47 protein-coding genes and 1 other RNA gene (1 of these 48 running past the window's edge) are annotated in these 57,671 nt (G+C 40.5%); 30 read left to right on the forward strand and 18 right to left on the reverse strand.

Translation table 11 applies throughout. From position 1 onward, the window contains the following. Positions 1–573, forward strand: a 573-nt coding sequence (locus I6E85_RS12235) for an IS30 family transposase (protein ID WP_197236974.1), incomplete at its 5' end; no start/stop codon positions are given. Positions 574–585: 12 nt separating this feature from the next. On the opposite strand, the gene I6E85_RS12240 is transcribed toward I6E85_RS12235, so the two are convergent. From I6E85_RS12240 to map, 4 genes are all read right to left on the reverse strand, one after another. Next, complete coding sequence (locus tag I6E85_RS12240) at positions 586–1,449, reverse strand: hypothetical protein (protein WP_197236975.1); 864 nt, start codon at positions 1,447–1,449, stop codon at positions 586–588. A gap of 229 nt (positions 1,450–1,678) precedes the next feature. Continuing rightward, positions 1,679–2,506 carry a 2,3,4,5-tetrahydropyridine-2,6-dicarboxylate N-succinyltransferase gene (gene dapD, locus I6E85_RS12245; RefSeq protein WP_002958324.1) on the reverse strand — a complete coding sequence of 276 codons (828 nt, stop codon included), beginning with the start codon at positions 2,504–2,506 and terminating at the stop codon, positions 1,679–1,681. 9 nt (positions 2,507–2,515) lie between these two features. Beyond that, the gene (gene glnD / locus I6E85_RS12250) at positions 2,516–5,134 is read right to left on the reverse strand and encodes a [protein-PII] uridylyltransferase (RefSeq protein ID WP_007580974.1); all 2,619 of its coding nucleotides are present in this window, start codon (positions 5,132–5,134) and stop codon (positions 2,516–2,518) included. 66 nt (positions 5,135–5,200) lie between these two features. Next, the gene (map, locus tag I6E85_RS12255) at positions 5,201–5,986 is read right to left on the reverse strand and encodes a type I methionyl aminopeptidase (protein ID WP_007580976.1); all 786 of its coding nucleotides are present in this window, start codon (positions 5,984–5,986) and stop codon (positions 5,201–5,203) included. A gap of 271 nt (positions 5,987–6,257) precedes the next feature. Here map and rpsB point away from each other — a divergent pair, with 271 nt between their 5' ends. The 14 genes from rpsB (at position 6,258) to I6E85_RS12325 (ending at position 19,617) form a co-directional block, all read left to right on the forward strand. Beyond that, entirely contained in the window at positions 6,258–6,986 is a 729-nt protein-coding gene (gene rpsB, locus I6E85_RS12260) for a 30S ribosomal protein S2 (RefSeq protein ID WP_007580978.1), read from the forward strand. A gap of 103 nt (positions 6,987–7,089) precedes the next feature. Beyond that, a complete protein-coding gene (gene tsf / locus I6E85_RS12265; protein ID WP_007580981.1) occupies positions 7,090–7,941 on the forward strand; it encodes a translation elongation factor Ts in 852 nt (283 codons plus the stop codon). Between the two features lie 157 nt (positions 7,942–8,098). After that, positions 8,099–8,848: a UMP kinase gene (pyrH, locus tag I6E85_RS12270; protein WP_007580982.1), complete on the forward strand. Its 750-nt coding sequence runs from the start codon at positions 8,099–8,101 to the stop codon at positions 8,846–8,848. 13 nt (positions 8,849–8,861) lie between these two features. Next, positions 8,862–9,419: a ribosome recycling factor gene (frr, locus tag I6E85_RS12275; RefSeq protein ID WP_024599058.1), complete on the forward strand. Its 558-nt coding sequence runs from the start codon at positions 8,862–8,864 to the stop codon at positions 9,417–9,419. A gap of 58 nt (positions 9,420–9,477) precedes the next feature. Continuing rightward, positions 9,478–10,257 (forward strand): isoprenyl transferase, encoded by a 780-nt coding sequence (locus tag I6E85_RS12280; protein ID WP_197236976.1) that lies wholly within the window; start codon positions 9,478–9,480, stop codon positions 10,255–10,257. A gap of 19 nt (positions 10,258–10,276) precedes the next feature. Further along, on the forward strand, positions 10,277–11,143 hold the full coding sequence (locus I6E85_RS12285; RefSeq protein ID WP_007580986.1) for a phosphatidate cytidylyltransferase: 867 nt from the start codon (positions 10,277–10,279) through the stop codon (positions 11,141–11,143). Beyond that, on the forward strand, positions 11,140–12,345 hold the full coding sequence (gene ispC, locus I6E85_RS12290; protein WP_024590724.1) for a 1-deoxy-D-xylulose-5-phosphate reductoisomerase: 1,206 nt from the start codon (positions 11,140–11,142) through the stop codon (positions 12,343–12,345). Before I6E85_RS12285 ends, ispC begins: the two co-directional genes overlap by 4 nt. A 1-nt stretch (position 12,346) precedes the next feature. Then, entirely contained in the window at positions 12,347–13,699 is a 1,353-nt protein-coding gene (rseP, locus tag I6E85_RS12295) for a sigma E protease regulator RseP (RefSeq protein ID WP_169061113.1), read from the forward strand. Positions 13,700–13,795: 96 nt separating this feature from the next. Continuing rightward, positions 13,796–16,267 carry an outer membrane protein assembly factor BamA gene (bamA, locus tag I6E85_RS12300; RefSeq protein ID WP_007580991.1) on the forward strand — a complete coding sequence of 824 codons (2,472 nt, stop codon included), beginning with the start codon at positions 13,796–13,798 and terminating at the stop codon, positions 16,265–16,267. 10 nt (positions 16,268–16,277) lie between these two features. Further along, the gene (locus I6E85_RS12305; RefSeq protein WP_007580993.1) at positions 16,278–16,796 is read left to right on the forward strand and encodes an OmpH family outer membrane protein; all 519 of its coding nucleotides are present in this window, start codon (positions 16,278–16,280) and stop codon (positions 16,794–16,796) included. A 7-nt stretch (positions 16,797–16,803) separates the two neighbouring features. Then, the gene (lpxD, locus tag I6E85_RS12310; protein ID WP_197236977.1) at positions 16,804–17,826 is read left to right on the forward strand and encodes a UDP-3-O-(3-hydroxymyristoyl)glucosamine N-acyltransferase; all 1,023 of its coding nucleotides are present in this window, start codon (positions 16,804–16,806) and stop codon (positions 17,824–17,826) included. A 26-nt stretch (positions 17,827–17,852) separates the two neighbouring features. After that, complete coding sequence (fabZ, locus tag I6E85_RS12315; RefSeq protein WP_007580997.1) at positions 17,853–18,305, forward strand: 3-hydroxyacyl-ACP dehydratase FabZ; 453 nt, start codon at positions 17,853–17,855, stop codon at positions 18,303–18,305. A 2-nt stretch (positions 18,306–18,307) separates the two neighbouring features. Next, a complete protein-coding gene (gene lpxA, locus I6E85_RS12320) occupies positions 18,308–19,078 on the forward strand; it encodes an acyl-ACP--UDP-N-acetylglucosamine O-acyltransferase (protein ID WP_024590725.1) in 771 nt (256 codons plus the stop codon). Between the two features lie 146 nt (positions 19,079–19,224). Beyond that, entirely contained in the window at positions 19,225–19,617 is a 393-nt protein-coding gene (locus I6E85_RS12325) for a septal ring lytic transglycosylase RlpA family protein (protein ID WP_024590726.1), read from the forward strand. On the opposite strand, the gene cydC is transcribed toward I6E85_RS12325, so the two are convergent. Genes cydC through I6E85_RS12350 form a run of 5 tightly spaced genes read right to left on the reverse strand, consistent with a single transcriptional unit; the run spans position 19,600 to position 26,017 of the window. Then, positions 19,600–21,345: a thiol reductant ABC exporter subunit CydC gene (gene cydC, locus I6E85_RS12330; RefSeq protein WP_024590727.1), complete on the reverse strand. Its 1,746-nt coding sequence runs from the start codon at positions 21,343–21,345 to the stop codon at positions 19,600–19,602. The two genes, I6E85_RS12325 and cydC, sit on opposite strands and share 18 nt — an antisense overlap. After that, on the reverse strand, positions 21,338–23,131 hold the full coding sequence (cydD, locus tag I6E85_RS12335) for a thiol reductant ABC exporter subunit CydD (protein WP_024590728.1): 1,794 nt from the start codon (positions 23,129–23,131) through the stop codon (positions 21,338–21,340). Before cydD ends, cydC begins: the two co-directional genes overlap by 8 nt. Further along, positions 23,121–23,285 carry a cytochrome bd-I oxidase subunit CydX gene (cydX, locus tag I6E85_RS12340; protein ID WP_002958303.1) on the reverse strand — a complete coding sequence of 55 codons (165 nt, stop codon included), beginning with the start codon at positions 23,283–23,285 and terminating at the stop codon, positions 23,121–23,123. Before cydX ends, cydD begins: the two co-directional genes overlap by 11 nt. A 12-nt stretch (positions 23,286–23,297) precedes the next feature. Continuing rightward, on the reverse strand, positions 23,298–24,437 hold the full coding sequence (gene cydB, locus I6E85_RS12345; RefSeq protein WP_024590729.1) for a cytochrome d ubiquinol oxidase subunit II: 1,140 nt from the start codon (positions 24,435–24,437) through the stop codon (positions 23,298–23,300). Then, the gene (locus tag I6E85_RS12350; protein WP_010553739.1) at positions 24,434–26,017 is read right to left on the reverse strand and encodes a cytochrome ubiquinol oxidase subunit I; all 1,584 of its coding nucleotides are present in this window, start codon (positions 26,015–26,017) and stop codon (positions 24,434–24,436) included. The genes cydB and I6E85_RS12350 overlap by 4 nt, the downstream gene beginning before the upstream one ends. A gap of 301 nt (positions 26,018–26,318) precedes the next feature. Between I6E85_RS12350 and lpxB the strand changes: the two genes are divergently transcribed. The 6 genes from lpxB (at position 26,319) to I6E85_RS12380 (ending at position 34,276) form a co-directional block, all read left to right on the forward strand. Continuing rightward, entirely contained in the window at positions 26,319–27,476 is a 1,158-nt protein-coding gene (lpxB, locus tag I6E85_RS12355; protein ID WP_024590730.1) for a lipid-A-disaccharide synthase, read from the forward strand. Next, positions 27,466–28,068, forward strand: a complete 603-nt coding sequence (rnhB, locus tag I6E85_RS12360; protein ID WP_010553737.1) for a ribonuclease HII — start codon at positions 27,466–27,468, stop codon at positions 28,066–28,068. The genes lpxB and rnhB overlap by 11 nt, the downstream gene beginning before the upstream one ends. Positions 28,069–28,070: 2 nt before the next feature. After that, on the forward strand, positions 28,071–31,562 hold the full coding sequence (gene dnaE / locus I6E85_RS12365) for a DNA polymerase III subunit alpha (protein ID WP_024590731.1): 3,492 nt from the start codon (positions 28,071–28,073) through the stop codon (positions 31,560–31,562). A gap of 16 nt (positions 31,563–31,578) precedes the next feature. After that, on the forward strand, positions 31,579–32,535 hold the full coding sequence (gene accA, locus I6E85_RS12370; RefSeq protein ID WP_007581016.1) for an acetyl-CoA carboxylase carboxyl transferase subunit alpha: 957 nt from the start codon (positions 31,579–31,581) through the stop codon (positions 32,533–32,535). A gap of 82 nt (positions 32,536–32,617) precedes the next feature. Then, entirely contained in the window at positions 32,618–33,922 is a 1,305-nt protein-coding gene (tilS, locus tag I6E85_RS12375) for a tRNA lysidine(34) synthetase TilS (protein ID WP_024590732.1), read from the forward strand. Then, complete coding sequence (locus tag I6E85_RS12380; protein ID WP_007581020.1) at positions 33,923–34,276, forward strand: hypothetical protein; 354 nt, start codon at positions 33,923–33,925, stop codon at positions 34,274–34,276. A 29-nt stretch (positions 34,277–34,305) separates the two neighbouring features. Here I6E85_RS12380 and I6E85_RS12385 read toward each other — a convergent pair whose 3' ends face one another. Then, entirely contained in the window at positions 34,306–35,202 is an 897-nt protein-coding gene (locus tag I6E85_RS12385; protein ID WP_024590733.1) for a GGDEF domain-containing protein, read from the reverse strand. A 133-nt stretch (positions 35,203–35,335) separates the two neighbouring features. Here I6E85_RS12385 and I6E85_RS12390 point away from each other — a divergent pair, with 133 nt between their 5' ends. Next, a complete protein-coding gene (locus I6E85_RS12390) occupies positions 35,336–37,309 on the forward strand; it encodes a monovalent cation:proton antiporter-2 (CPA2) family protein (protein WP_007584073.1) in 1,974 nt (657 codons plus the stop codon). Between the two features lie 28 nt (positions 37,310–37,337). Here the strand turns inward: I6E85_RS12390 and I6E85_RS12395 are convergent, their stop codons facing one another. Then, positions 37,338–38,483 carry a patatin-like phospholipase family protein gene (locus I6E85_RS12395; protein WP_007584072.1) on the reverse strand — a complete coding sequence of 382 codons (1,146 nt, stop codon included), beginning with the start codon at positions 38,481–38,483 and terminating at the stop codon, positions 37,338–37,340. Between the two features lie 239 nt (positions 38,484–38,722). Between I6E85_RS12395 and I6E85_RS12400 the strand changes: the two genes are divergently transcribed. From I6E85_RS12400 to I6E85_RS12420, 5 genes are all read left to right on the forward strand, one after another. Then, entirely contained in the window at positions 38,723–39,598 is an 876-nt protein-coding gene (locus I6E85_RS12400) for a DUF3014 domain-containing protein (RefSeq protein WP_024590734.1), read from the forward strand. A gap of 139 nt (positions 39,599–39,737) precedes the next feature. Then, an RNA gene (gene ffs, locus I6E85_RS12405) (signal recognition particle sRNA small type) lies at positions 39,738–39,834 on the forward strand. A gap of 297 nt (positions 39,835–40,131) precedes the next feature. Then, positions 40,132–41,658 (forward strand): acetyl-CoA hydrolase/transferase family protein, encoded by a 1,527-nt coding sequence (locus I6E85_RS12410; RefSeq protein WP_024590753.1) that lies wholly within the window; start codon positions 40,132–40,134, stop codon positions 41,656–41,658. Positions 41,659–42,254: 596 nt separating this feature from the next. Then, on the forward strand, positions 42,255–42,566 hold the full coding sequence (locus tag I6E85_RS12415; RefSeq protein WP_002958288.1) for an EthD family reductase: 312 nt from the start codon (positions 42,255–42,257) through the stop codon (positions 42,564–42,566). Between the two features lie 219 nt (positions 42,567–42,785). After that, the gene (locus I6E85_RS12420) at positions 42,786–44,921 is read left to right on the forward strand and encodes a TonB-dependent siderophore receptor (RefSeq protein ID WP_024590754.1); all 2,136 of its coding nucleotides are present in this window, start codon (positions 42,786–42,788) and stop codon (positions 44,919–44,921) included. A gap of 33 nt (positions 44,922–44,954) precedes the next feature. Here I6E85_RS12420 and I6E85_RS12425 read toward each other — a convergent pair whose 3' ends face one another. The 7 genes from I6E85_RS12425 to I6E85_RS12455 form a co-directional block, all read right to left on the reverse strand. Continuing rightward, entirely contained in the window at positions 44,955–46,049 is a 1,095-nt protein-coding gene (locus I6E85_RS12425) for a mechanosensitive ion channel family protein (RefSeq protein ID WP_024590755.1), read from the reverse strand. Between the two features lie 94 nt (positions 46,050–46,143). Continuing rightward, positions 46,144–46,545 carry a DUF6691 family protein gene (locus tag I6E85_RS12430; protein WP_024590756.1) on the reverse strand — a complete coding sequence of 134 codons (402 nt, stop codon included), beginning with the start codon at positions 46,543–46,545 and terminating at the stop codon, positions 46,144–46,146. A 3-nt stretch (positions 46,546–46,548) separates the two neighbouring features. Next, positions 46,549–46,962 (reverse strand): YeeE/YedE family protein, encoded by a 414-nt coding sequence (locus I6E85_RS12435; RefSeq protein ID WP_007584056.1) that lies wholly within the window; start codon positions 46,960–46,962, stop codon positions 46,549–46,551. A gap of 2 nt (positions 46,963–46,964) precedes the next feature. Continuing rightward, positions 46,965–48,224: an OmpP1/FadL family transporter gene (locus I6E85_RS12440; RefSeq protein ID WP_024590758.1), complete on the reverse strand. Its 1,260-nt coding sequence runs from the start codon at positions 48,222–48,224 to the stop codon at positions 46,965–46,967. Positions 48,225–48,603: 379 nt separating this feature from the next. After that, the gene (locus tag I6E85_RS12445; protein WP_024590759.1) at positions 48,604–50,034 is read right to left on the reverse strand and encodes a sugar porter family MFS transporter; all 1,431 of its coding nucleotides are present in this window, start codon (positions 50,032–50,034) and stop codon (positions 48,604–48,606) included. Between the two features lie 36 nt (positions 50,035–50,070). Continuing rightward, the gene (locus I6E85_RS12450; RefSeq protein ID WP_197236978.1) at positions 50,071–51,174 is read right to left on the reverse strand and encodes a FecR domain-containing protein; all 1,104 of its coding nucleotides are present in this window, start codon (positions 51,172–51,174) and stop codon (positions 50,071–50,073) included. Beyond that, the gene (locus I6E85_RS12455; RefSeq protein ID WP_024590760.1) at positions 51,167–51,739 is read right to left on the reverse strand and encodes an RNA polymerase sigma factor; all 573 of its coding nucleotides are present in this window, start codon (positions 51,737–51,739) and stop codon (positions 51,167–51,169) included. The genes I6E85_RS12450 and I6E85_RS12455 overlap by 8 nt, the downstream gene beginning before the upstream one ends. 346 nt (positions 51,740–52,085) lie before the next feature. Here I6E85_RS12455 and I6E85_RS12460 point away from each other — a divergent pair, with 346 nt between their 5' ends. From I6E85_RS12460 to I6E85_RS12470, 3 genes are all read left to right on the forward strand, one after another. Beyond that, entirely contained in the window at positions 52,086–55,379 is a 3,294-nt protein-coding gene (locus I6E85_RS12460; RefSeq protein WP_024592088.1) for a TonB-dependent receptor, read from the forward strand. A 71-nt stretch (positions 55,380–55,450) separates the two neighbouring features. Beyond that, the gene (locus tag I6E85_RS12465) at positions 55,451–57,007 is read left to right on the forward strand and encodes a tryptophan halogenase family protein (protein ID WP_024590761.1); all 1,557 of its coding nucleotides are present in this window, start codon (positions 55,451–55,453) and stop codon (positions 57,005–57,007) included. A 38-nt stretch (positions 57,008–57,045) separates the two neighbouring features. Next, on the forward strand, positions 57,046–57,671 hold the 5' portion of the coding sequence (locus I6E85_RS12470) for a SapC family protein (RefSeq protein ID WP_024590762.1). Its footprint extends 115 nt past the window's final position; the window shows 626 of its 741 coding nt (coding positions 1–626); the start codon lies at positions 57,046–57,048; its stop codon lies beyond the right edge, outside the window.

The raw sequence follows: 57,671 nt of genomic DNA on the forward strand, positions 1-57,671 counted from the left end.
CACGGTAAGAAATATCACAAGCGCAGTCATGGTAAAACAAACCGAGGGCAAATAAAAAATCGCGTTAGCATTGAAGAGCGCCCACAAATAGTTGATGAGAAAGGCCGTATCGGAGATTGGGAAATAGATACCGTCATAGGCAAAGGTCATCGAGGCGCCCTTGTTACCATTGTAGAGCGGGTTACCCAATTCACTGTATCAACTCAGGTGGCAGGAAAAACAGCGGAAGCCGTCACTGCGGCGACGATAGAACTATTAAGGCCATATAGGTCAGCGCTTCATAGCATCACGGCTGACAATGGAAAAGAGTTCGCTTATCACGATCAAATCACAGAGGCTTTAAGTGTTCCTGTTTATTTTGCTCACCCTTATCACTCATGGGAGCGCGGATTGAATGAAAACACGAATGGATTACTACGCCAGTATTGGCCGAAGAGCACAGATTTTAAGGCGGTAACACCAGCGCAAGTTATACCCGTACTTGAGCAACTTAATAATCGTCCGAGGAAGACACTTGGATTTGAAACGCCTGCAAAATTGATGCAGGATCACTTGGCGGCTAAAGCCGCCTAAACGTTATGCACTTCAGATTTGAATCCGCGCAATAAAAGGAGTGCCCATTATTTGGTTAAAATTTTCGACAAAATATTTGGGTTTTTCATTAGGGAATTTACTTGAAATCTCATTTTTTCTATTAATATCAAGTTCAAATTTTGTATTTTCTTTGTGTGTTCGCATTGACACTTCATGCCTTAGAGAGAGATGTTTTTGTTTTAATTTATAATTCCTATCTAATAAGGTTTGGTATTTATCTTCTATTTTTTCAGCTTGCTCTTTATATTGTTGAAGTGTTTTGGTGAGTGTTAGGTGTTCTTCAGCTGAGCTGGAAAATTTCTCCGACATCTCCTCGAACTGTTGGTTGCTATGTAATAAGTCGTCTTTAATTTTCTGGTTTTGCTCTGTTAGCTTGTTGATTTCATCAAGTTGCTGTTTTTCTGTAATTTTCAGTTTATCAATTTGACTTTGCTTTTTAGATGAGTCTTCTCGGTACTCTAGAGTTTCCTTTATAGCACTTGTGGCTTTCTGGCTCTCATCCTGAAATTGTTTATCTAATTTTTCGTATTTCTCAATGGGAATAAATTTAGCAGGCTCCCGATTTGCTTTGAAAGAGTCATACTTTTTTTGCCAATACTCTTTGAAAAAATTAGGTATATGTACTGCAAGAGGATAGAAAATAGTAGCTAAAATTGTTAACACGATAGGGGAGCAAATGTAGAAGCCAAAGCCTAGTTCTTCATATGTGTTTAGTTTTATGCTGAATTTTAAAGGTTCAGCTAAAAACCACCAAATACTCTTCCAATTTAATAAGCAGAATGCCCAGACAAAAGTAAAAATGAGAGGCCTATCTTTAAAAAGATCAAAAAAACTACCTTGTTCTTGATTATGCATATTATTTTATCTATTTAAGTTTTTAATAATTTAACGTAATAATCTGGTTATGTAAAAGTTTAACGAATTAGGAACTGTGAATTATATTTATTGCTTATCAGCTTATTATTAATAGCAAAAAAGCTCTAAACCCAAAGGGCTTAGAGCTTTCTATATACAATTAAAGTTCAGCTAAAACACTTCACTTCAACGTATCGTTGGGTTTCGTTTCACTCAACCCAATTTACTATTACTCATCAATTGAGCGTAGTAGGGCGTTTATGCCTACTTTTTCACGTGTTTGTTTATCTACTTTTTTCACGATGATTGCAGCGTATAGGCTGTGGGTGCCATCTTTTGACGGTAGTGCGCCTGGTACAACTACTGCGCCTGCTGGTACGCGGCCGTAGTGAATTTCGCCAGTTTCGCGGTCATAAATACGGGTGCTTTGGCTTATGTAAACACCCATTGAAATTACTGCGCCTTCTTCAACAATTACGCCTTCCACAATTTCAGAACGTGCGCCAATAAAACAGTTGTCTTCAATGATGGTTGGGTTAGCTTGTAGAGGCTCTAAAACGCCGCCTATGCCAACGCCACCTGATAAATGTACGTTCTTACCAATTTGTGCACACGAGCCTACAGTTGCCCATGTATCAACCATGGTGCCGTCGTCAACGTATGCGCCAATGTTTACGTACGATGGCATAAGTACGACGTTTTTACCTACAAAGCTGCCTTTACGTGCTACTGCGTTTGGCACTACGCGCATACCGCCTTGCTGGAACTGCTCTGGTGTGTAGTCGCTAAATTTAAGCGGTACTTTGTCGTAAAACTGGTTTACGCCGTCGTTCATTGGTTGGTTGTCGCGAATACGAAACGACAGTAATACTGCTTTTTTAAGCCACTGGTGTACAACCCATTCACCTGATATTTTTTCAGCAACGCGTGCTGCGCCGCTATCAAGTAAATCAAGTGCGTCAATAATGGCTTGTTTTACGTCGCTTGATACTGTGCTTGGGCTAATGCTATCGCGGTTGTCCCATGCGTTTTCGATCATCGTTTTTAAATCTGACATGTGTGTCCTCTATTCTGTTTCGGCGTTGAATTTTTTACGTAATGCCTGATGAATTTTTGCTTGCTCTTCATCAGTCAGCGCTTGGTATTCGTTATTAGATACGACAAAGAAATCCTCGGCACGTTCACCTACCGTTGTAATGCGGGCAGCGTGAATGTGTAGTAAATGCGCTTGGAAAACTTCGGCTATTTTGGTTAGTAAACCTTGTATATCGACGGCTTGAATTTCTATTAAGCTACGGTCTTTGCGTGCATGTGGGCGCAACACAATTTTAGGTTTAATATTAAAATCTTTAAAGCGTTGCGAGCGGCTCTTTTTAAAGCGAATCTTTTTACGCGGATCGCTCAGTGCTTGCTCAAGCCCACGTTTAATTGATTGCGCTCGACCACTTGCAATAGGGTCGCCACTTACTTCAAGTATTACAAAGCTAAACAAGACGTAACCGTCTTTTGTGGTCAGTACTTGCGCATGTTGTATTTGCGCTTTTTTAGAGCCAATCACACTTACTAATCGGGCAAACAGTGGGCCAGAGTAGGGGCTGTATACAAATACTTGTGTGCCACCATGCATAGCTTTGTTAGATACAACAACACTTGGCTGGCTTAAGTCTGTGCTACTTAATAAATGCTCACTTTGCCATGATATTTGCTGTTCACTAAAGGCGGTAAAGTAGTTGGCTTTAAAGCGGCTCCAAATTAAATCAATTTTTTCCTCTTGATAACCCAGATTTATTAAGCGTTGTTTAGCTTGGTGCTTTTTGTCGCGAATTTGGTCGCGTTGATCCATTGGGTTTTCGAGCCCTAGACGCAAAGCGCGCTGCGTGTGTAAGTAGAGCTCTCGCAGTAGGGTGTTTTTCCAATCGTTCCATAAGTTGTCGTTGGTTGCACGTATGTCGGCAACGGTTAAACAATATAAGTAGTCGAGTTGGCGCTCTGTTTTAACGCGTGTAGCGAAGTCTTTTATTACAGCAGGATCGTTAATGTCTTTACGCTGTGCGGTAACCGACATAAGTAAATGATTACTTACAAGCCATGCAACGAGCTTTGCATCCACCGATGAAAAACCATGTAATTTAGCAAATGCTATTGCGTCAACAGCGCCAAGTTCTGAGTGGTCGCCACCTCGGCCTTTAGCAATGTCGTGAAATATACCGGCTAAATAAAGTAGCTCTGGTTTGTCCATTCGAGTGACTATTTCACTGCAAATAGGAAACTCGCTAATGCCTGTTTTATCAAAATATTCGTAAATGTTTTTGATTAATTTGTGAGTGTGCTCATCTACGGTGTAGGCGTGAAACAAATCAAACTGCATTTGCCCAAATATATTACGCCACTGCGGTAAGTAGGCGGCAAGCATGCCGTGCTTGTGCATGAGCGTAAATGCGCGGCCCATGCCGTTAGGATGTTTAACTAAGCGTAAAAAGGCTTCGCGACAGGCTGCGTAATCTTGCAAATCGCCCAATAAACGACGGCGCACTTGGCGAATAGTACGAATAGTACTTGGGTAAATATGCGTTATTGCTGGGTTATCGGCTATGTGCTCAAACAATACAAAGAGTTGGTCGCGTCTAAAAAATACCGACGGATCTTTTACGCGTATTTGATGACCTACTTGCTCAAAGTTTCTGTCGAGTTCTATTGCTGCCACAGCACTACTTTCGGGCATTATGCTTTGTTCAAAGTATGAAAGTAGCATTTGGTTAAGCTCGCGCACGCGGCTCATTATTCTAAATAAGCGTTTCATCATACGCTCAACGGAGGCTTTGCCGTCGCTACCAAAACCTAAAATTTCGGCAGCTTGCGGTTGATGATCAAACAATAAGCGGTTTTCAGCTCGACCTGCAGCTAAATGCAGTGCAAAGCGAATGTTCCATAGGTTTTCTAGGCACTCAGAAAGCTCTTGAAACTCTTCGTGAGTTAAGTATCCGTGGCTTATTAACTCTTGCAGGGTTTCGGTTCTAAAATGCTTTTTTGCCACCCAAATAATAGTTTGTAAGTCGCGCAGACCACCGGGGTTTTCTTTAATGTTTGGCTCAAGATTATACGCTGTGCCGTGGCACTTTCTGTGGCGTAAGTTTTGTTCTTGAACTTTGGCAGTAAAAAATTCACCTGAGCGCCATACTGGCGTTTCAAGAATATGCATTTTGAGTTTTTCAAACTCAATGTGGTTACCAAAAATAAGGCGGCTTTCGAGCAAGCTGGTGGCAAAAGTAACGTCTTCACGTTTTTGCTCAATGGCTTGTTCTATTGTACGCACGCTGTGACCAATCTCTAAGTTGAGATCCCATAGCATGGTGACAAACTGGCCTATTTTTTCGCATATTTCTTCGCTTGGCGGTTTAGTTACAAGCAATAAAAAATCGATGTCGGAGTAGGGATGTAGCTCACCACGTCCGTATCCGCCTACCGCTATTAATGCTAAATCAGGTTCGCGCGCTAAGTCGTAAACATGAAAAAGCTTAATGAGTAGGCGGTCAATAAACTCAGCCCGGGCATTAATTAAATTCCCAACCGGTTGTTTAGAAAATTCGTTATGTAACCATTTATAAAAATAGCTAGAACAATCGCGATAATCACTAAGTTGCTCTGCATCGCTAAGCAACTTTTTTACTTTGTTGGGTAATGCCACGTGGGCTGGCTCCTTGTTGAACCTTTCACACGGATAAGAATTTTCTTATCAAGTGTTTCGGTTTTATTAGTGTTCTATGATCCGCTCGATAGTATCATCTGATCGTAGCGTTAAAATTTCAACACCATTTTCAGTCACTAATAAAGTATGTTCCCACTGTGCAGACAAACTACGGTCGCGTGTTACTACTGTCCAATCATCTTTAAGAAGCTTACATTGGCGTTTACCCGCATTAACCATAGGTTCAATAGTTAAACACATACCTGCTTTTAGGGCTTCGCCAGTACCGGCTTTACCGTAATGCATTATTTGTGGTTCTTCATGAAATCCTGCGCCGATACCGTGGCCGCAATATTCACGTACAATTGAGTAGTTAAAGCTCTCTGCATATTTTTGAATTGCTGAGCCAATATCACCCAAGCGCACACCTGGTTTTACCATTTTAATAGCAAGGTATAAGCTTTCTTGTGTTACTTCTGCAAGACGCTTAGCTTGAATGTTTGGTGTACCAACGTGGAACATTTTAGATGTGTCGCCATGGTAGCCATCTTTAATGACAGTTACGTCGATATTTACACTGTCGCCTTCTTTTAATGCTTTGTCATTTGGAATTCCGTGACAAATAACATGATTAACTGACGTACAAACTGATTTTGGAAAGCCATGATAATTTAACGGAGCAGGGATTGCTTGTTGCACATTAACAATATAATCATGACAAAGTGTATTTAGCTCATCGGTGGTAACACCTGGCACTACATGAGGGCCGATCATTTCAAGTACATCGGCCGCTAAGCGCCCAGCTACGCGCATTTTCTCTATTTCTTCAGGGGTCTTGATAATAGCGCTCATTGAGGCTCCAAAGTTGAGTTTTTAACATTTATCGTCGAACAAATTTTGCACGCGACGTTGAGTATTTAATTTTAATATGGTATAAAGCGCGCCGTCTTTTTACAAATAAATTCTTAAATGATTTTTTGTATTTAAGGCAAACACAATTTTATTTTAACACACACACGTATCGTCACATACACTTGGGTGCATTTGAAGTTTAATTACTTCGGTGTTGGTGCTATGGGATATGTGGAGGCCTAACCCTAAACAACTATAGAGGATCTATAAAATGGCAAACGTTTCAATGCGCGATATGCTTCAAGCTGGTGTTCACTTTGGTCACCAAGCACGTTACTGGAACCCTAAGATGAAGCCTTTCATCTTCGGCACACGTAACCGTGTACATATCATCAACCTTGAGCAAACTGTACCAATGTTCAACGACGCACTTAAGTTTTTATCAAGTGCTGCAGCAAACAAAGGTAAAGTTCTTTTCGTTGGTACTAAGCGCGCAGCAAGCGACGCAGTTAAATCAGCTGCTTTAGAAAGCGACCAGTTCTTCGTAAATCACCGTTGGTTAGGTGGTATGTTGACTAACTGGAAAACTGTACGTCAATCAATCAAGCGTCTTAAAGACCTTGAAGCACAAAGCCAAGACGGAACTTTCGAGAAATTAACTAAGAAAGAAACGTTAACGCTTAACCGCGAAATGGAAAAGCTTGAAAAGAGCCTTGGTGGTATCAAAAACATGGGCGGTCTTCCAGACGCGCTTTTCGTTATCGATGCTGACCACGAGCACATTGCTATCCGTGAAGCAAACAACCTAGGTATTCCAGTTGTTGCAATCGTAGATACTAACTCTAACCCAGACGGTGTTGATTACATCGTACCTGGTAACGATGATGCTATCCGTGCTGTAAGCCTTTACACTAGCGCTGTTGCAGCTGCTATTACTGAAGGTCGCGAGAATAACATCGTTGCTCAAGCTGAGAAAGACGATTTCGTTGAAGCTGAGTAATTAGCTGTCATCAAGTCTTCATCTTTTTAAGGTGAAGACTTGCTATTCTTGTCGAGCGGGTAACCCGCTTATCTAACCTGATTTCAGATTTGAGGATTTACTAATGGCTGTAACTACTGCCCTAGTTAAAGAATTACGCGAGCGCACAGGCGCTGGCATGATGGATTGTAAAAAAGCGTTAACTGAGACTGATGGCGACATCGAGTTAGCGATTGAAAACATGCGTAAAAGTGGCGCTGCTAAAGCTGCTAAAAAAGCAGGTAACATTGCTGCTGAAGGTACTATCATCATCAAGCAAAACGCGGGTGTTGCAGTACTAGTAGAAGTTAACTGTCAAACAGATTTCGTTGCAAAAGACGTAAGCTTCTTAGCATTTGCTAACAAAGTTGCTGACGCTGCAATTGCTGACACTATCTCTATCGAAGACTTACAAGCTAAGTTTGAAGAAGACCGTGTTGAGCTAGTAACTAAAATTGGCGAAAACATCAATGTACGTCGTTTACAGTACGTAACTGGTGAAAACCTAGTTGAGTACCGTCATGGCGATCGTATCGGTGTTGTTGTTGCGGGTGTTGCTGATGAAGAAACACTTAAGCACGTTGCAATGCACGTTGCTGCATCTAGCCCTGAATACTTAACACCTTCAGATGTACCAGCTGACGTTGTTGCTAAAGAAAAGCAAGTACAAATCGAAATCGCGATGAATGAAGGCAAGCCTGCTGAAATCGCTGAGAAGATGGTTGTTGGCCGCATGAAAAAATTCACTGGTGAGGTTTCTCTTACTGGTCAAGCTTTCATCATGGAGCCTAAGAAAACTGTTGGCGATATTCTTAAAGAGAAAAACGCAACAGTTACTAGCTTCGTACGTGTAGAAGTTGGTGAAGGTATCGAGAAGAAAGAAGAAGATTTTGCTGCTGAAGTTGCTGCTCAAATTGCTGCTGCTAAAGCTAAGTAAGATTACTATTTGTGAAGGATAATGAAATTAGATGCAATTAAAGTACTATTTGGTTTTGCTTCGCAGCTAGAAATTCTTTAAAATAACCGCGCTTTTATGTTTAACATAAGCGCGGTTATTTTTTATCCATAATTCAATAAAAGTTGGCCCCAATACTATGACTATCAATCGCAAACCTATTTTTAGACGTGTTCTTCTCAAATTAAGTGGTGAAGCTTTAATGGGAGACGAAGGCTTCGGCATCGACCCTAAAGTTTTAGACCGTATGGCACAAGAAATTAAAGAGCTAGTAGAGCTCGACGTAGAAGTGGGTTTAGTTATTGGTGGAGGTAACTTTTTACGCGGTGGATCACTTGCAGAAGCAGGTATGAATCGCGTAGTAGGCGATCACATGGGTATGCTTGCAACGGTTATGAACGGCCTTGCAATGCGTGATGCGCTACACCGTGCATTTGTAAATTGTCGTCTTATGTCGGCTATTCCGCTTAATGGTGTATGTGACGCTTATAACTGGGCTGAAGCAATTAGTTTATTGAAAACTGGTCGTGTAGTCATTTTTGCAGCGGGTACTGGTAACCCATTTTTTACTACCGATTCTGCAGCATGTTTACGCGGTATCGAAATTGAAGCGGATACGGTAATTAAAGCGACTAAGGTTGATGGCGTATACAGTGATGACCCTGTTAAAAATCCAGATGCGACGCTTTATACCCACTTAAGCTACAATGAAATCATTGAAAAAGAATTAAAAGTTATGGATTTAGCGGCATTTACTCTAGCCCGCGATCACAATATGCCATTGAGCGTATTTAACATGAATAAATCAGGCGCGCTAAAACGCGTAATTATGGGTGAAGAAGAAGGTACACTTATTTCTTCACAAGCCTCAGATGAAATAATCAAATAATTAGGATTAAACCGTGATTAACGATATTCAAAAAGACGCGCAAGCGCGCATGCAAAAAAGTGTAACTGCACTAGGTAGCCAATTATCTAAAATTCGTACTGGCCGTGCACATCCTGCAATCCTAGATGGCATTATGGTGTCGTACTACGGTGCACCAACGCCTTTAAACCAAGTTGCTAACGTAACAATTGAAGATTCTCGTACACTTGCTATTGGTGTATTTGATAAGTCTTTAGCGCAAGCGGTTGAAAAAGCAATTATGGCATCTGACTTAGGTTTAAACCCTATGTCGGCAGGTACTGTTATTCGCGTACCACTTCCTCCACTTACAGAAGAGCGTCGTAAAGACCTAATCAAAATTGTACGTGCTGAAGTTGAAGGCGGTCGTGTTGCTATTCGTAACATTCGTCGTGATGCAAATGGCGATGTAAAGGGTTTATTAAAAGATAAAGACATATCTGAAGATGAAGCGCGTCAATCAGATGATGCGATTCAAAAGCTTACTGATAAGTTTATTAAAGAAATGGATACTTTATTAGCTGCCAAAGAAACAGAATTGATGGAAATCTAAGCAACTAAAATTATTAGTTTTGAAACGCCGTCTAGGGTATACTAGGCGGCGTTTTTTTATGGAATACTCGATATTTATGGTTCTAGATGCTGACAAAATTTCACAGCAATGTTTACCCAAACATGTTGCTATCATCATGGATGGGAACGGACGTTGGGCGCAAGCTAGAAATAGACCTCGTGTGTATGGGCATAAAAAAGGCGTAGACGCAGTTCGTCAATCTGTTCAGTTTTGTACTAAATTAGGGATACAATCGTTAACCTTATTTGCTTTTAGTAGTGAAAACTGGCGCCGCCCTGAAGACGAAGTAAACACTTTAATGGAGCTTTTCTTATTTGTTTTAACAAAGGAAGTTAAAAAGCTTCATAAAAACAATGTAAAACTGACCATTATTGGAGACTTATCACGATTTTCTGAAGGATTACGTAGCAAGGTAGACGCTGCGCATAAGCTGACTGAAAATAACACCGGGTTGCGTTTAAATGTTGCAGCTAATTACGGTGGTCGTTGGGATGTTGCCAATGCGGCAAAACAACTTGCTTTGCAAGTTGCGCAGGGCACACTAAACGCAGAAGATATTACAGAAGAGCGCTTAGCACAGCATATGAGCATGGCAGATCAGGCAGAACCTGATTTACTTATTCGCACTGGTGGCGATGTTCGTATTAGTAATTTTTTACTATGGCAAGTTGCTTATGCAGAACTTTACTTTACCGAGACACTTTGGCCAGATTTTAATGAAGCAGCATTTGCTGAGGCCATTGCGTGTTACGTTGCCAGAGAGCGACGTTTTGGTTGTACGGGCGAACAAATAAAACAATTACTCGCTCAAACCTAAATAGAATAAGGGTCACATTTTGTTAAAACAACGAATTTTAACCTCTCTAGTGCTAGCTCCATTAGCATTGGCTTTGGTTTTTTATACACCGCTTACGTTATTTAGTTACTTTGCTGGTGCAATTGTATTATTAGGCGCATGGGAATGGTCTGCATTTATGGGCCTTTGCGACAAGCTTAAACGTGCTGCCTTTGTTGTGTTTATTGGCGCTTTACTTGCCTTGCTTAATTTACATTGGCCTATTGAATCATTATGGGAAAATGGCAAGCTAGTCGGTGATGCAAATTACGTATTTACGCTTTCGTTTGCTTGGTGGATTGTTGCTAGCTATTTAATTTGGCGCTACCCAGAAATGGCTAAAGCGTGGAATGAAGGCCTAGTTATGCGCGGCATTGCAGGGCTACTCACGCTTGTACCGCTATGGCTTGCTCTAAATACACTACGTAGCGCGCAATATGCTGAATCAACTCATTTTGGTTCGGTGCTAATTTTAGTGGTACTTGGTATTGTATGGAGCGCAGATGTGGGTGCTTACTTTACGGGTAAAAGTTTTGGTAAACATAAGTTAATGCCTAAAGTAAGCCCTAATAAAACAATTGAAGGGTTAGCAGGCGGTGTAGTCGCTTCTATTATTTTTGTATTAGCATTTTGTCACTTTACCGATGTTGATTTAGTTGTATGGCCTGTGTACGCGATAATGACAGCATTTATTGCGTTGTTTTCTGCGGTAGGTGATTTACTGGAAAGCATGTTTAAACGTGAAGCTGGTTTAAAAGATAGCGGTCGATGTTTACCAGGACACGGCGGTATTTTAGATAGAATTGACAGCTTAACGGCTGCTGCTCCAATGTTTGTTATGTGCTATGCGTGGACTCTTAGTTTATGAGCCAAAAGCAATTGCTGGTTATTTTAGGCGCAACGGGCTCAATTGGTTTAAGTACACTTGATGTTGTGTCGCGCAATAAAGAGTTATTTGATGTTTTTGTTTTGGCTGCAGGACAAAATGCAAAGAAAATGGCGGAGTTGTGTATTGAACATGAACCGCTTTATGCGATTATGGCTAACCAGCAGGCCGCAGAGCAATTATCTGCGTATTTAGCTAATACTCAGTGCCAAACTCTTGTTATGCACGGTGAGCAAGCAATGAGTGACTTATGTGCTCATCCTGATGTTGACATTGTAATGTCGGCAATTGTAGGTGCAGCTGGTTTACTACCTACATTAAGTGCTGTTGAAGCGGGTAAAAAAGTACTACTAGCTAATAAAGAATCTTTAGTTATGTCAGGTCAGTTGTTTATTGATAAAGTTAAACAACATAAAGCCACTTTGCTGCCAATAGATAGCGAACATAATGCAATTTTTCAATGCCTACCGTCTTCGTTACAAAATGCCAAAGGCGATCAAAAATTACAGCAACATGGCGTAAGTAAAATTTTGCTTACCGGCTCTGGTGGCCCATTTTTAACGCGTGATATAAATACGTTAAAAGATGTAACCGTAAGTGAAGCCGTTGCACACCCTAACTGGTCGATGGGTCAAAAAATATCAGTAGATTCCGCAACTATGATGAACAAAGGCTTAGAGTTTATTGAAGCTAAGTGGTTATTCAATTGTGATGCGAGTGATATTGATGTGGTTATTCATCCACAAAGTATCATTCATTCAATGGTGCAGTACCACGATGGTTCTATTTTAGCGCAAATGGGTAACCCCGATATGCGCACGCCAATTGCCCATGCACTTGCGTATCCTGAGCGAATTAATGCGGGTGTTAAACCGTTAAACTTCTCTGACATTTGTGATTTTTCGTTTACTAAACCTGATTTTTCTCGTTATCCAAATTTACAATTAGCAATTGATGCGTGTAGTGCAGGGCAGGGCGCGACAACAACGGTTAATGCAGCAAATGAAATAGCTGTGGGCGCATTCTTAAACGGTAAAATTGGTTTTACCGATATATACAAAATAAATGCACAGACGCTAGAAGCTGCAACTTACACCAATGTGCAAAGCCTAGATGAAATTTTAGAGTGTGATAAATTAGCGCGTATTAGCGCTTCAGAATTTATAACAAAAGTGGCGCATTAATATGTTTGATTTTTTTTGGAATCTTGGCTCATTTATTTTAGCGCTTGGTATTTTAGTGGCCATACATGAATATGGCCATTTTTGGGTTGCACGAAAAATGGGCGTTAAAGTGCTGCGTTTTTCAATTGGTTTTGGTAAGCCACTGTTAAAATGGCATGACAAATATAATACCGAATACGTGATTGCCGCTATTCCATTAGGTGGTTATGTAAAAATGCTTGATGAGCGAGTTGATGACGTACCAGCAAATCAACGCCACTTGTCGTTTAACTCTAAATCTGTACAAGCGCGTATTGCTATTGTTGCTGCGGGACCAATGGCTAACTTTTTGTTTGCCATTTTTGCTCTTGCGGTGATGTACATGGTAGGTGTGCAATCGGTTAAGCCAGTTGTTGGCAGCATAACCGAAGGCAGTCGCGCAGAGCAGGCGGGCATTATGCCTTCTCAACATATTATAAAAATTGGTGATGATGACATAACGACATGGCAAGATGCCACGTTTGCGCTTATGTCTAACTTAGGCGAAGAAAGCGTTGAAGTTATTGTTCGTGATAAAAACCTTCAACCACGCGTTAAAACGCTTAATTTAGAGGGTTGGAAGCTTGACCAGCGAGACGTACCACCATTAAGTTCGTTAGGTATTGTGCCATTTAGACCTCAAGCAACTTTAACAATTGCCGCCGTAACTAAAGACTCAGCCGCAGAACACGCTAATTTACAAGTTAACGACACAATTTTGGCTGTAAACGGTGAAACAATAAGCAATTGGCAGCAATTAGTTAATCTTATTACGCAATCAGCTAACAAATCTTTACAATTTAGTGTAAAAAGACAAGATACTATACAAGCCATTATAGTTACCCCTAAAGGGCGCATTGATAATAACGGTATTGAGCAAGGCTTTTTAGGTGTTGCTCCTGTTGTACAGCAATGGCCTGATGGCTATGTAGAGACAAGGCATTACGGCCCGCTCGATAGTATCGTGCGAGGCACAAAAGAAACGTGGCGCTTAATTACACTCAGTTTTGACATGATTGGTAATTTAATTACAGGCCAGGTTTCGGTTAAAAATTTAAGTGGTCCTGTGGGCATTGCAGTAGGCGCTGGAACTAGCGTAAGCTATGGGTTAGTGGCCTTTTTAAGCTTTTTAGCCTTAATAAGCGTTAACTTGGGTGTATTTAATTTATTACCCTTACCAGTGCTTGATGGCGGACACTTAATGTATTACATAATTGAACTTTTTCGTAAAAAGCCGGTCTCTGAAAAGACACAAGAGTTTGGTTTTAAAGTGGGTGCCTTGTTGCTCATTTTTCTAACATGTTTCGCTTTGTTCAATGATGTATCGCGTTTGTAGTTACAGCGTGGCAAATTACTAATTAGAACACGATTGTAAAGCACCACTAGTAAGGTGTTATGCGGTAATACAGTTGTAAAGGATAAAGATAATAAAATGGCTATAAAAAAACATTTGGCAATAACAAGTTTATTGGGTGCAAGTTTTGCAGCCCTAGGCCAAAACTCCTTTATTGTTGAAGACCTGAAAGTTGAAGGTTTGCAGCGCGTAGCACTTGGTGCAGCGCTAACACATATTCCTATTAACGTAGGCGATAATGTTGATGACTATACGATTTCAAAAACAATAAAGTCACTTTATCGTTCTGGGCACTTTGATAACATAAAAGCACTTCGTGATGGCAACAACGTTATTTTTAAAGTAACGGAACGTCCTACCATCAGCTTTATTGAGTTTGAAGGCAATAAAGACATTAAAGACGAGCAGCTTAATGAGTCTCTTGATCAGCAAGATATTCGCCAAGGTGAACCACTTGATAAAACCGTTATCGATAGTATCGAAAAAGGCTTAGTTGAGTTTTTCCACAGCATCGGTAAATACAACGCTAAAGTAGATATCAGTATTACTAAGCTGCCACGTAACCGCGTTAAACTTAAGTTAGAGTTTGATGAAGGTGATGCTGCTTCTATCCGCCAAATTAACTTAGTGGGTAATGAACTTTTTTCTAATGAAGAGCTTCTTAAACTTGCTGAATCGCAGCAAGATTTACCTTGGTGGCAGTTTATGGGTAGCGACCGTTACCAAAAGCAAACCATTGAAGGCGATTTAGAAAAAATTCGTAGTTATTATTTAGACCGTGGTTACCTACGTTTTAATATCGACTCAACGCAAGTTTCAGTGAGCCCTGAACGTGAATCAGTTTACGTTACAGCTAACTTAACTGAAGGCGTAAAATATAAGGTTAAAGGTTTTGACTTTATTGGTGACTTGCTTGGCCGTGAAGACTTAATTAAAAGTGTTATCCCACTTAGAGCGGGTGAGCTTTATAACGGTTCTGTAGTTACTTCATCTGAAGAGTTTATTAAAAGCTACTTAGCACGTTTTGGTTACGCTAATGCTGAAGTGCGTACAATTCCAGAAATTGACGACGAAAAGCAAGAAGTACAATTAACACTATCGGTTAATCCAGGTAAGCGTGTATACGTTCGTCGTATTATTGTTGGCGGTAACCAAAATACGGCAGATGAAGTACTTCGTCGTGAAATGACACAACTTGAAGGCGCATGGTTATCTAATCAAAACCTTGAGCGTTCAAAACTACAAATTCAACGTTTGCCTTACATGGAAACTGTTGATTTTAACGTAGTGCCTGTACCCGGTGTGGATGACCAAGTAGATGTAGACTTTACTGTAAAAGAGCAATCTGCAGGTAGCTTTAATGCTGGTCTTGCTTATGGTTCTTACTTAGGTCTGCAGTTTAATATTGGTGTAACAGAATCTAACTTTTTAGGCACAGGTAACCAAATTGGTTTAAACCTTAATACGTCTACAGGTTCTGAAAGCTTAAGCTTATCGTACACAGACCCATACTTTACGCCAGATGGTGTATCGCAAGGCAGTAGCATCTTTTACAGAAACTACGATGCAAGTAAATTCAGTCTTGTTGAATATAAATCGAAAAGTTATGGTTTAGGCACAAATATTGGTTTTCCAATTGATGCTGTAAATCGTGTTAACTTTGGCGCCCGTTGGATTAAAGAAGAGCTTTCGGATATTGCAGAGTACGAGCAAACGCGTGTACTTCGTGAAACATTCTTAGATCCAGATAACCCAGATGCAGGCTTTGACTTTACTAAGTATGAGCTGAGTGTTGGCTGGTCGCGTATCACCGTTAACCGTGGTTTATTCCCAACAGCGGGTTCGCGTCAAACTCTAAACTTAACAGCAACAACGCCTAACTCAGATCTTCAGTACTTTAAACTGAACTACGATTCGCGTTTTTACTGGCCTATATCAAATGACCACCGTTGGGTATTCTCAACGCGTGCAGCACTTGGTTATGGTAATGGTTATGGTTCTACAAACGGGTATGAGCAAACACTTCCATTCCAAGAGTACTTCCGTATAACGGAAATGGAACTACGTGGCTTTGACCGTAATACAATATTACCACGTGCTGTGTCGCGTATACCGCAGTCTATTCCGGGTACGCCAGGTGCAGACGGTACTACAACCGGTAGCATTGGTGGTGCATCAGAATTTGATATTCTAGTGCCACAAGGTCGTATTGGTGGTAATGCTAAAGCAGTGGCAGGTATGGAGCTAATTGTTCCTACACCATTCTTAGATGAAGAAAATACCAGCTCTGTACGTACTAGCTTCTTTGTTGATGCTGCAAACGTATGGGATACTGAGTTTAACGTAGACCGCTATCAAAACTTAGGCGTTGATGAACGTGCTAAATTAGATGACTATTCAGACCCAATGCGTTTTAGGGTTTCAACCGGTCTTTCATTACAATGGATCTCTCCAATGGGTCCAATGCTGATCAGTTTTGCGTATCCATTGCAAAAAGAAGAAGATGACGATACGAAAACCATCAGCTTTAACATTAGTAACACTTTCTAAAGGAGTTTTTGTGAAAAAATTATTTAAATCAACAGCTGTAGCAGTTTTAGCAACGTTAATGATGGGTACTTCTGTGAATGCATTTGCACACAAAGTGGGTATTGTTGATATGCAGGAAATCTACAAGCAAATTCCTCAAATGGCTAAAATTGAACAGTCTTTACAAACTGAGTTTGCTGAACGTCGTCAAGAGCTTGAAAAGTTACAAGGCGATATTCGTTTTGAAGCTGAAAAATTTAAACGTGAAAGTACAACTATGAGCCAAGCTCAAAAAGATACTCTGCGTGAAAAAATTCAGGGCATGCAAAAAAATCTTGCTGAACAAGGTCGCCCTTTAGAGCAAGAAATTAAAGCGCGTCAAAACCAAGAGCTTGCTAAAGTTCAAGGTGTAATCATCAAAACAATTGAAGAGATTGCTAAAGACGGCGACTTCGACGAAGTTAAAGTAAAAGACACTACTATTTACTTTAACCCTAAAGAAGTGACTGATCTTTCATCTAAAGTTGTAGCCGCTGTTAGTAAGAAATAATCACTCTATGCAAAATTATACGCTTTCGCAAATTGCGGAACTTCTAGGCGCCGAACTTCAGGGTGATGGCGCTTTAGAAATAAAAAAAATAGCGACACTTGCAAATGCCCATTCTGGGCATATTGCATTTTTAGCGAACTCAAAATATCGATCGCAACTTGAAACTACTCAAGCTAGTGCTGTAATAGTAAGCCAAGCCGATGCAGAGTACTTTAGTGGCAGCAAAATTATTGTTGCTAATCCGTATGTAAGTTACGCAAAATTAGCGCAATTTATGGATACAACACCAAGCTCAGCCTCGACGGGTATTCATCCAAGTGCAACTGTTCATTCAACAGCGATTGTTAGTGATAGCGCCGCTATTGGTGCTAACGCAGTCATTGAAGCTCATGCAGTGATAGGTGACAACGCGCAAATTGGTCCGAACAGTTTTATCGGGGAACGTGTTAAAATAGGTTCTGGCACTAAGCTTTGGCCTAGTGTGACTATTTATCACGATGTTGAAATTGGTTCAGATTGTTTGTTTCAAGCAAATAGTGTTGTAGGTAGTGATGGGTTTGGTTATGCAAATGAGCGCGGGCAGTGGGTTAAGATACCTCAACTTGGTTCAGTGATCATAGGCAACAAAGTTGAAATTGGTGCAAGTACGACAATTGATCGTGGTGCACTGGACAATACCATCATTCATAGCAATGTTATTATCGATAATCAGTGTCAAATAGCGCACAACGTTGAAGTTAATTCAGGCACCGCAATAGCGGGCTGCACTGTACTTGCAGGAAGCGTTACCATTGGCAAGAACTGTCAAATTGGTGGCATGGTTGCAATTAATGGTCACATGTCTGTATGTGATGGTGTTATAATTACCGGCATGAGTATGGTGACAAAATCAATCACCGAACCAGGTATTTACTCATCTGGTATGCCCCATACAACAAACAAAGAATGGCGTAAATCAATAGCTCACTTGCGTAACCTTTCAGACATGAAATCTCGTCTTAAAGCGCTTGAAGCATTGGCTAAGTCATAACGTTGAACACTAATAAGGATGCTATTTTGGCAAACGAATTAAATAGCCTTGATATTCAAGAAATTTTAAGTTTATTACCGCACCGTTACCCGATGCTATTAATTGATCGTGTTATTGATTTTACACCTGGCAAGTCTTTACATGCTATTAAAAATGTTTCTATAAATGAACCAATTTTTACTGGGCACTTTCCAAATCAGCCAATTTTTCCTGGTGTGCTAATATTAGAATCAATGGCGCAAGCAACGGGTTTATTAGGTTTTAAAACAGTAGAAAACCGTAGCGAAAACGAATTGTATTTGTTTGCTGCTGTTGATAACGCACGTTTTAAACAACCTGTAATTCCTGGTGATACAATGCATCTTCATGTTGAGTTTTTAAAAGAACGTCGCAACATTTGGAAGTTTGCTGCAGAAGCTAGAGTCGACGGCAAAATAGTGTGTAGTGCCGAAATTATGTGTGCGAGAAGAGAGTTTTAATAGTGATCCATTCTACAGCAATAATCGAACCTGGCGCTAAACTAGGCAACAATGTCTCAGTTGGTCCGTATAGTTATATTGGCAATGATGTTGTTATCGGTGATAACTGTATTATTGAGTCTCACGTTGTTGTTAAAGGGCCGTCAACTATTGGCTCTGGCAATCATATTTTTCAGTTCGCGTCTGTAGGCGAAGCCTGCCAAGACAAAAAATACAACAACGAGCCAACCACATTAATCATGGGTGATAACAACGTTATCCGTGAATGTGCCACTATTCACCGTGGTACGATTCAAGACGAAGGCGTTACTAAAATTGGTAGTAATAATTTGTTTATGGCTTATACACACGTTGCACATGACGCGGTAATTGGCGATAACGTAATTTTTGCTAACAACGCAAGTGTGGCCGGCCATGTACATGTTGGTGACTGGGTTATCCTTGGTGGTAATTCGGGTGTTCATCAGTTTTGTAAAATTGGCGCACATGCCTTTATTGGTATGTATTCAGGTGTTAACAAAGATGTACCACCATTTGTTACTACCATTGGTATGCCAGCAGGCCCTGCAGCTATCAATAAAGAAGGCATGAAGCGTCGTGGTTTCGAAAGTGATGAAATTATGGCTGTACGCCGTGCATACAAAGCATTTTATCGTAAAAGCTTAGGTGCTGAAGAAGCTATTGAGTCGCTTAGTGAAGATGCCGCAAAGTATCCTGCTGTGAAATTGATGGTCGACTTTGTTAAAAACTCAGAGCGCGGCATCGTAAGATAATTCGCGGGTTTGCTTTAAGCATTAAAAAAACCACCCTAGATGATAAATCGAAGGTGGTTTTTTATTGCCCTGCTTTAAGCTAATTCAGTTAATACTCAGGGTAATTGAGTTAGTATGCGGGTAATTTATATAATAAAAGCCGTCCTATGCGTTTACCTAAGTTAGTAGTCACTCTTTTTATTACTTCAGTTTTAGCCGCTTGTAGTAGCCAGCCTATTGTTAAATCATCTGCTGGAGAAATCACTCAAGTTGGGAAAGCATCTTTTTATGCTGATAAATACCACGGAGGAACAACCGCCAACGGAGAGCGCTTTAGCCAACAAGCCGCCACGGCAGCCCATTTAGAATTCGATTTTGGTACTACGGTGGTTGTTACCAATCTAGCCAATAACAAATCAGTCACGGTAAGAATTAACGATAGAGGCCCGTATGTGCGAGGTCGTATTATTGATTTATCAAAAAGTATGTTTAAAAAGATAGCCGACCCTAAGGTCGGCGTTATTGATGTATCAGTAAAGGTTTTAAAACCGGGTAGTTAGCGCAACATAACCAGGATAAGCCCCACTGAGCTCTTTATGAGAGCCTTGTGCGACTACTTTACCGCCTTCCAACCATACAACATTATCCATTTGAGCAAGTAGAGCGGGATCGTGCGTAATTGTGAGCACGCTCGCGTTATTCATAACATGCATTATTGCTTGCATTACCCCTTGCTTAGACTGATTATCAAGACCTTCTGTTGGTTCATCAAGAACTAAAATAGCCGGACTTTTAAGTAATGCTTGTGCAATAGCTATACGTCTAGACTGACCTTGCGACACATTACGCCCGCCAGTGCCTAATCGTGTTTTTAAACCTTCTTTTAGCTCATTAAACCAAGGGCTTAATTGCGCTAATGAGAGCGCTTCAATCATTTGCTCTTTAGTTGCATTTGGCGCGGCATAACGTAAATTTTCACTCAGTGTGCCATCAAAAATATGGTGTTGCTGGGCTAATATATTTATCACACTTGCGCGTATATCATTATTTAACGAATGTAAGTCAACAACGCTATTTTGATTGTTTAGCGTTATGCTGCCTTGTTGTAAAGGCCATAAACCAGTAAGTAGATTGACAAGCGTTGTTTTACCGCTGCCGCTTCTACCTACAATCGCTACTTTTTGCTGGGGCATTAGCTCAAAACTGATATTAGTAAGCGCTGTTTGCTCACCATATTGGTAGCTAATATTGTTAAGTGCTAGCGTGTGGTTTTGCGCGCTAAAGTTTTCATTAACGTCTACATGTGTATCTTTAACTTGTGAGTTAGCGGCTTTATCTTCAAGTGTAAACAACCGCTCTGCTGCTTTTAATACACTAGGAAGCTCTATAAACGCATTGGGTAGTAGCAATACACTTTCAAAGCTTGCCAGTACAAACAGGCTTAACATAGCAAGTTCTACATTTACCATACTGTTGGCGTAAACCAGTGGGACAATGGTTACTATGCTAGCAAGCATCGCTAATTGAACAACCAATAAGCTTAACCCATCTGAGTTTGCCAGTGCTTTGTGGCGAATAAATAATTGCTGATTGTACTGCTCGCTTAATTCGTCGCACTTATTAAGCTGCTGCGAACGGGCTTGATAAATACTAAGCTCTCTAAGGCCTGTAAGTGTATCTGAAAGCTCAGAGCGAAGTTGTGCACTAAGTTGTGTTTCTTTGTGGCTGTTTTTAGTGAGCTTTGCGCTGAGTAGGGCAGGTATAACCACACCAATAAGTATAATGCCAGTAAAGCAAATAAGGGCGACGTTGCCATTATAGGCCGACATAAACAGCATGATGATTGGCACACTTAAAAGAGCGACCAGCATAGGAAGTAAAACGTTTAAATAAAACTTGTCGAGTGCGTCTACATCGTTTTGTAATCGGTTAACTAGATCAGCGCTGCGGCTCATTGCTAAATCAACATTGTTAAGCTTGCTTAACGTTGCAAATACATTGGTACGTATTTCACTTAGTAATAAAAACGTGGCGTTATGAGTAACTAGGCGTTCGCCATAGCGCGATGCAGTTCGTACAATTGCTAAAAACCGAATCGTTCCTGCTGGAGTAAAGTAGTTCATTTGCACGCCCGCAAGACCTGCAGCCGCCATTGACGCTAAAAACCAGCCAGAAATAGCCAACAAGCCCACATTAGCTAATACCGTAATCGTTGCTAAAAATGTACCCAATAGCATCGCTTTATAATGAGGAGCACAAAGCTTTAATAAGCGAATAAAATTATGCATGCGCAACCCCTTGTTTGGCCGTTTTTAATAAATCAGAAAATGCACCATTTTGCGCTGCAAGTGCCTCAAAGTGACCTTGCTCAGCTATTTTCCCATCGTGCATAACAATGATATTGCTGGCATGTTTAACGGTATTTAATCGATGAGCAATGACTAATACTAAGTTATTTTTAGCATATTCATTAATAGCATCTTGAATAAGCAGCTCTGTTTGGCTATCAAGGTGCGCTGTAGGCTCATCAAGCACTAAAACTGGTGCTTGTTTTATGAATGCACGTGCGAGTGCGATGCGTTGCTTTTGCCCGCCAGAAAGTCCTTCCCCTTGCTCACCTATCAGTGTGTTAAAACCATCGGGTAGGGTATTTATAAATTCAAGCACACCAGCTTGCTTTGCTGCATGTTCAAGCTCTTGCTGTGTGGCAGTTGGTTTGGCCAATTTAATGTTGGCAGCAATAGTGTCGTAAAACAGTGTCGCTTTTTGTGGTATCCATGCAATGTTATTTTGCAGGTAAGTAATATCGGTTGTACTTAAACTCTGCCCATTAATAGATAGGTGGTTTATCACCTCAGGGTGAAACCCTAATAAGCAATCAAACAACGTACTTTTACCTGAGCCACTACTGCCCACAACGGCAATTAAGCCTTTATTTGGCAGTGTTAAATTTATATTTTTAATCCCTTCGTTACTATCTGGGTATATAAAATTAAGGTCGGTAATACTTATGGAGTTAATTGTATTTAAAGTTAAATTGTTTTCAGGCGTGCTTGTAGTCACTGACGCATTTTCGTCACTTGGCAGTGGTGCATTTAAAATCGCAACCATATCGGCAGCGGCACTAATGCCTTGTAAGCGTGCATGGTAATGGCTACCTAGCTGGCGCAGTGGTAAATAAAATTCAGGCGCTAAAAGTAGCACCACAAAGCCAGTAGCAAAATCAAGAGTGCCAAAAAACAGTCTAAAACCAATAATTACTGCGACTAATGCCACGCTAATAGTGGCTAAAAACTCAAGTGCAAATGATGATAAAAACGCGATTTTTAAAACATCGAGTGTAGCGTGTCTAAAATCATCTGAAATTTTAGCTATTTGTTTAAGCTCGGTACGTGTTGCATTAAATAGCTTGAGTTGAGTTAAACCTTGTACGCGGTCAAAAAAGTAATTGCCCAGTACAGCAAGTTGCTTCCAGCGTTTTTGGTTTAAAGCTTCGGCTTTTGAGCCTACTAAAATCATGAAAAAAGGAATGAGCGGGGCGGTTAATAAAAATATCAACCCAGCTTTATAATCTGTCGGAAAAATAACAACCAATATTGCCAGCGGGATAAGCGCGCTGTAAGCAGCACCAGGTAGGTATTTAGCATAATAGTCGTGGAGTGCTTCTACGCCATTATGTAGGGTATTTAATGTAGCGCCTTGGCCGTGTTGTTCTATATAGCTTGGCCCAAGTAAGCTGAGCTTATTTAGAAGTGTTTGGCGCATAGCCGATTTTATTTTAAGTGCAGCATATGCACTCAAGCGTTCGCTTAATGCTAAAAACACCGCGCGCAATAAAATAATGCCTGCTAAGGGCCATAATAAATGAGTAACTTGGGCTAAATTATTACCTTCAAACATAACGTTGTGAATAGTTTGCGCAAGTAAATAAGCACCTGCAATCATCAGTAATGCGTTAAAAGTACCCAGTGCAATGCTTAACTTTAACCACACTGCAGCGGGTTTACTTTGACGCTTTAAAAAAGCGCGCAGTGATTGCTGCTGCGCGCGATCTGGTCGGGGGTTAGTCGTCATCTTTTGTGTTGTTAGCATCGTTTAATAAATCGTGCATGGCTTGTTCATCATCAGCAATGCTGTTTTTATTTTGATGAAATTCGTACCACATTACATTTATTACACCTAAGGTACAGGCCAAAAGTACACCTAAAATCCAAGCGAAATACCACATAGTTTAGTCTCCTTAGTAGCTACCGTGAGTGTTGTTTTCAATTTCTTCAACCGTTACTCTGCGCCACATTTTTACATAACACCAGGTGGTGTAAGTTAAAATAAGTGGGACAAAAATACACACTGCAACAAACATTACATTGAGCGTTTTATGACTCGATACCGCATCCCAAATTGTTAAGCTAATATTTGGATTGTTGCTTGATGGCATAATAAATGGGAACAGTGAAACACCGGCCGTCATAATCACGCCAATTAACATTAAGCTTGTTGAAATAAGTCCAAGTGCTGGTTTGTTCAATTTAGAAAACAATAGCGCACTTAGTGCCATTACAAACGCTAAAATAGGAAAGGTCATAGTCCATGGGCGTTCACTGTAATTGCTAAGCCACGCGCCTTGGGCTGTTGTTACTACTTTAGCTAATGGATCTGCATGGCTTTGTGTATCAGGCATAGATACAATTTGGTAACCCGTTAAATTAGCAACCCAAAAACCAGCGCCTGCAAACAGTATAATAAACACAATCAGTGAATAACGACCATATTGGCCCGAGCGTTCTGCTACTGCATCAGCTGTACGAAGCTGTAACCACATCCCCGCATGAGCAATTAGCATAGTGATACTCACTAAACCAGCAAGCAAACCAAACGGGTTAAGTAAACCAAAAAATGAACCTTGGTAGCTAACACGCATCAGATTATCAATATTAAACGGTACGCCTAAAAATAAGTTACCAAAAGCAACACCAAAAACTAATGCTGGAATTGCGCTGCCTGCAAGCAGACCCCAATCCCAGTTATTACGCCAGCGTTTTGAGTCTACTTTACTGCGGTAATCAAACCCTAGTGGTCTAAAAAACAAAGCAAAGAGTACTAGCATCATGGCAAAGTAAAAGCCCGAAAATGCGGCAGCATAAACCATAGGCCACGCTGCAAACAACGCGCCGCCTGCAGTTATAAACCATACTTGGTTACCATCCCAATGCGGACCAATAGTGTTTATTACTGTACGGCGCTCTGAATCTGTTTTACCAACTAGGCGAAGCAACATAGCAACGCCCATATCCATGCCATCGGTAATAGCAAAGCCAATAAGCAGCACACCAATGATCAACCACCAAAGCATTTTTAATGTTTCATAATCAAAAATCATGATTGCTCTCCTTCAGTTTGATCAGTTTTATTTGGCAATTCAAAATGATATTTACCAGTATGTAGCGAGCTTGGTCCTTGCTTAACAAAGCGGATCATCAACCAACCTTCAACAATGGCTAAACCAGTATAGAAAACAATAAATCCAGTTAAGCTAATTAAAATATCGTTTACTGTTAGTGACGACGTGGCTAAAAAGGTCGGCAGTATTTCAGATATAGCCCAAGGTTGACGGCCATACTCAGCAACTATCCAGCCAAATTCAATAGCTATCCAAGGTAGTGGAATGCTCAATACGGCAGCCCATAACAACCAGCGTTTTTGCTCAATAACGCGATGTGCGTTGTAGTAAAATGCCAATATAAATACACCCAGCATGGCTACACCACAGGCAACCATAATCCTAAATGACCAAAACATAGGGCCTACTTTAGGGAAAGAGTCTTTAACGGCTTTTTGAATGTGCTCTTCGGTAGCATCTACAACATCAGGTGTGTAGCGCTTAAGTAGCAAGCCATAACCTAAATCATCTTTTAGGGTATTAAACTTAGCAACATTTTCTGGCGTATCTTCACCGTTTCTGAGTTTTGTAAGGTATTCATAAGCAATCATACCGTTGCGAATACGTACTTCGTGTTGTTTTTCTAGGTCGTTAATACCCGTTACTTGCTCATCAAGTGAACGCGTAGCAATTAACCCAAGTGCGTAAGGTATTTTAACCGCAGCATGTGTTACTTGCTCTTCTGAATCAGGAAAACCAAATGCGGTAAACGCAGCCGGAGCCTCTTCTGTGTGCCATTCAGCTTCAATCGTGGCAAGTTTTACTTTTTGAACTTCACCTACTTCGTAGCCTGATTCGTCACCGAGTAAAATTACACATAGAATTGATGCTAAACCAAAGCCCGATGCGACCGAGAAAGAACGTTTAGCAAACGCTAAATCACGGCCTTTCAAGATGTACCAACTGCTTATGCCCAGTACAAACATAGATGCAGCTACATAACCTGCCGATACGGTATGAATAAACTTAACTTGTGCTACAGGATTAAACACAAGCTCAGCAAAGCTGGTCATTTCCATGCGCATGGTTTGATAGTTAAATTCAGCACCTACTGGGTTTTGCATCCAACCGTTGGCAATCAAAATCCACAGCGCAGACATGTTAGTACCAATGGCCATTAAAAAGGTTGCACCTAAATGTTGGCGTTTAGAGAGTCTGTCCCAGCCTAAAAAGAACATACCTACAAAGGTCGATTCTAAAAAGAATGCCATTAAACCTTCAATAGCCAGGGGAGCCCCAAAAACATCACCTACGTAATGGGAGTAATAAGACCAGTTAGTACCAAACTCAAATTCCATGGTAAGGCCTGTCGCCACACCAATTGCAAAGTTAATACCAAACAATTTTCCCCAAAACTTAGTCATATCACGATAAATTTCGCGACCGGTCATAACATAAACCGATTCCATAATAACCAAAATCCAGGTCATACCTATCGTTAACGGTACGAATAAGAAATGAAAGAGAGCGGTAACAGCAAACTGTAATCGCGATAGATCCACAAAGGTTTCATCTATCATTATTGGCTCCTTGAGAGTGACGGATTAACAGGGCAACATTTAATTGGCAAAGTTAAGGTTTAATGAACTTTCAGTAATTACTGAAAGTTTGTAATAGTATTTACTTTTGTGCAATTTTTGTCAACATACATATTAGTAAAACTTAATATATATTTCCTATGCTACATCAGTATTAAAAACAAACAACATAAAGCCTTAACTTACGTGATAAAAAACCAGTTATTTAAAGCGTTTAACCAAACAGTAAAACACGGTAAACTAACAAGCATGAACGCCTGGTTTACTTGTGAAATAAAATCAAATGAATAAAGATAAAAAACAACTACGAATTGGTATTGTGGCAGGTGAACTGTCGGGCGATATTTTAGGTGAAGGCTTAATTAAAGCCCTTACAAAACACTTTCCGGACGCTATTTTTGAAGGAATAGCAGGACCTAAAATGCAAGCGCAGGGCTGTAAAACACTTTACGACATGGATGAGCTTTCGGTAATGGGGCTTGTTGAGGTGCTAGGGCGTTTGCCGCGTTTGCTTAAAATACGTAAACAACTCGTGCAGCATTTTGTAGATAACCCACCTGATGTATTTATTGGTATTGATGCACCCGATTTTAACTTACGCGTTGAAAAGCCACTTAAAGATGCGGGCATTAAAACAGTACAGTATGTAAGTCCATCTGTTTGGGCGTGGCGCGAAAAGCGTATACATACAATAAGTGCAGCCACTAACTTAGTGCTTGCGTTACTGCCATTTGAAAAAGAGTTTTACGATAAACACCAAGTGCCATGTACATTTGTAGGTCATACCTTGGCTGACGATATAGCGCTTGAACACGACGACAGCAAAGCGCGTGAAGAACTCGGCTTAAGCCTTGATGACAAAGTACTGGCGTTACTTCCTGGTAGCCGAGGCTCAGAAGTTGGTTTACTAAGCGAAACTTACATTAAAACAGCTGCAGAGCTGCAAGCTAAAAACCCCAATCTTAAAGTTGTGGTGCCACTGGTTAACGAAAAACGCAAAGCGCAGTTTACTGATATATTAAACGCTACCGCGCCAAATCTTAATGTTAACCTGCTTGATGGACAATCAAAATTAGCGATGCAAGCTGCTGATGCTATTTTATTAGCGTCGGGCACTGCAACACTCGAAGGCATGCTTTATAAAAAGCCAATGGTAGTGGGCTATAAAATAAAGCCTTTGAGCTATTGGATATTTAAAACTTTATTTACGTTTAATATTAAGTATTTTTCGTTGCCTAACTTATTAGCAGACGAAGAGCTAGTGCCTGAGTTTTTACAAAGTGAGTGTAATGTGGCTAATTTAACAAATGCGCTTACTCCTATGCTTAATACAGATAACATTGAGCTAAAAGCACGCTTTTTAGCTATTCACGAAAAAATTAGATTAAATGCCAGCGAACAAGCAGCGAATGCTGTGGCGGAGTTAATAAATGCAAATTGATAGACCTAATGTATCCTTAATTGCCGGTGTAGATGAAGTAGGGCGCGGCCCGCTTGTTGGTGATGTAGTTACTGCCGCCGTCATTTTAGATCCCACTAAACCAATTGCTGGCTTAGCGGATTCTAAAAAATTAACAGATAAAAAACGCCAAGCGCTTGCGATTGAAATAAAAGAAAAAGCATTGTGTTATGCGTATGGGCGCTGCAATCCAACAGAAATTGATGAGTTAAATATTCTGCACGCGACTATGCTTGCCATGACCCGTGCAGTAGAGGCATTAAGTACGCAACCTGAATTTGTATTTATAGATGGTAATCGTTTGCCAAAACTCACTATGCCAGCGCAAGCTATTGTTAAAGGCGATAGCTTAGTGGCAGAAATTTCAGCGGCGTCTATTTTAGCTAAAGTAGCACGCGATGACGAAATGATTGAGCTTGATAAACGCCACCCTGAATATGGCTTTGCAGGGCACAAAGGGTATCCAACAAAAGCACATTTTGCAGCGCTTGAGCAGTACGGCGCGATTGATGAACATCGTAAAAGCTTTAAACCTGTGCAGCGTGTATTGGCGCAAGCCAATGGTGAGGGTTAAGCATGGCTGCTCCTGATTTTGTTCATTTAAGAGTTCATTCAGATTTTTCGATGGTTGACGGCCTTGCTAAAACAAAGCCAATAGTTGCTAAAGCGCAAGAGCTGCAAATGCCCGCTATTGCGATTACCGATCAAATGAACTTTTGTGGCTTAGTGCGTTTTTACGGCGCAACACATAACGCCGGTATTAAGCCTATTGTGGGTGCTGACTTTTGGGTTCGCAGCCCAGAATTTCCTGATGAGCCAAGTCGTCTAACCATATTGGCAAAAGACAATGACGGCTATAAAAACATTACCTTATTGATATCTAAAGCGTATCAGCGTGGGCATGTGTTTCATCGCCCCGTTATTGACCGAGAATGGCTGGTGGAACATAAAACGGGCTTAATTATTCTCTCGGGCGCTAAAGATGGTGACTTAGGTAAAGCGTTACTAAAAAATAACCCGAGTGTTATTGAGTCGGTTGTTAGTTTTTACAAGCAGCATTTTAGCGACAACTACTACCTTGAGCTTGTTCGCACTAATCGACCGCTTGAAGAAGACTACTTACACATGGCGGTAGAGCTTGCTACAAAAGAGCAGTTACCTGTTGTAGCGACCAACGAAGTGGTATTTTTAAAGCCAGAAAACTTTGAAGCGCACGAAATTCGCGTTGCTATTTTTGACGGCTACACGCTTGACGATAAACGCAGACCTAAACGGTTCTCTGAAGAACAATACCTAAAAACATCAGAGCAAATGGCTGAGCTGTTTAGCGACATTCCAGAAGCCCTACAAAACACAGTAGAAATAGCTAAACGTTGTAATGTAACGGTTCAGCTAGGGACTTACTTTTTACCTGATTACCCAACTGGCTCACTTAAGATTGATGAGTTTTTAGTTAAAGTGTCAGAAGATGGTCTTGAAGAGCGATTACAGTTTTTATTCCCCGACGAAGAAGAGCGAAAAGTAAAACGTGTAGAATACGATGAGCGACTTGATATAGAGCTTGGCGTAATTAACCAAATGGGATTCCCAGGTTACTTCTTAATCGTAATGGAGTTTATTCAGTGGAGTAAAGATAACAATATTCCTGTTGGGCCTGGTCGTGGTTCAGGTGCAGGTTCATTAGTTGCATACGCACTTAAAATTACCGATTTGGACCCACTTGAATTCGACTTGCTTTTTGAGCGGTTTTTGAATCCAGAACGTGTATCAATGCCCGATTTCGACGTCGATTTTTGTATGGATAGACGAGACGAAGTAATTGATCACGTATCGGCTTTGTATGGGCGTAATGCGGTATCGCAAATTATTACCTTTGGCACCATGGCTGCAAAAGCGGTAATACGCGATGTAGGGCGAGTGCTTGGGCACCCTTACGGGTTTGTTGATCGTATTTCTAAAATGATCCCCGGCGATCCTGGGATGACACTTGCTAAAGCGTTTGATATAGAACCGCGCTTGCAAGAAGCCTACGATGGCGATAACGAAGTAAAAGATTTAATCGACATGTGTCGCATCCTAGAAGGGTGTACACGTAACGCCGGTAAACATGCGGGTGGCGTAGTAATATCGCCAACCACTATTACCGACTTTGCCGCGCTTTATTGCGATGACGAAGGTAAGTTTCCGGTAACGCAATTTGATAAAAACGACGTAGAAACTGCAGGCTTAGTTAAGTTCGATTTCTTGGGTTTACGTACACTGACTATATTGCAGTGGGCGGTCGATATGACCAACGTGCGCATGGAGCGCCAAGGTAAAGACCTCGTTGATATAAATACCATCCCACTGGATGATAAAAAAAGTATTGAATTATTACTTCGCGCCGAAACGACTGCTGTATTCCAGCTAGAGTCGCGCGGTATGAAAGACTTAGTACGCAGACTTAAGCCCGACTGCTTTGAAGATATGATTGCACTCGTGGCCTTGTTTCGACCAGGTCCGCTGCAATCAGGTATGGTAGATAACTTTATCGACCGAAAACTGGGCCGCGAAGAAATCTCATACCCAGATGCGCAGTATCAGCACGAAAGCTTAAAACCAATACTTGATCCAACGTACGGCATTATCTTGTATCAAGAACAAGTAATGCAAATTGCGCAAGTACTAGCAGGTTACACGCTAGGTGGCGCCGACATGCTGCGTCGTGCAATGGGTAAGAAAAAACCCGAAGAAATGGCAAAGCAGCGTTCAACGTTTGAAGATGGCGCAAGAAATAACGGCATTGACGGCGAACTCGCAATAAAAATCTTCGACTTGGTAGAAAAGTTCGCAGGTTACGGTTTTAATAAATCTCACTCGGCGGCGTATGCACTTGTTTCGTATCAAACGCTGTGGATGAAAACGCATCATCCTGCAGAGTTTATGGCTGCGGTAATGTCGGCTGATATGGATAACACCGACAAAATCGTTATTTTGGTGGATGAATGTGAAAACATGAAGCTCACCTTATTGCCGCCAGATGTGAATGCAGGTGAGTTTAAGTTTACAGTAAACTTGCAAGGCGAGATTGTTTACGGTATTGGCGCGATAAAAGGCGTAGGTGAAGCACCGGTTGATGCAATATTAGAAGCGCGTGCAAAAGGGGGCCCATTTAAAGATTTATTTGATTTTTGTGCCCGAGTTGATTTAAAACGCTTAAATAAACGCGTGACCGAAAAATTAATTTATTCAGGTGCACTCGATAATTTAGGGCCAGAAAAAACCCAAGCTGGCCGTGCTACATTACTAGCTAGTTTAAAAAGTGCAATGCGGGCAGCCGACCAACACAACAAAGCTGAGCTATTAGGGCAAAGTGATTTGTTTGGTTTATTAGCCACTGAGCCTGATGAGGTTGAACAAGCCTTTATTAAAGCCACAGGCCTAACTGATAACGAATGGTTAGATGGTGAAAAAGAAACCCTAGGCCTTTATTTAACTGGGCATCCGATAAATCAGTACCGCCGTGAGCTTAGGCATTATACCAGCGGGAAAATAGTTGATTTACAGCCAACGAACCGCGATGTATTTGCAACAGCCGCAGGTTTGGTGATTGCTTCTAGGGTATTAATTAACAAAAAAGGAAATCGTTGGGCCTTAGTAACTTTAGATGACAAGAGTGCACGGATTGATGTACGCTTGTATTCAGACGAGTTTGAAAAGTACCAAGATATGCTCCAAGTTAACAATATCTTGGTAATATCTGGACAGGTCAGCTTTGATAACTTCTCCGGTGGTATTACAATGACCGCCAGAGAAATAAACACCATTGCTCAAGCGCGTGAAAAGCGTATTAAAGCGATTAAAATGACGCTGAACATGGTGCAAGTCGAGGCAGGTTTCTTCGATAAATTACAAAAAGTACTCGAACCCTATAAAATGGGAACGTGTCCGATCAAGGTTTATTACCAACGTCCAGATGCGTTGGCGCAATTAACTCTTGGGATCGAATGGTGTGTTACGCCAAGTGACGACTTAATTCATAAGTTATCACTAATGGCTGCGCAAGATGTAGAACTAGAATTTAACTGATTAGGTAGTTTAGAGCATGAGCCTCAATTATCTTGATTTTGAGCTTCCAATTGCAGAATTAGAAGCAAAAATTGAAGAATTACAAAATATAAGCCGCGCTGGCGAATTAGACCTTGAGTTAGAAGAGGAAGTCAGCAAATTAAAAGAAAAAAGTGCCAAACAAAAACAGGAGATTTTTTCTAATTTAGGCGCTTGGCAAGTATCACAGTTAGCACGTCATCCGTTGCGTCCTTACACTCGAGATTATATCGAGCGCATTTTCACGGAATTTGACGAGTTTGCTGGCGATCGTACTTTTGCTAACGATCCGGCTATTTTAGGAGGCGTTGCGCGTTTAGATGGCGAACCAGTAATGGTTATTGGCCAACAAAAAGGCCGTGACACTGCTGAAAAAATTAAACGCAACTTTGGTATGCCAAAGCCAGAAGGTTACCGTAAAGCATTACGCTTAATGGAAATGGCTGAGCGTTTTAAAATGCCAATCATGACCTTTATCGACACGCCGGGTGCATACCCAGGTGTTGGCGCTGAAGAACGTGGTCAATCTGAAGCAATCGCGCGTAACTTAAAAGTAATGGCGACACTTAAAGTGCCGACAATATGTACGGTTATTGGTGAAGGCGGTTCAGGTGGTGCATTAGCGATTGGTGTTGGCGACAGAGTTAACATGTTGCAATACAGCACTTACTCTGTAATTTCGCCTGAAGGTTGTGCGTCTATTCTTTGGAAAAGCGCCGACAAAGCACCACTTGCAGCAGAAGCAATGGGTGTAACCGCAGAGCGAGTTAAAGAACTAGATTTAATCAGTAACTTAATTGATGAACCTCTAGGTGGCGCGCACCGCAATTACGATGCTATGGCACGTAACTTAAAAGTTCGCCTTAAACGTGACTTAGCAGACCTACAAGCGCTTACGCTTGAAGAAATGCTTGATCAACGTTACAAACGTTTAATGTCGTTTGGTTATTGCTAAACACATTAAATGTTAAAAAAAGCCGCTTATGCGGCTTTTTTGCTTTAAAATGTTCAGAGTTTTTATATAAAAGTGCGCCCATATGCATACATCAGCAATTTATCAGCAATTAAAAAAATCATTAAATAGCTATATTGAGCAAGGTAACACCGCTTTTACAGTGGCGCTTTCTGGTGGCGTTGATTCTGTGGTGCTGTTGCATTTAATGCGCACTTTAAAAGTAGATAACCCTGCAATTAATGTATCGGCTATTTATGTCCACCATGGCTTGAGCCAGTATGCTGATGACTGGCAACACTTTTGCAAAAACGTATGCATTGAGCTTAATGTGCCTTTTGAAGCTGCGAAAGTTGTTATTGAGCCGCAGTCGCGCACAAGTCTTGAAGCCCAAGCTCGCGACGTCCGTTATAAAGCACTTGATGAGCTAAGCCCACAAGGCAGCATTATTTTACTGGGCCAACACTTAAACGACCAAGTAGAAACGTTTTTACTGCGCTTAAAGCGTGGCTCAGGTTTAAAAGGGCTTGGTTCTATGTATAAAGAGCGCTTGCTGCAAAGTGGACGTATATGTTTTAGACCATTACTAAATGTAGCTCGCAGCGATATAGAAGCGTTTGCAACGCAGTTTAGTATTAGCCACATAACCGATGACTCTAATACAGATGAAAGTTTTGATCGTAACTTTTTACGCTCAAAAATAGTACCTGTGTTAGCTGAGCGCTTTAATGGGTTTGAACAATGCACTGCACGAAGTATTGAGCTACTACAGCAGCAACAAACATTACTTGATGAATATACTCAGCTCGATTTAAATAAGTGTATTAACGAGCATCAAGCGCTTTGCATTGGCCAGATAAGCGAATACAGCGCAGCGCGCATTGCAAATATAGTACGTGCGTGGCTTGCATTATTTACACAAGTGATGCCATCGCAAAAGCAGCTCGAGCAAATTATTAATCAAGCAATGTGCGCAAAAAACGATGCACAAATGCGTATTGATTTGCTCGATGGGCAAATACGTCGTCATCAAGGTTATTTGTATTTTGTAACACCAAGTGAAGTATTAACAGATATTGAGCTGAATTATTCACAGCTAAAACTGGCAGACGGGCGCTTATTAATTAAAAGCACCGGTTGCGGAGTAAGACCTCCACACGCTAATGAGCAAGTAGTAGTGCGCTTTGATTGCAATAGCGCACGCATTAAACCACTTAAAAAGCCTGGTAGTAATACAGTTAAGCATTGGTTTAAAGATGCAAAAATAGCGCCCTGGCTTCGCGCCAGTGTGCCGCTTATTTTTTATAATGATGAATTAGTTCAAGTGGTTGGCTATTTTATAAGCGCTAAGCATATTGATGAAAATGGTATTTTTTGGGAGTGTAAATAAATGAGTAAACAGCCGCATGTTGGTTTGTCGTTAGTTACTAAAGCGCCAATGGGTATGCTAATAACGGCCGTTATAGCTATTATTGCTAATATTTTACTTGAGCTAAATATTGTAACGTTAGGTTATGCAGTTGCGGGTGGAATTGTATCTGCAGTGCTTTTATTAGCTTATTGGTTAGGTAAAGGTGGATTGTTTTTTATTTTAGGCGTGAGCCTGCCACTGCTTTTAGTATTATTTACACCGCTTGCTACTATTACCGCATTACTTAATTTAATTAGCGGATTCTTTTTTGGTTTTTGTGCCGCGTTGTTTATTTATAAATTGGTAAGTGCAAAGCCTAGCGGGGGAAGCTAGGCTTTTTATTTAATGCAGTTAAGTAAAGACTAATATGCTTTTGCGCAGTTTCTACCAGATGCTTTTGCTTTGTATAAACCTTTATCGGCGCGAGCAAATATTTCAGTTTCGCTGTCTTGGCTGTTAGCTAAAGTAAAACCAATACTGGTTGTTACTTTATACTTAGACATTAGAGGCGATTTTCTTACTAAGCACATTATCCGCTCAGCAATCACTTTATTCGTTGTAAACTCAGGGTCTTCAATAAGTAAAGCAAACTCATCACCACCAAACCTAAATACCGAATCAGTGCCGCGTATGCTGCTACACAGTACTTTTGAAAACTCTTTAAGTGTATCGTCACCAATTTTATGGCCAAAGTTGTCGTTAACTTGTTTAAAATTATCTAAATCAAGCAGCATTAAACTAAATGGACGCTGGTAACGACGGCAGTTTTCAAGTTTTTGCAGTAAAAAGTCATTAAACTGACTACGGTTATTTAAGCCGGTTAACGCATCTTTTGTGGCAAGCTTTAGTACTCGGCTATACATCATTGCATTACGAAGTGGATAAACCAGCGCAGTATGCAAAGTATGTAGCTTTTTCTCAATGGCTTGACCAAGTGGGAATTTACTAAAATAAATTAGCTGCCCTAAATGTTCTTTACCAATCGCCAAATCAAAAATATAGGGTGTACTATTTGTATCACTCTGTGATGTTTGCGTAGTTCCCAGTGTTGACTGAAACTGTAAACCAGAGAAATTTAACAATTGTTTTGTAAATTTTGCGTATATAGCTAAAACATCCTCAATCACTAAGCTAGTTTGTAGCTCTGTAACGAGTTTATGTGTTTCTGTTATTTCATTTGTTGGCGAATGTTCAGCCGAAAACGGCAAAAAATCACCGCGACCAGACACACGCTGCGTCAAAATATGGACGTTTTCCATTAAATTCTCCCCCGAGGGTGTTACTTTGCAATTACTAAGCGATTTTTGTGCCATATTTTAAAACTGGCTGAAAAACAGAAGGTTGCTATATTTAAAGTAAGTCCCTTGGTTTAATTGACGCGTGAGGCCGAATTTGCAGAGTATTAACGTTCAAATTTTTGGCTTGCTAGTGGCAGCAGTTCTTTTTGTGTGGTTTTTTAAACGCATTGGCTTGCCGCCTATTTTGGCGTACCTAGCAACGGGGGTCTTAGCCGGTAGTCATGGTATTGGTTGGTTAGCGCAATCTCATGAAATAGAGTTTGTAGCAGAGCTTGGGATTGTGTTTTTGTTATTTAGTTTGGGGTTAGAATTTTCTATTTCGCGGCTAATGGCAATGCGAAGCCTAGTATTTGGGCTGGGCTCGTTACAAGTAGGTATAACCAGCTTACTCTTCATTATTATTTTATATTGTTTAGACTTTTCCCTACTCACCAGTTTTACCATTGGTACAATTATGGCGCTTTCTTCTACGGCTGTAGTGGTTAAGCTATTAAAAGAAACGGGTGAGCTTAATCAGCGCCGTGGGCAATTGGCCGTTGGTGTACTGCTTTTTCAAGATATTGCTGTTGTTCCTCTATTAATAATACTTCCTTTATTTGCATCAAGCGACTCTCAAAGTATTGGTTGGGCTTTAGCGTTTGCCCTAAGTAAGGGCGCATTTGTATGCGTGCTTCTTTGGGCAATTGGTAAATGGGTATTGCCCATTGTGTTTAAAGAAATAGCGCAAGTACGAACCGATGAGTTGTTTGTGCTTACCACTATATTAGTCGCCTTATTTGCGGGCTTTTTAACGTATATGTTTGGCTTGTCTATGGCATTGGGCGCTTTTTTAGCGGGAATGATGTTAGGTGAGAGCCATTACAGGCATCAGTTAGAGGCCGATATACGTCCATTTCGCGATATTTTAATGGGGCTGTTTTTTGTAACTGTGGGTATGCAGTTGGATATTTTATTTGTACTGGCGCATATAGTAATAATTATTGGCGCATTGCTTGGGCTACTCGTATTAAAAATTACAGTAGTAGCACTTAGTGCGCGGCTAATGCATGAGCGAAACCAAGACTCGCTCGCCTGTGGCATTATGCTGTGGCAAATGGGGGAGTTTGGTTTTGTACTTATCGCACTTGCTGGCCAGCATCAGTTATTAAACTCAGAGCAAGCTTCATTTTTAATTGCCCTTGGTGTGTTATCAATGGCATTTACACCATTTTTGATTGATAAAACGCCATTTATTTTAAAGCGTTTGGGTATACTCGATCGCCCTAGTTTAGCGCTGGAGAGTGAGCCACAAAGTAGTACACTTTATAGTGACCATGTTGTTATTTGTGGTTTTTCGCGTGTTGGGCAAACTATAGCGCGTTTTTTAAAGCCCGAAGCAATAGACTACGTTGCCATTGAAAGTAACCCAATTTTAGTACAAGAAGGCAAAGCGGCAGGTGAGCCTGTTATATTTGGCTATGTTAAACAAAAAGATATTTTAAAGTGCGCAGGAGTAGAGCGAGCTCGCTTGGTTATTATTACTTTTACAGAGCTTGATCACGCACAAGTTGTTATTGATGCCATAAAACAAATAGCGCCCAACGTTAAAATACTTATTCGTACTCGTGACGATAGCCAGTTAGATTATTTAAAAGGGCTAGGCGTAACCGAAGTAGTGCCAGAGTCGTTAGAGGCGAGCTTAATGCTCGTGTCGCATGTGTTGTCTATGTCGGGCGTACCGATGACGCGTATTGTGCGTAGAGTAAGTAAAGAACGTCGTAATCGTTATCCATTAATGCAAAGCTTTTACGCAGGGTATTTTAAAGATAGCGAAGATGCCTCCAGTGAACGATTAGAATACTTACATGTTGTAGCGCTACCTCAGCAAGCTTATGCCGTGGGTAAAACAATTGAAGATCTTAATTTAGAAAAGCGGCGAGTGCTCGTAAAAGCACTGCGCAGAGAAGGAGCCGAAATAGATACGCCATCAGCGCAAACAACATTATTGGCTAATGACGTTTTAGTATTACAAGGTAAACCAAGGCGTGTTGAGCGGGTAGAGCACTATCTGCTCGACGGAATCGAATAGTGACTTAGATTAATCTAGCTCTAAAAGATTAATCTAACTCTAAAAATTCACGCATCTTAGGCAACTGCGCCATACCGTCTTCATAGCCAATTTGCATTAAATGCTGGGTGTAGCGTTTTTCAAACAATAGATAACTGGTTAAACTCGATTGCGAATGCTTTTTAACACCTATGGTACGTAGCAATACTTTAATGGCCCATGGCATATCGTCGTAATACTGAGCTGCAATGGCATTAAAGTTTTGCGAAGGGTTAATGACAAAGGTATCTATTTGTTTAAGTTCTTGATGTTTGTCGCGAGCGGGTAATAGCCCTAATGTTCGGTTAACACGAGCTAAACGCTCCAAATCCGATTGCATAGTGTCGGTAAATACACTGTCGAGTAAATGCCCTGCAACAGCAGATAGACCCGGATAATGTGGCGAGTAACCCGGTGGGTGTAATTCTTTGGGTTGGTCGACCCCAATAATAAATATTTTTTCAGCGCCTAAATGAATCGACGGACTCAGCGGAGAAAGTTGATGTATAGAGCCATCCCCAAAGTAATGGTTATAAATATTTACACTGGGAAACACCATAGGGATGGCACTCGATGCCATTAAGTGCTCAACATTAATACGAGTTGCACGGCCTTCGCGTTTAGCACGCTGCCAAGATGTTTGCGTATTAGATTGAAAAAATGCAACAGAGTCGCCCGTTGTATAACTTGAGGCCGTAATAGACAGCGCATCTAAATAATTACGATGTAAATTGCGCTCAATGCGGTGTAAATCTAAAATTTCGTTTAATAAACCACGCAGAGGGCGGTTGTTTAGCAAGCTCGCTGGTGGATGGTTAATATGTTCTGACTGAAAGCTCGTTAAAATATTACGCGCAATATGACCAAATACGCTTAAAAAATCACTTTTATAGACCATAGAGGTTGAAAAGTTCTTCCAAACTGATTCAAGCTTTCGTACAGCCAAATGCGCACAGGAGGCGTAACATGCTAACGCAGCTGAATTAATAGCCCCAGCAGAGGTGCCATTTATTACTCTAAATGGCAATGGAGCAGTACGAGGCATACTATGAGCTAGCGCTTTAAGGACACCCACTTGATAAGCAGCACGTGCGCCACCACCTGTGAGTAATAAGGCAATTTTAGGTTTTTGTGGATCAACTTGCTTGATTTTCATATTGGTGGTTAAACTGTTCTACGTCTTTACTTTATTTATTAACTGTAAGTCTTTAAGCTAGAAGAATCAAAGGATAACTGCCCTAATACTTATTACATTGTTTAATCACCCAATTTAGTACTTAACTTACTTTGCTATAATTGCCGTATTATAAAATGTAATAGTATTTGTGTAAGAATGAATTTAATCCACTTAGCGTACTCTAAGTGATATCGCATTTTAATTTTTATGGAGTTCGTATGTCAGATAAACCAGAAGCATCAGATGTTCAAAAACGTCCACCTAATAACAATATTCTTTTCGCCGTTATTATTTTAATAGTCGTAGCATGTGCGGCCGCCTTCGTATTGCTAACACCCAGTGACGAGCAAGCAACACGCACTGAGGTAGAGCCCACAGTTAAAGAACAACCTATGATGGAGCTTAAACCCGAGAACGACCCTGTGGTAGATGCGCCGTCTGTAAATCCAGAAAAGCCAGCAGAGCTTGAAGTACCAGCACAAAGTCCAAGTGAGCCTGTGCCAGAAGCAGAGCCACTACCAACGCTTAACGAAAGTGATGCAGTTGTTGTTGCTAAAATGGACGAGTACCTAAGCGACTCAGTAATGAGCTTAATGGTGACCGACGATGTTATTCGTCGTGGTGTGGTATATGTAGATAACTTAGCAAAAGGAAAAATAGCTAAAAAGCACATGCCTGTTGTACAGCCAGAAGAAAAATTTAGCGTGAATGAAGGTGATATCTTAACTATTAACCCTAACAGCTACGAGCGTTATACACCGTATGTGAAAATATTTACCAGTATGAGTGCAGCGCAAGCCGTTCGCATGTACGAAGAGTACAAGCCACTTATTAATAATGCATACAGTGAAATTGGTTACGGCGATGACGAGTTTAATCAAACGCTAACCGATGCAATCGATTTATTACTTGATACGCCAGAGCCTGAAGGTGACTTGCCGTTACTTCGTGATTCAGTAACGTATCAGTATGCGTTTTCGGAGTGGGAGCAATTACCAGATGCACAAAAACAGCTTTTACGTATGGGTCCAGAAAACATGAAAAAAGTAAAAGCAGCATTACGTAATATAAAAGCGCAGTTAGAGAACAATTAATACGCACTAAAATAGCTAAATACGCCGCGATTGTATATGAAGTATGCAATCGCACTTTCTTTTTAGATTATCCCTTGAATAACAGAGCAAAAGTAGAGATAATCCCTCCCGCGCCAACCAAGGCCCTCAATGGTAGTCTTATTGGTCCTCTCGCAACACTAGCAGGCGAACCTGGTCAGGCCCGGAAGGGAGCAGCCACAGTTTGTGACGTGTGTGCCGAGATGTGGCTGGTAAGACTGCCACCCAAATTCCTCATTTGGGTGTTTGAACTAATAAACTTAATTCCTCAAAAATAATTCCTCTAATTAAATAATACTATTTATTTATAGATTACTTTATAAATTACTTTATAGATTGTTATGTCATTTTTGTTAAAAATATTACTAATAACTACATGATAGTATTAATTAAAAGTAAATTAACCTCCCTTTTAAACATGTTGCTCATCCTCGATTCATAAATACGACTTAAGTCTAGATTGTGTAGTACGAAGTTAGGATTAGAATAATGTCAAATTTAGAGAGGAGCTCAGTATGCACTTGGAACGTATTCGCAATAGTAACCTGCATGACAAGGTGATGCCGGCAGAACAAGCAAGCCAATTTATTAAAGATGGAATGACTGTAGGGATGAGTGGTTTCACTCGCGCCGGAGAAGCTAAAGCAGTACCCAGAGCGTTAATTGAGCAAGTCAAAAAAAATCCAATAAAAATAAATTTAATGACTGGCGCATCTTTAGGTAATGATCTCGACAAGCTATTAACAGAAGCGGGCATTTTAGCGCGTCGTATGCCTTTTCAAGTAGATAGCACTTTACGTAAAGCGATTAATAACGGCGAAGTTATGTTTATTGATCAGCATTTATCTGAAACGGTTGAGCATTTACGTAACCATCAATTAACCATGCCTGATGTGGCTGTTATTGAAGCCGTTGCCATTACCGAAGAAGGGCATATTGTGCCAACTACATCGGTAGGTAATTCAGCGAGTTTTGCTATTTTTGCCAAAGAAGTCATCGTTGAAATTAATATGCTGCATAACCCGAATCTTGAAGGTTTGCATGATATATACATCCCTTCGTATCGTCCTACTCGCCAACCAATGCCGTTAGTTAAAGTAGATGATAGAATTGGTAGTACTGCAATTCCCATTGATCCTGCAAAAATTGTTGGAATTGTTTTTACTAACCAAAGCGATTCGTTTTCTACCGTTACCGACCCTGATGAAGACACCGCCGCTATTGCGCGCCATTTAGTTAACTTTTTTAAAGACGAAGTGGCTCAAAATAAATTGCCAGCTAATTTAGGTCCGCTACAAGCAGGCATTGGTAACATTGCTAATGCTGTAATGATGGGATTACTCGATTCTGACTTTAAAGACCTAACAATGTACTCTGAAGTACTACAAGATTCGACGTTTGACCTAATTGACGCAGGTAAGCTTAGTTTTGCATCGGGCAGCTCAATTGTTTTATCGGAGCGTTGTAATGCGCAAGTATTTAATAACTTAGAGCAATACAAAGACAAGCTAGTGTTACGCCCTCAAGAAATTTCTAACCATCCTGAAATAGTGCGCCGTTTAGGGATTATTGCAATAAACACCGCGCTTGAGTTTGATATGTATGGCAACGTAAATTCAACACATGTTTGTGGCACACGGATGATGAATGGCATTGGCGGCTCGGGTGATTTTGCTCGTAATGCTCATTTAGCAATATTTGTGACTAAATCGATTGCTAAAAATGGCGCTATTTCAAGCGTAGTGCCTATGGCGAGTCATGTTGATCACAACGAACACGATGTTGATATTTTAGTAACCGAGCAAGGCTTAGCTGATTTACGCGGTTTAGCGCCGCGTGAGCGTGCTGTACAAGTTATTAAGCACTGCGTGCACCCAGATTACCGCGACGACATGTTAGATTACTACAATCGCGCTTGTGAGCGTGGTGGGCACACCCCTCATTTACTTGAAGAAGCATTTAGTTGGCATATTCGCCTTGAACAACAAGGCAGCATGAAAAAAGTATCTGTAACCAATGCTCAAGTGCAACTGTCTGCATAAGCATTTTGGTTTATTAAAATTGAATTAGTTAGTTTTATACTTACTTTTGAACCGCACTAGTGTCAGCTCAATCAGCTTTGATTAGTGCGGTTTGATATAAACTGTAAGTCCAAAATAATTTTATACCTACTCTTTGCATACCTTTCTTAATCACCTTTATTACTGTTATTTTATTCACTTAGGTTTAAGTGCTATTACCGTTATTAAGTGTGTAATGTGTTTATTAAAAAAGAGATACTAAAATGGCGTTTGACAGAGGGTTAGAAGAGCGACCTTACAGTAAAACCAGTTAAGGGCTTGGTTTATATTTTGCCTGAAGGTTTTGAGTCTGATTCTGATTTAGCATATTGGATAAATACGTGCGTTAACTTTGTAGAGTCTTTACCGCCCAAACATTTTAAAAAACGACCCGCACTTAAGTAAATTAGCGAAGTATCACCTTAATTAAAATAAGCACTGCAATCAAATTACTGGCGCTATGAGTATGAATAACGCATAATTGAGCGACTGCTCACTTATGCGTTTTTTACTTATGTATGATTCATACTGTTTCAAAAGACGCTTTAAATTTTTTAGTAAATAAAAGAGAGAATGTAATGATTAAAGTAAGCGTATTATACCCAAATAATGAAAGTGCTACTTTCGATATGGACTACTACTGTAAAACACATTTACCCCTAGTTGCAGAGTTAGTTGGTAAAGCGCTTATATCAAGTAGTGCAGATGCAGGTTTAGCAGGTGGCGCACCGGGCGAAGCGCCAACTTATATTGCTATGGGGCATTTAGTGTTTGAATCGGTAGAATCTTTTCAGCAAGCCTTTGCACCTCATCAAGAAGTAATAGCGGCTGATTTAGTTAATTTTACTAACGTGTCTCCAGTAATTCAAATTAGTAATATTGCGGGATAAATTACACGCTAAAACTAATTTAAGAATTACTTAATAACCCCTACTGTATTTAATACAGTAGGGGTTTTATTTTAACTGCAATAAAGGGGCTAGCGCTCCGTTTTAAGTAATATTAGTTCTAATATTTAGATGTATTAAACCTGCCCTTGTGTTGATTGTGAAAATGATAAAAGTTATCATTTAGGTTGTTAGCTATCTACACTTCTCCCAGGAATTATCATGTTTAACCCTAATTATTTGGCATTAAGTATTGCTGCGTCTTTATCTGTTTTTTCTAATATAGCTTTTTCACAACAAAACGACGACATTGAAACTATTGAAGTAACTGGCCGTGCCCAGCAATTTTATCTAGAAACCGAAAGTAAAATTGGGACTAAAACTAATTTAGATCTTATTAAGCTTCCGCAATCGGCTCAGGTTTTAACCGAGCAACTTATTATTGACCAAGCAGCGCGTGACATTACCGATTTGTACCGATCTATTGCGGGAGTGAGCGAATATAGCTACTCAGGCGTAACTTTTCGTGGTTTTAGAGATGACGCAAATGTATTTTACGATGGTGTGCGTGGCGACCCATATTCGGGCTTTGGTGTACCGCAGTTATTTAATGTTGAACGTGTTGAAGTATTAAAAGGGCCAGCCTCTGCTTTGTATGGCGGTGGCGAACCTGGTGGGATGATTAATTACGTAACTAAAAAGCCAAGCTACACACAAAAACGCGAATTAAAGCTTACTTTGGGTAACTACAACACCCGTGGTGCATCACTCGATATGACGGGTGGTTTAAACGATACAATGGCTTATAGATTGGGTGGTTACTATGAAGAGCAAGACAGCTTTCGTAACAATGCAGACTCAAAAAACACCGAGCTGACCGGCGGATTGTTATTTGATTTAAGTGATTCAACAACCCTAACCACAAGTGTTGACTACATTAAACAAGACCTAGGCGGAAACCGCCTACGTGGCGTACCGGTAGATGATAACGGCAACTTTTTAGTTGACCCAAGTTATAACGCTAATGAAGCGGTTGATTATCAAGATATGGAAGCGTTGGTGCTTCAAGCCGAGATAAGTCATTACTTTAGTGATGATTTTTCTGTAAGTAGCACACTGCGTTACATGGATAACGAACGCGATCAAGGCTACCATGAGTCGCAAAGTTGGGTAGATGTAAACGGCGATGGCATTGCCAATATTGACGACGAAACGATTAAGCGTGAATACCGCAAGCAATATCGCGCTAATGAAGAAACAAGCTTAACCTCCGACTTTATTTATAACTTTAGACAAGGACAATTAACCCATCAGTTTTTATTTGGTGGTGATTACCACACCGTTGATACCGAATATGACTATTTACGTGCCCGATATGAGGCCGATGGCGTCGCTAATTTAAATATTTTTAATTTAAACTACGGTGAAACCGACCCAAGCACTTATAACCTCACCGACATGAACCGCGATGGCGTTGATACCGACCGATTTGGTGTGTATGCGCAAGACGTAATTAGCATAGGCGAGCAGTGGACAATAATTGCAGGCCTACGCTATGACCATTTTAAAGAGTTTAATCAAGAAACTGGTTTTAGTTACTCAGATAACGACATAACGCCGCGCGTTGCTGTTACTTATCAACCAGTAGAAAACACATCGGTATATATTAACTACTCAGAGAGCTTTAACCCTACATCGTCAGCCGACCAAGAAGATGTAGAAGGCGAAGGTAATTTAGAACCAGAAACCGGTAAGCAAACCGAGCTGGGTATGAAAAACCAATGGCTCGACGGCAAAATTATGAGCACCTTTGCAATTTACCAAATTAATAAAGAAAACGTGGTAATGAGCAACCCAGACGATACGGGAGCGGGGGATGGAATTGCTGCACTTTTAAATATAGGTGAAGTAGAAAGCCGAGGATTTGAAACAACTTTAGTCGGCGATTTATCAGCGCACTGGACCGTAACGGCTAACTACGCATACAACGATACGCAAGTGGTAGACGGCGTAACGGGTGATACGCTTTCAAATACATTTGGAGATGGTTCGCGCTTTGCTAATGCACCACGCCACCAGGCAGGTTTATGGACTCGCTACGCAATTGATTCAATTGACTCATCAATTGCATTTGGTGCAAATTACGTAAGTGAGCAACTTAGTACCAGTGGCCAAAAAGTAAAACCATTTACTGTATTTGATATGAGCTGGACGAGTCGCTTTGACGACGTATTACTGAGTGTAAATATTAATAACCTGTTTGACAAAGAATACGCGGTTAGTGGATTTAGTGAGCGAAACGGCCACTTTCCTGGCAGCCCTCGTGAAATTATTGGGCAAATAACTTACAAGTTTTAATACTTATTAGCGCGAGAGTCACTCGCGCTTTTTTTAAGTATCGCCTTGCACTTTTTTATCACTATTAAATTTAGCAGCTTCTTGAGTCGTGTTAATAGCCGTAATAGGGAAGGGGATTACAATACCTTCTTTTTTATAGCGTTTATGCAGGGCTTTTATAAAAGCAGATTTAACCCAAAAGCGATTAAAGTATTCTTTAGCTCTAAGCATTACCGTAAAGTTAATGCTTGATCTATCAAAGGTATGAAAAACCACAAAGGTATTGTAATCATCAACACCCCATTCGTGTGAAATAAGTATTTCACGAGCCACTTCAAGTGTTACTTGCTCAACAAATTCTAAATCTGAATCGTAATGCACGCTTATATCAACAGGCACGCTTAGCTCTTTTTCAGGGGAAAAGTAATTAATAATACGCGACTTAGATAATTGGCTATTAGGTATAATAATCATATTGTTAGGTAGCATTTTAACCCATGTAGATCGCCAGCCTATATGATCAACAAAGCCTTGCTCCTTAGATTCAAGCTCAATAAAATCACCCACCCTTATAGGTTTATCTATTACTAGCTGCACGCCAGAAAAAAAGTTTTCGAGGGTAGGTTGCAAAGCAAGGGCAACAGCCAGTGATGTAATACCTAACGAGGCAATAATGGGCGTAATAGAAATACCTAACGTGCCCATTAATACCAGCAAACCCACTGACGATAATGTAACGCGTATCACGCCTTTAATTATGCTTTTTGAATTAAAAACCACGGCTGATTGTTTACCATAGTAATTAATAGTGCCAATAATAAAGCGGTCTAAAAACATAATAAGTGCAAGCAGCGCTAATACAATATTAATGCTATTAAAAGGGATCTGCTGAGAAATAGAAGTACTAATAATGAAGGTGTCGTGCTCTAAAATGGTGAGTAGCACAATAATTGTGCACAGTGTTAGCGGCTTAGATATTGACTCTATTAGTAAAGTATCGAATATAAATTTGGTTTTTGAAGTCCATTTTTTTAGCCAGTACATTACAAAAAAACGAATTAAAAACAGTAGTATAGCTATAAGTAAAAAGGAGGACGCTGCGCTTAACCAAGGTGTGCTGTTAGAAAATTCCAGCGCTTTATTTAGCATAACTTAAACCTGTTCAATATAGTTTTATATATTGCAGCAAGTTATGTACCTTTGTTTGGGTAAAGTAGCTGCCGAGTTTAGTCGGCAGCAAATATTATACTTTTTTGGCTAACCACATACCGCCTAGTATGGCTGCAAAAAATAATAAAAACTCCATTTTAAGAGACACCAATTGAACCAAACCAGGCCCTGGGCATATACCACTTAAACCCCAGCCTAAACCAAAAAGTACTGAGCCGATAATTAAGCGCGCATCAATATTTTTTAAATTACTTAAATTAAACGTTCCTGAAAGAAGTGGCTTCTCTTTTTTTGCAACCCATAACCATGTAAGCATCATTATTAGCATGGCAACAGCCATCACTATAATTAAGCTTGCGTCCCATTGGTTTCCATAGGTAAGAAAGTTAATCACTTTAGCAGGGTTTGTCATCCCGCTAATAATAAGTCCTAAGCCAAATATAAAGCCTATAACAACCATCATAATTGCTTTCATTATTTATCCTACAAGGTTTGCTGTAATGAAGGCGACAAGCATAAATGTGCATGTTGCAACCCAAGAGCGAGCAGAAAAGCGCGACATGCCGCACACACCATGGCCACTTGTGCACCCATTAGCTAAAGTTGTACCAGCGCCAACTAAAAGCCCTGCAACAACAATAAGCCAAGGCGGTAATTGCAATTCGCCTTCTAATAAAGATGGCGCAAATACCCTTACAGCGACTCCTGCCAACAACAACCCTAAAATAAAGTATAACTGCCAACGAGAGTCTGAATTTGCTTTAGCGAATACAGATTTAACAATGCCTGATATACCCGCAATTTTTCCGTATAAAACCAGTAATAACGTACACGCTATACCTATTAATGCACCGCCTATTGCAGCCGATACTGGGGTGAATTCTGTTATCATTTTTAAATTTCCCAAACAATAGAAACGCCTAAACCGGTTTGTTTCATTTCGATTGATAATTGTTGATTAGGCGCTAAGTAGTTAGCACCCGTTACTTTTTTTGCTGGCGAATAAAAAGCCATAGCGTTTAATTGTACCTTGTTGGTAAAAGAATGGCTAAAGCCAGTAGTAAAATGCCACTCTTGAACACCCGGGGCTAAAATATTTAATATAACTTGAGAAGAAGGAATAGGCTGCTCGGTGTAAGACACCCCAAAACGAATTTTTTGTTGCGATGTACGCTGCCACTGATAGCCAAGCTTATAAATAGTCATATCGTTCCAGCCAAACCCAGCGCCGGCGTTAGCTCCTAAAGGCGCTGACATCAAGTTATTGACTGGATTTGCAATACTTTTTACTTCGCTGTAATTTATTTTTTGCCAATCAAATACAACCTGATTACTTGGGGTAAGCTTGTAGGCTGCGCCAAGTTGAAACGAACTTGGCAGATCAAATCCGCCTTGCTCTGCAAATAAACCTTTATAGCTATCAAACTCTTGCATAGACACTGATGAGCGGTAACTTGCCCCCCAGCTTAATGACGAATTTATATCTTGGCTAATACCCAGTTGAATGCCTAGGCCTGTGCTTGTATCGGTGCTATTATTTGTAAGCGCTTCTGGTGATTGCGAAAAAGGAGCAAAGTTTCCAAGCCCTTGCGCTTCAAACTGTTGCACCACGTAAATAGGGGATACACCAAGGCGTGTTTGTTCATTCAACTTATAGCTTACTGTTGGGCTAATAAAGAGTTGTTTTAAATCAACGCCCGTCGTACCAGCGTAAAAAGTCCCCTCAGGAGAGGATTCTGCGCCGTACTCGGTATTCATACCGCCGTTGCCATACACTAATAAGCCAATATTTACTTTTTCATTTAATTGATGGCCAATAGCAAACTCTGGAATTGCAAATACAGTGTTGTCGCTTTTTTGTGTTTTTGCTTCAAGATAAAATGCGCCAGGGTAAAAAGTATCTACTTTTGATGCAGTATATTTTCGTTCAGGTGAAAAAAGCTCTAAGCCCAGAGATAGCTCTGTTCCATTAGGTAAAAAGGTTGCTGGATTATTAGCGCCAGACATTAATTCTTCTGACAGCGCTACACCTGCGCCAGCCATACCTTTGTGGGTCATGCCATAGCCGTGAGTAAAATAACCATTAGTAGCAAATGCACTGAACGAACCTAACGTACACGTTAAAGCTAAACCTGAAATTAACTGTTTTTTCATTTTAGTAAATACATAAAGTTGGAATGGGCGGACAATAGCTAATTTTTGATATTCTAAAAAGGAATTTAAATAGATTAGTTATAATAAAAGGTAATACGGCAATAGTTATAAAGCTAAAATAAATGAGCGTAGATTGCTATTCAATCTTAGCTTAAGTTAAAAGGTTCGCTAACGTATTGAGTTATAGCGATATTTAAGTATGCAATCGGTAGCTATACACTTTGGTATTAAAAGTGTGCAGGTAAAAGGAGGGTTTACGTATCAACAGCAGTTTAAAATATATTTATTAGTTAACGTTTAGCTCATCCAAACAATCACTCTTAAATAACGCCATTGTATGTAAAAGCAAAGCGGCGATTAATATCGCCGCTTTTAAAAATCACATAGATTCGAGCGTTTTACCGCGTGTTTCTTTAATGTATTTAACAACAAAAAATATGCTTATAAGTGCCGATAACGCATAAAATCCATAAGCGCCGGCAAGGCCAATGTTAGCCAGCATAATAGGGAAGGTCATGGTAATTGCAAAGTTAGCAATCCACTGCGCACTGGCAGCAACGGCAAGGGCAGCACCACGAATACGGTTATTAAACATTTCGCCTAATAATACCCATACAATTGGGCCCCAACTTAAGCCAAAAAATACCACAAATAAGTTAGCCATAATAAGTGCAAACGTACCCATGTTATCGCTAAGTGCAAGTTTGCCTGCGTCATCAAGGCCTGCACTGCCAAATATATAAGTAAGCGCGCTTAAGCTGATAAACATACCAATACTGCCTACAAGCAACAGTGGTTTACGGCCAACTTTGTCAACTAGGGCAATGGCAATAAAAGTAGATACAATATTAGTAGTGCCCGCTAATACATTTATAAATAGCGATTGCGACTCATCAAACCCAGCGGCCTGCCAAAGCTCAGAGCCGTAATAAAACACCACGTTAATACCCACAAATTGCTGAAACACACTCAGCGCCACACCTACCCAAACAATTGGGTGTACCTTTTTACTGTTATCAATAAATAAATCGCGAATACTTGGCTTTGTATCGCTATGCAATGAGCGTTTTACATCGCTTATTTGTTTATCTGCATTGTCGTTCGATATTTTACTAAATACTGCTTTAGCATCGTCTACTTTACCTTGCGCTACTAAATAACGAGGCGACTCAGGAATAAACAACACACCGACTAAAAACAGTACCGCAGGGACAAGCTCAGCCCAAAACATCCAGCGCCAAGCGGCTATATCAAGCATTAAAATATTTTGCGCGCTGCCTGCTGCATCAGCAATTAAATAGTTACTTAAAAAAGCAGCAAATAAACCCAGTACAATAGCGAGTTGTTGTAGTGTAGCTAAACGACCACGAAGTGCTGGTGGCGCAACTTCTGCAATGTAAGCTGGCGCTAATACTGATGCAGCACCAATACCTAAACCACCAAATAAACGGTAAAAAATAAACTCCGCAGAGCTTTCGCTAATGCCTGAGCCAAATGCACTAATGGCAAAAATAATCGCAGTGATGATCATAATTGCACGGCGACCAAACTTATCAGCTAGCGGCCCTGCAGCAAGCGCACCTAGGGCGCACCCTAGTAACACAGACGCTACGTTAAACCCCGTAGCCACACTGCTTGAATTAAATGCATTACCGAGCGCCGATACTGTGCCGTTAATAACGCCCGAGTCAAAACCAAATAAAAAGCCACCAATAGCAGCAACGGCCGATATAAATATTACGTAAAAAAGTGAGCACGTGTTTGATGTGCGCGCCGAGCTATTATTCCTCGGCGATAAAGATGATGTCATGATTGTGTGTCCTGATTTTTATTATTGTGTACTGTACTATATTGAAGCGCTTGGATCTGCGTAATTTAAACGAATTTTATCTGGGCTAATTCTTTCATAACTAATATTAAAATTATTATTTAATACTTCTAATAAGCCCTTAACATCGCCTGTTTTAAACATACCAGCGACTTGTACCCTTGTTAAACGCTCATCATCAGAAAGCTCAAAGTCTATATTCGTATATCGACTAATCTCGGCCATGGCATCGGCAAGAGATTCGCCTCTAAAAATAAGGCTTCCTTTACGCCAAGAAAGACTAGCCGCTACATCTATAGGGTCTACTTTTTCAACGTGCTTAGCTATTTTACCTTTGAAACTTAAATCGAGCTTTTCACCTTTAGAAACTGCTGTAGAGTTATTTGATAAAAATTTACCAAGCTTATTTGTTCCATTTTTTTGGAGGTTTGATGGTTGCGAACTAGTTTGTTCGGCAACAAGCACTTTGCCATCAGTGACTATTAACTCTATTTGTTTTTTACCCACTTCAACATTAAACGCAGTGCCTACTGCCTGAATAACTTTATCACCAGCAATAACACTTAAAGGCCGTGTCTTATCATGCGCCACATTTATATGTATCTCGCCCCGCAGTAAGTTAATTACTCGAGAGTCTCGGGTATATCTTATTTGTACAAAGCTATTAGTATTTAATGTGATTTCACTTTTATCTGGCAAAATTATGTCTTTGCTTTCACCTACACCCGTTTGAAAGTTAAGTTGCTTAGCGACAACAGCTGACTGATTAACGGGATAAAAAAATGAAAAATTAAATGCTTCTTGAAAAAAGCTAAGTGCAACAGCCAATAAAACAGAAGCGGCCGTTGCACCTAACCACACAGGGAGGCGTTTTTGTCTAGATTGTGATTGCGGGAATAGATCAGATAAGCGGCTAAGTTCACCCATCTTGTCCCATAGGTGTGCAACTTCAAGCAATACTTCGACGTTTTTATATGACTGAGCTAACCATAGCTGCAATGCGTCTTTTTCGGGTTTAGTTAAACCTCTATCGAGCTTGGCAAGCCATTCACTAGCACAATCAAGGCGTGCGTCTTCGACGGCCTTATTATTTCGTTCGCTTATATGGTGGACATTACTCATGACTACCTCCAGCACTTTTTTGTGAAGAAGAGTTCGGTTTGCCATACACACTTTTTTCAGATTGACGCATAAACTGCGTACAACGTTTTACGCCGGTTGCTATATGTTTTTCCACGGTACTTTCACTAAGGTTTAATTGAGCAGCAATTTCTCGCTGCGAATAACCATACACTTTTTTTAATACAAACACTTTACGGCATTGAACAGGCAAAAGCCTGACAGCTTCACAAAAATTTGAAAATTCGCAATCGGTTAGCGCATTTTCGTACATTTCGTCTTTCTGATGTTCTGCTAAGAGTTGCTCTAATGCTTCCATGTTGTCGATACTATCGACTAGTCGTATATTGGCTTGCTTTTGATAATCGAGCGCTAGGTTACGCGCCGTTTTATAAATAAAAGATTTTGGTGAGCTAATGTTTTCAGTGTTTTTTATTTGACAAATTCGCACGTAAGTTTCTTGCACAATGTCTTCAATTTCATGTGGAGGTACTATGCGTGCCACTACATTTGAGAGACCTTTGCGCGAGGCCAGATAAGCCTTATAAAATAGTGTGTCTTTTGTCATTGAGTGTGTGTCTCGTGTGTGTGTGGTTTTGGCAATTGTTGTTATTGTTTTGCCATTACAGCTTAAGACGATTGGTAATAAAAAATCCGCTACTCAATTTTAAAATAAATTGTTTTTCTATTTGTAAAATTGCAGGCACTATCAATCCTTGTTGTTAAAAGCTTGTAATTTGAATACCAAGTGTACTACAGTTTTTCAAATTATTAACACGTATAGGCTAGCTCTATAATTATACGTGTTCATATAACCAATTAATTAATATAAAAATATATTTAACTTTTTTAGTTGAAACCCCACAACATTTTTTTGCACACCAAAAAATAATAAAGGTTTAGTAATAATAAGTATGGCTAGTCAAAAAAATAAATTATTTGAAAAAAATAAAAAATATTTATGGAGGAAAATAAAAAGTCACTCGTCTTCATTCTGTGTATGGCCAAAAACTATACGCATGGAATGTATACATTTGCCACTTTGTTTACCGCTATATGTGCTTGTTTTTAGCTTAGTCACCACAGAGGTGAAAGCGAGCTCGGTGGACGAAAAAGCAATGTTTAACATTCCTCGACAAAGGGCCGATTTATCGCTAATAAACTTTGCCGAGCAAGCCGATATTACTTTGCTTTTTCCGTTGGATAAAATTCAACAGTTACAAACAAATACTATTACTGGCGAGTATTCAATAATAAATGCATTACAGATTTTACTCGACAGTACCGGCTTGCAAATGCAAGTTAGCGAAGATGGGCAAATTTCTATTTTAATAGACCCTAGCTTCGAGAGAACTGACAACATGGCTAACTATAAAAAAAATGGCGTGTCGAGTGCTGTACTAGCTGTATTAAGCACAATGGCAACCCTTCCTGCAGTTGCAGAAACAGCAGTACAAGATCCAGAAATAATAGAAGTACGCGGAATTAGAGGCTCGCTTGGTCGAGCCATGGATGCAAAAAGAGAAGCCGGTGGCGTGGTTGACTCCATTTCAGCAGAAGATATTGGTAAATTTCCTGACACAAATTTAGCCGAGTCTTTGCAACGTATTACTGGGGTTTCAATAGACCGTTCAGGCGGCGAAGGGCAGCTTATTACGGTGCGTGGTTTTGGCCCGCAGTTTAATACTGTACTAGTAAACGGACGCCAAATGGCATCAGAGAATCAAAGCCGTGCATTTAGCTTTGATACCATTGCATCAGAATTGGTTAAAAGCCTAGATGTATTTAAAACCTCAACGGCCACTATGCAATCTGGTGGTATTGGCTCAACAGTAAACGTTAATACGGCGCGTCCATTTGCGATTAGTGGCTTTAAAATAGCGGGTAGTGTTAAAGGTATTTACGATGAAAATAGCGAAGAAACCACACCAGAAATTTCAGGGTTAATTAGTAATACATTTAATGATGACACACTGGGTTTGTTGTTTGCCGTTTCTCGCCAAGAGCGCGAAACACGCTTAAACCAAGCTCAAGTAGATGGATGGCTCGAAAACGTCGGTGTTTCAAACCCGCAAACTCAAAGTGGGCAAGCTTACAGTGGTAATATATTTTCGCCACGCAATTACGATCACAAAGTTACTACAGAAACACGCACACGCACTAATGCCAACTTAGTTATTCAGTATGCGCCATCAGATGATTTAGTGATTACTGCTGACGCACTTTACTCCGATTTTGATGTAGAGGCCGATACAACTTCATACGGGCACTGGTTTACAGCACCAAACTTAGAAGGCTTTGGTGATGCAGCGGGGCCAACTGTTGACGAAAATGGCACTGTAGTTGATTTATACCAAGAAGTTGGTCTTGCCACCGATATGCACGCTAAAAAGTTTGACCGTCTAACAAATTCAAGTGCACTTGGTCTTAATTTTGATTGGCATGTAAACGATAACTTAAATATGAAGTTTGATTTGAGCCACTCAAAAGCCGAGCGTGAGGCTAATAATGGCGGTGGCGATCAGCTATCGTTGATTGGCTATGCTAACCGAGTGCGCTTTGAAGTAGACGGTGGCATTTTGCCTTACGCCAGTGAATTTTCCTCAGCTAACCCTAATATTTATAGTGGCCAACAAGAACTGAATGGTGTGGCTTACGATCCAGGGGTAACGCCTGATGGAGTGTCTAATCATTTAGATACAGCAAATAGCCGAGCACATGTAATGCTCCGCCGTGGTTGGGCTGTTGAGGATACGGTTGATCAATTTCGTTGGGATAGTGTATGGAATAACGAAGGTACATCGGGGTTAATCGCGGTTAAATTTGGTGCCATGTATTCAACTGAAACTAAAAACCTTGATCGTTGGGACAACGAAGGCGTAGGTATTCACTGTACCTTTTGTGGTTACCCAGATGACCCAAGTATGGATGGCTTAGCGCAATTTGTATTTGACGCAGGAGATGACTTTTTAGGTGATGTGAGCGGCAGCGGTCGTATGCCAACGTCATGGCTTGCACATGATGGAGAGGCAAACTTTGCGTACCTTGAGCAAATAGCTGCGGCGAATGGTCAGCCTATTAGTTTTGATGCAGTTAAACGCAATAAATCGTTTGAAATAACAGAAGATACATTTTCATTTTACACTGAATTTGACTTTGAGGCCGAGCTAGCTGGCATGCCGTTATATGCATCTGCTGGTTTTAGATACGAAAGTACCGATGTAAAAGTAAAAGGCACAGATGAGCCAGTTAGCGCGCTAACTATTTTAGATAAAACCGAGATGTTGGCTAACTTTGGTGCAGTAAAAAATATTTCATCAAGCTCAGATTACGAAGCTATTTTGCCTAACTTTAGTGTAAAGCTTGAAATTAATGACGATTTGATAGCCCGTGCTGCCGTATCACAAACGATAACGCGCCCAACGCTCGATAGTATGTCGCCAGTGACTGTTATCGAAACTACTCGCCAAGGTGGCAACTTAACATCAAGCTCAGGTAATCCTGCACTTGAACCATTTACCTCCGATAACTTAGATTTATCACTAGAGTGGTACTACGCCGACGCAAGTTACTTATCAGCTGGTTACTTTAGAAAAAACGTTGCTAACTTCATTATAAACACCACTGAAGACTTAACGTTCGAGCTTGCTGGTGGTGGGTTACTTACAGACCCTTCTACAGGCAATGATGTAGATAACTCTGATGCTGCCGACTCTACAGCCGTGTTTACCAATACGTTACCAAATAATAGCGAGTCGGCAATTGTTGACGGCTGGGAGCTGGCTCTACAGCATAGTTTTGATAGTGGCTTTGGTTTTATGGTTAATGCGACATTTGTAGACAGCGATGCAGAACTAGATCCTGCAGATATAACTCAAGTATTTGCATTAACAGGCTTAAGCGACTCTTATAATGTGGTTGGCTTTTATGAGAATGGCCCATTTCAGGCGCGTTTAGCCTATAACTGGCGTGATAGTTTTGTACAGTCGCTTACGCAGTTAAATGGTGATGGTGTCACTATAGTGGAAGACTATGCACAACTCGATGCCAGTGGAAGCTATGATATTACCGAAAATGTATCGGTGTTCTTTGAAGGTATAAACTTAACCGAAGAATACGTACACAAACGTGGTCGCTTTTCTAATCAATTACTAATGGTTGAAGATAGCGGGCGACGTTTTGCGTTAGGTGTTCGTGGAAGTTTCTAACTTAAATAATAAAAGTGGCTTTTACATTTAGTAGTAGCCACTTTTTAAATATGCCTTTATAGGTAACAAGTATGAACCAGAAAAATAAAAAAATAAAAACAGTGGTTGTCATTGGTGGTGGTATAGCAGGCTGGCTAACAGCAGGTCGATTAGCGGCACATCATAAGAGTAATACGCCCGATGGTCTTAACGTTGTGCTAGTTGAATCTCCAAATATACCAATTATAGGTGTTGGCGAAGGCACGTGGCCCACTATGCGCAGTACATTAATAGCGCTTGGTATTAGCGAAACCGATTTTATACGCGAGTGTGAAGCAAGCTTTAAGCAAGGAGCAAAATTTGCCAAATGGGTGGATGGCAGCGATGATGATTTTTACTATCATCCATTAGTTCTGCCGCAGGGCTTTTCAAAAACCGATATGGCAGGGCATTGGTTAAATAACACAGCAGAGTCAACGTCTTTTTCAAACGCAGTGTGTTACCAAGAAGCTATTTGTGAGCAAGGGCTTGCCCCTAAAACAATTTGTACACCAGAATATGCTGCTATAGCCAATTATGCCTACCATTTAGACTCTGTAAAATTTGCTGTTTTTTTACAAAAACACTGTACGCAGCAGCTTGGCGTTAAACATATTTTAGCCGATGTAACGCAGGTCAATAGTGCTAAAAATGGCGATATTGCAAGCGTTACCACAAAACAACAAGGTGAAATTAGCGGTGATTTATTTGTCGATTGCACCGGCTTTTCATCATTGTTATTAGGCGAGCATTACAAGGTTCCCTTTAAGCCCTGCGATGACGTGCTGTTTATTGATACCGCCTTAGCAGTGCAAGTCCCTTATGAGGATGAAGATGAGAGCATTGCGTCTCACACAATTTCAACTGCGCAAGAAGCTGGTTGGATTTGGGATATAGGCTTGCAACACCGTCGTGGTGTTGGTTATGTGTATTCCAGTAAATATAGTACTGAAGCCCAAGCAAGAGAAAAACTCAAAGAGTACGTGGGCGATAAAATCGATTCACTCACCATCAGAAAAATCCCTATTAAAAGTGGCCATCGCTCACACTTTTGGCAGAACAACTGTGTTGCAGTTGGGCTTTCGGCTGGCTTTTTGGAACCGCTTGAAGCTTCTGCATTGGTATTAGTAGAAATGTCAGCGCAGATGATCAGCGAACAACTCCCCCACACCCGCGATATTATGGATATTACCGCCAAGCGCTTTAATGAGACGTTTAGTTATAGGTGGGAAAAAATAATCGACTTTTTAAAGTTACACTATATTTTATCAACCCGTGACGATAACGCATTTTGGAGCGATAACAGAGACCCAAAAACGATTCCTCAAAGCCTACAAGATCTAATGAAATTATGGCAATACCGCGCCCCTGCTGACCACGACTTTACAAGTAACAATGAGGTGTTTCCAGCGGCGAGTTATCAATATGTTTTATATGGTATGGGCTTTAAAAGTGACTACAGCACAACTGCCTATATGCTTAAAGACACTGTTTTTGCTAAAAGTCAGTTTGATAAAAATAAAAGCATGATAAACCAAGCAGTCACTAACTTACCTAGTAACCGAGAATTGTTAAATAAAATTAAGAATCATGGCTTTAGCACTATTTAGCTTAAAAATTTACACATAAAAACAATAAAGAGACACACATGGAAAATTTAGTCGCATTAGAGCAAAGTGCTCATCAGCATATAAAAATAGATACACAAAAAGCACAATCACACGCTGAAAACATTAATATGATCCCTGTTGTTATGGCGGAACTTAATCAAATTGCCGTTCAGCAGCCTATAGTTTTTGCAAAAAACTCAGAAACAGGGGAGTTTACACTCAATGCTTTATTAGGCTTTGAGCAACATGAGAACTTGTTTTATCAGAACTCGCAGTGGCAGGGCGTGTATTTACCGCTTCAATTACAGCGTCAGCCATTTTTTGTTGGTGATACTCATGCGCAGCAAACTCAATACCCTGTGTGTATTAATTTAAATAGCCCAGCAGTCGTTAATAATCGAGCGCAAAGCCAGAATAATTTAGAACCAATTTATACCCAAAGCGCAGAAGAAAGTAGCTATTTCAAACAAATAAAGCAGTGTTTAGGGCATTTACTACAGGGCGAAATAGACAATAAAAAGTTAATTGATACCTTGTTACAGCATGATCTACTGCAGCCATTATCGCTTGAGGTAACGTTTCAGAACAGTCAAAAAACAAAGTTAAACGGCCTATACACTATTAACCAAGAAAGACTCGCACAACTTAATAGTGATCAAATTAC

The sequence above is a fragment of the Pseudoalteromonas sp. NZS71 genome, from assembly GCF_015864715.1.
GTDB classification, from domain to species: Bacteria; Pseudomonadota; Gammaproteobacteria; order Enterobacterales; family Alteromonadaceae; genus Pseudoalteromonas; species Pseudoalteromonas arctica.

Coding starts and splice junctions, on each gene's coding strand:
- I6E85_RS12240 (WP_197236975.1), bottom strand. CDS start 1,449: ATGCATAATCAAGAACAAGGTAGTTTTTTTGATCTTTTTAAAGATAGG.
- dapD (WP_002958324.1), bottom strand. CDS start 2,506: ATGTCAGATTTAAAAACGATGATCGAAAACGCATGGGACAACCGCGAT.
- map (WP_007580976.1), bottom strand. CDS start 5,986: ATGAGCGCTATTATCAAGACCCCTGAAGAAATAGAGAAAATGCGCGTA.
- rpsB (WP_007580978.1), top strand. CDS start 6,258: ATGGCAAACGTTTCAATGCGCGATATGCTTCAAGCTGGTGTTCACTTT.
- tsf (WP_007580981.1), top strand. CDS start 7,090: ATGGCTGTAACTACTGCCCTAGTTAAAGAATTACGCGAGCGCACAGGC.
- pyrH (WP_007580982.1), top strand. CDS start 8,099: ATGACTATCAATCGCAAACCTATTTTTAGACGTGTTCTTCTCAAATTA.
- I6E85_RS12280 (WP_197236976.1), top strand. CDS start 9,478: ATGGAATACTCGATATTTATGGTTCTAGATGCTGACAAAATTTCACAG.
- ispC (WP_024590724.1), top strand. CDS start 11,140: ATGAGCCAAAAGCAATTGCTGGTTATTTTAGGCGCAACGGGCTCAATT.
- rseP (WP_169061113.1), top strand. CDS start 12,347: ATGTTTGATTTTTTTTGGAATCTTGGCTCATTTATTTTAGCGCTTGGT.
- bamA (WP_007580991.1), top strand. CDS start 13,796: ATGGCTATAAAAAAACATTTGGCAATAACAAGTTTATTGGGTGCAAGT.
- lpxD (WP_197236977.1), top strand. CDS start 16,804: ATGCAAAATTATACGCTTTCGCAAATTGCGGAACTTCTAGGCGCCGAA.
- I6E85_RS12325 (WP_024590726.1), top strand. CDS start 19,225: ATGCGTTTACCTAAGTTAGTAGTCACTCTTTTTATTACTTCAGTTTTA.
- cydC (WP_024590727.1), bottom strand. CDS start 21,345: ATGCATAATTTTATTCGCTTATTAAAGCTTTGTGCTCCTCATTATAAA.
- cydD (WP_024590728.1), bottom strand. CDS start 23,131: ATGACGACTAACCCCCGACCAGATCGCGCGCAGCAGCAATCACTGCGC.
- cydX (WP_002958303.1), bottom strand. CDS start 23,285: ATGTGGTATTTCGCTTGGATTTTAGGTGTACTTTTGGCCTGTACCTTA.
- cydB (WP_024590729.1), bottom strand. CDS start 24,437: ATGATTTTTGATTATGAAACATTAAAAATGCTTTGGTGGTTGATCATT.
- I6E85_RS12350 (WP_010553739.1), bottom strand. CDS start 26,017: ATGATAGATGAAACCTTTGTGGATCTATCGCGATTACAGTTTGCTGTT.
- lpxB (WP_024590730.1), top strand. CDS start 26,319: ATGAATAAAGATAAAAAACAACTACGAATTGGTATTGTGGCAGGTGAA.
- rnhB (WP_010553737.1), top strand. CDS start 27,466: ATGCAAATTGATAGACCTAATGTATCCTTAATTGCCGGTGTAGATGAA.
- dnaE (WP_024590731.1), top strand. CDS start 28,071: ATGGCTGCTCCTGATTTTGTTCATTTAAGAGTTCATTCAGATTTTTCG.
- accA (WP_007581016.1), top strand. CDS start 31,579: ATGAGCCTCAATTATCTTGATTTTGAGCTTCCAATTGCAGAATTAGAA.
- tilS (WP_024590732.1), top strand. CDS start 32,618: ATGCATACATCAGCAATTTATCAGCAATTAAAAAAATCATTAAATAGC.
- I6E85_RS12380 (WP_007581020.1), top strand. CDS start 33,923: ATGAGTAAACAGCCGCATGTTGGTTTGTCGTTAGTTACTAAAGCGCCA.
- I6E85_RS12385 (WP_024590733.1), bottom strand. CDS start 35,202: ATGGAAAACGTCCATATTTTGACGCAGCGTGTGTCTGGTCGCGGTGAT.
- I6E85_RS12395 (WP_007584072.1), bottom strand. CDS start 38,483: ATGAAAATCAAGCAAGTTGATCCACAAAAACCTAAAATTGCCTTATTA.
- I6E85_RS12400 (WP_024590734.1), top strand. CDS start 38,723: ATGTCAGATAAACCAGAAGCATCAGATGTTCAAAAACGTCCACCTAAT.
- I6E85_RS12410 (WP_024590753.1), top strand. CDS start 40,132: ATGCACTTGGAACGTATTCGCAATAGTAACCTGCATGACAAGGTGATG.
- I6E85_RS12415 (WP_002958288.1), top strand. CDS start 42,255: ATGATTAAAGTAAGCGTATTATACCCAAATAATGAAAGTGCTACTTTC.
- I6E85_RS12420 (WP_024590754.1), top strand. CDS start 42,786: ATGTTTAACCCTAATTATTTGGCATTAAGTATTGCTGCGTCTTTATCT.
- I6E85_RS12425 (WP_024590755.1), bottom strand. CDS start 46,049: ATGCTAAATAAAGCGCTGGAATTTTCTAACAGCACACCTTGGTTAAGC.
- I6E85_RS12430 (WP_024590756.1), bottom strand. CDS start 46,545: ATGAAAGCAATTATGATGGTTGTTATAGGCTTTATATTTGGCTTAGGA.
- I6E85_RS12435 (WP_007584056.1), bottom strand. CDS start 46,962: ATGATAACAGAATTCACCCCAGTATCGGCTGCAATAGGCGGTGCATTA.
- I6E85_RS12440 (WP_024590758.1), bottom strand. CDS start 48,224: ATGAAAAAACAGTTAATTTCAGGTTTAGCTTTAACGTGTACGTTAGGT.
- I6E85_RS12445 (WP_024590759.1), bottom strand. CDS start 50,034: ATGACATCATCTTTATCGCCGAGGAATAATAGCTCGGCGCGCACATCA.
- I6E85_RS12450 (WP_197236978.1), bottom strand. CDS start 51,174: ATGAGTAATGTCCACCATATAAGCGAACGAAATAATAAGGCCGTCGAA.
- I6E85_RS12455 (WP_024590760.1), bottom strand. CDS start 51,739: ATGACAAAAGACACACTATTTTATAAGGCTTATCTGGCCTCGCGCAAA.
- I6E85_RS12460 (WP_024592088.1), top strand. CDS start 52,086: ATGGCTAGTCAAAAAAATAAATTATTTGAAAAAAATAAAAAATATTTA.
- I6E85_RS12465 (WP_024590761.1), top strand. CDS start 55,451: ATGAACCAGAAAAATAAAAAAATAAAAACAGTGGTTGTCATTGGTGGT.